Annotated in this window: 53 protein-coding genes, 1 tRNA gene and 2 pseudogenes; 38 read left to right on the top strand and 18 right to left on the bottom strand. The window is 68.9% G+C overall.

The genetic code is table 11. From position 1 onward, the window contains the following. The 5 genes and pseudogenes from TW83_RS21135 to dxs all read left to right on the top strand — a co-directional run. Positions 1-312: pseudogene (locus TW83_RS21135) on the top strand (tRNA (N(6)-L-threonylcarbamoyladenosine(37)-C(2))-methylthiotransferase MtaB); the annotation flags it as partial. Positions 313-435: 123 nt separating this feature from the next. Next, the gene (locus TW83_RS10825; protein WP_045982790.1) at positions 436-1347 is read left to right on the top strand and encodes a histone deacetylase family protein; all 912 of its coding nucleotides are present in this window, start codon (positions 436-438) and stop codon (positions 1345-1347) included. Next, entirely contained in the window at positions 1347-1583 is a 237-nt protein-coding gene (locus TW83_RS10830; RefSeq protein ID WP_045982791.1) for an exodeoxyribonuclease VII small subunit, read from the top strand. Before TW83_RS10825 ends, TW83_RS10830 begins: the two co-directional genes overlap by 1 nt. Continuing rightward, positions 1583-2446: a farnesyl diphosphate synthase gene (locus TW83_RS10835; protein WP_045982792.1), complete on the top strand. Its 864-nt coding sequence runs from the start codon at positions 1583-1585 to the stop codon at positions 2444-2446. Before TW83_RS10830 ends, TW83_RS10835 begins: the two co-directional genes overlap by 1 nt. 26 nt (positions 2447-2472) lie before the next feature. Further along, the gene (gene dxs, locus TW83_RS10840; protein ID WP_045982793.1) at positions 2473-4398 is read left to right on the top strand and encodes a 1-deoxy-D-xylulose-5-phosphate synthase; all 1926 of its coding nucleotides are present in this window, start codon (positions 2473-2475) and stop codon (positions 4396-4398) included. A 27-nt stretch (positions 4399-4425) separates the two neighbouring features. Here the strand turns inward: dxs and fliP are convergent, their stop codons facing one another. From fliP to fliF, 4 genes are read right to left on the bottom strand one after another with little or no spacing between them, the layout of a single operon-like run. Next, positions 4426-5085: a flagellar type III secretion system pore protein FliP gene (fliP, locus tag TW83_RS10845; protein WP_239441329.1), complete on the bottom strand. Its 660-nt coding sequence runs from the start codon at positions 5083-5085 to the stop codon at positions 4426-4428. A gap of 47 nt (positions 5086-5132) precedes the next feature. Beyond that, positions 5133-5390 carry a FliM/FliN family flagellar motor C-terminal domain-containing protein gene (locus tag TW83_RS10850; RefSeq protein WP_042245210.1) on the bottom strand — a complete coding sequence of 86 codons (258 nt, stop codon included), beginning with the start codon at positions 5388-5390 and terminating at the stop codon, positions 5133-5135. Further along, positions 5378-5950 carry a hypothetical protein gene (locus tag TW83_RS10855; RefSeq protein ID WP_045982794.1) on the bottom strand — a complete coding sequence of 191 codons (573 nt, stop codon included), beginning with the start codon at positions 5948-5950 and terminating at the stop codon, positions 5378-5380. Before TW83_RS10855 ends, TW83_RS10850 begins: the two co-directional genes overlap by 13 nt. Continuing rightward, positions 5947-7524, bottom strand: coding sequence for a flagellar basal-body MS-ring/collar protein FliF (fliF, locus tag TW83_RS10860; RefSeq protein WP_045982795.1), 1578 nt, complete (start codon positions 7522-7524; stop codon positions 5947-5949). Before fliF ends, TW83_RS10855 begins: the two co-directional genes overlap by 4 nt. Positions 7525-7641: 117 nt before the next feature. On the opposite strand from fliF, the gene TW83_RS10865 reads away from it, so the two are divergent. The 13 genes from TW83_RS10865 (at position 7642) to TW83_RS10925 (ending at position 18575) form a co-directional block, all read left to right on the top strand. Then, positions 7642-8118, top strand: coding sequence for a flagellar basal body-associated FliL family protein (locus TW83_RS10865; RefSeq protein WP_045982796.1), 477 nt, complete (start codon positions 7642-7644; stop codon positions 8116-8118). Then, the gene (locus TW83_RS10870) at positions 8115-8465 is read left to right on the top strand and encodes a hypothetical protein (protein ID WP_045982797.1); all 351 of its coding nucleotides are present in this window, start codon (positions 8115-8117) and stop codon (positions 8463-8465) included. Before TW83_RS10865 ends, TW83_RS10870 begins: the two co-directional genes overlap by 4 nt. Then, positions 8458-9000 carry a hypothetical protein gene (locus tag TW83_RS10875; RefSeq protein ID WP_052715256.1) on the top strand — a complete coding sequence of 181 codons (543 nt, stop codon included), beginning with the start codon at positions 8458-8460 and terminating at the stop codon, positions 8998-9000. The genes TW83_RS10870 and TW83_RS10875 overlap by 8 nt, the downstream gene beginning before the upstream one ends. Positions 9001-9011: 11 nt before the next feature. Beyond that, positions 9012-9878, top strand: coding sequence for a flagellar motor stator protein MotA (gene motA / locus TW83_RS10880; protein WP_045982799.1), 867 nt, complete (start codon positions 9012-9014; stop codon positions 9876-9878). Next, positions 9878-10153, top strand: a complete 276-nt coding sequence (locus TW83_RS10885) for a hypothetical protein (RefSeq protein WP_052714842.1) — start codon at positions 9878-9880, stop codon at positions 10151-10153. Before motA ends, TW83_RS10885 begins: the two co-directional genes overlap by 1 nt. Next, positions 10150-12249 (top strand): flagellar biosynthesis protein FlhA, encoded by a 2100-nt coding sequence (locus TW83_RS10890; RefSeq protein ID WP_045982800.1) that lies wholly within the window; start codon positions 10150-10152, stop codon positions 12247-12249. The genes TW83_RS10885 and TW83_RS10890 overlap by 4 nt, the downstream gene beginning before the upstream one ends. Beyond that, the gene (locus TW83_RS10895; protein WP_239441326.1) at positions 12249-13004 is read left to right on the top strand and encodes a flagellar biosynthetic protein FliR; all 756 of its coding nucleotides are present in this window, start codon (positions 12249-12251) and stop codon (positions 13002-13004) included. Before TW83_RS10890 ends, TW83_RS10895 begins: the two co-directional genes overlap by 1 nt. 10 nt (positions 13005-13014) lie before the next feature. Then, entirely contained in the window at positions 13015-14076 is a 1062-nt protein-coding gene (locus TW83_RS10900; RefSeq protein WP_045982802.1) for a flagellar type III secretion system protein FlhB, read from the top strand. Further along, entirely contained in the window at positions 14070-14441 is a 372-nt protein-coding gene (locus TW83_RS10905; protein WP_045982803.1) for a hypothetical protein, read from the top strand. Before TW83_RS10900 ends, TW83_RS10905 begins: the two co-directional genes overlap by 7 nt. Positions 14442-14509: 68 nt before the next feature. Further along, positions 14510-15553, top strand: a complete 1044-nt coding sequence (gene bioB, locus TW83_RS10910) for a biotin synthase BioB (protein ID WP_045982804.1) — start codon at positions 14510-14512, stop codon at positions 15551-15553. A gap of 15 nt (positions 15554-15568) precedes the next feature. Continuing rightward, positions 15569-16702: an 8-amino-7-oxononanoate synthase gene (locus TW83_RS20565; RefSeq protein WP_045982805.1), complete on the top strand. Its 1134-nt coding sequence runs from the start codon at positions 15569-15571 to the stop codon at positions 16700-16702. Then, complete coding sequence (locus tag TW83_RS20570) at positions 16699-17349, top strand: dethiobiotin synthase (RefSeq protein WP_239441327.1); 651 nt, start codon at positions 16699-16701, stop codon at positions 17347-17349. Before TW83_RS20565 ends, TW83_RS20570 begins: the two co-directional genes overlap by 4 nt. After that, positions 17346-18575 (top strand): adenosylmethionine--8-amino-7-oxononanoate transaminase, encoded by a 1230-nt coding sequence (locus TW83_RS10925; RefSeq protein WP_045982807.1) that lies wholly within the window; start codon positions 17346-17348, stop codon positions 18573-18575. Before TW83_RS20570 ends, TW83_RS10925 begins: the two co-directional genes overlap by 4 nt. Here TW83_RS10925 and TW83_RS10930 read toward each other — a convergent pair. The 3 genes from TW83_RS10930 to leuC are packed head-to-tail and all read right to left on the bottom strand — an operon-like array spanning position 18561 to position 21596. Continuing rightward, the gene (locus tag TW83_RS10930; protein ID WP_045982808.1) at positions 18561-19574 is read right to left on the bottom strand and encodes an endonuclease/exonuclease/phosphatase family protein; all 1014 of its coding nucleotides are present in this window, start codon (positions 19572-19574) and stop codon (positions 18561-18563) included. The two genes, TW83_RS10925 and TW83_RS10930, sit on opposite strands and share 15 nt — an antisense overlap. Beyond that, positions 19565-20170 carry a 3-isopropylmalate dehydratase small subunit gene (gene leuD / locus TW83_RS10935; RefSeq protein ID WP_045982809.1) on the bottom strand — a complete coding sequence of 202 codons (606 nt, stop codon included), beginning with the start codon at positions 20168-20170 and terminating at the stop codon, positions 19565-19567. Before leuD ends, TW83_RS10930 begins: the two co-directional genes overlap by 10 nt. 7 nt (positions 20171-20177) lie before the next feature. Continuing rightward, a complete protein-coding gene (leuC, locus tag TW83_RS10940; RefSeq protein ID WP_045982810.1) occupies positions 20178-21596 on the bottom strand; it encodes a 3-isopropylmalate dehydratase large subunit in 1419 nt (472 codons plus the stop codon). A 357-nt stretch (positions 21597-21953) separates the two neighbouring features. Here leuC and rsfS point away from each other — a divergent pair, with 357 nt between their 5' ends. From rsfS to TW83_RS10970, 6 genes are all read left to right on the top strand, one after another. After that, on the top strand, positions 21954-22319 hold the full coding sequence (gene rsfS, locus TW83_RS10945) for a ribosome silencing factor (RefSeq protein WP_045982838.1): 366 nt from the start codon (positions 21954-21956) through the stop codon (positions 22317-22319). Between the two features lie 9 nt (positions 22320-22328). Then, on the top strand, positions 22329-22796 hold the full coding sequence (gene rlmH, locus TW83_RS10950; RefSeq protein ID WP_045982811.1) for a 23S rRNA (pseudouridine(1915)-N(3))-methyltransferase RlmH: 468 nt from the start codon (positions 22329-22331) through the stop codon (positions 22794-22796). A 94-nt stretch (positions 22797-22890) separates the two neighbouring features. Continuing rightward, entirely contained in the window at positions 22891-24405 is a 1515-nt protein-coding gene (gene gpmI / locus TW83_RS10955; protein ID WP_045982812.1) for a 2,3-bisphosphoglycerate-independent phosphoglycerate mutase, read from the top strand. Then, positions 24402-25571, top strand: coding sequence for a peptidoglycan DD-metalloendopeptidase family protein (locus TW83_RS10960; protein ID WP_045982813.1), 1170 nt, complete (start codon positions 24402-24404; stop codon positions 25569-25571). The genes gpmI and TW83_RS10960 overlap by 4 nt, the downstream gene beginning before the upstream one ends. 16 nt (positions 25572-25587) lie before the next feature. After that, entirely contained in the window at positions 25588-27009 is a 1422-nt protein-coding gene (locus tag TW83_RS10965) for a S41 family peptidase (protein ID WP_045982814.1), read from the top strand. Between the two features lie 4 nt (positions 27010-27013). After that, the gene (locus TW83_RS10970; protein ID WP_045982815.1) at positions 27014-27511 is read left to right on the top strand and encodes an RNA pyrophosphohydrolase; all 498 of its coding nucleotides are present in this window, start codon (positions 27014-27016) and stop codon (positions 27509-27511) included. On the opposite strand, the gene bluB is transcribed toward TW83_RS10970, so the two are convergent. From bluB to TW83_RS22010, 4 genes are all read right to left on the bottom strand, one after another. After that, complete coding sequence (bluB, locus tag TW83_RS10975) at positions 27508-28182, bottom strand: 5,6-dimethylbenzimidazole synthase (protein WP_045982816.1); 675 nt, start codon at positions 28180-28182, stop codon at positions 27508-27510. The genes TW83_RS10970 and bluB overlap by 4 nt on opposite strands. Next, positions 28179-29447 carry a lytic murein transglycosylase gene (locus tag TW83_RS10980; RefSeq protein WP_045982817.1) on the bottom strand — a complete coding sequence of 423 codons (1269 nt, stop codon included), beginning with the start codon at positions 29445-29447 and terminating at the stop codon, positions 28179-28181. The genes bluB and TW83_RS10980 overlap by 4 nt, the downstream gene beginning before the upstream one ends. Before the next feature lie 118 nt (positions 29448-29565). Beyond that, the gene (locus tag TW83_RS22005) at positions 29566-29898 is read right to left on the bottom strand and encodes a hypothetical protein (RefSeq protein WP_045982818.1); all 333 of its coding nucleotides are present in this window, start codon (positions 29896-29898) and stop codon (positions 29566-29568) included. Between the two features lie 3 nt (positions 29899-29901). Then, positions 29902-30648: a YetF domain-containing protein gene (locus tag TW83_RS22010; protein ID WP_045982819.1), complete on the bottom strand. Its 747-nt coding sequence runs from the start codon at positions 30646-30648 to the stop codon at positions 29902-29904. Between the two features lie 113 nt (positions 30649-30761). Between TW83_RS22010 and TW83_RS10995 the strand changes: the two genes are divergently transcribed. Together TW83_RS10995 and TW83_RS11000 are read left to right on the top strand one after the other, a co-directional pair. Then, positions 30762-31232: a YbaK/EbsC family protein gene (locus TW83_RS10995; RefSeq protein WP_045982820.1), complete on the top strand. Its 471-nt coding sequence runs from the start codon at positions 30762-30764 to the stop codon at positions 31230-31232. A 53-nt stretch (positions 31233-31285) separates the two neighbouring features. Continuing rightward, entirely contained in the window at positions 31286-32122 is an 837-nt protein-coding gene (locus TW83_RS11000; RefSeq protein ID WP_045982821.1) for an aldo/keto reductase, read from the top strand. On the opposite strand, the gene TW83_RS11005 is transcribed toward TW83_RS11000, so the two are convergent. Next, complete coding sequence (locus tag TW83_RS11005) at positions 32110-32904, bottom strand: alpha/beta hydrolase (protein WP_045982822.1); 795 nt, start codon at positions 32902-32904, stop codon at positions 32110-32112. The genes TW83_RS11000 and TW83_RS11005 overlap by 13 nt on opposite strands. 61 nt (positions 32905-32965) lie before the next feature. On the opposite strand from TW83_RS11005, the gene kynU reads away from it, so the two are divergent. The 4 genes from kynU to TW83_RS11025 all read left to right on the top strand — a co-directional run bounded on the left by kynU (position 32966) and on the right by TW83_RS11025 (position 39435). Continuing rightward, entirely contained in the window at positions 32966-34153 is a 1188-nt protein-coding gene (gene kynU, locus TW83_RS11010; protein WP_045982839.1) for a kynureninase, read from the top strand. A gap of 70 nt (positions 34154-34223) precedes the next feature. After that, the gene (locus TW83_RS11015; RefSeq protein WP_045982823.1) at positions 34224-35288 is read left to right on the top strand and encodes an efflux RND transporter periplasmic adaptor subunit; all 1065 of its coding nucleotides are present in this window, start codon (positions 34224-34226) and stop codon (positions 35286-35288) included. Beyond that, positions 35285-36385, top strand: coding sequence for an efflux RND transporter periplasmic adaptor subunit (locus TW83_RS11020; RefSeq protein WP_045982824.1), 1101 nt, complete (start codon positions 35285-35287; stop codon positions 36383-36385). The genes TW83_RS11015 and TW83_RS11020 overlap by 4 nt, the downstream gene beginning before the upstream one ends. After that, positions 36382-39435, top strand: coding sequence for an efflux RND transporter permease subunit (locus tag TW83_RS11025; protein ID WP_045982825.1), 3054 nt, complete (start codon positions 36382-36384; stop codon positions 39433-39435). The genes TW83_RS11020 and TW83_RS11025 overlap by 4 nt, the downstream gene beginning before the upstream one ends. Before the next feature lie 138 nt (positions 39436-39573). On the opposite strand, the gene msrA is transcribed toward TW83_RS11025, so the two are convergent. The 3 genes from msrA to TW83_RS11040 all read right to left on the bottom strand — a co-directional run bounded on the left by msrA (position 39574) and on the right by TW83_RS11040 (position 41556). Then, on the bottom strand, positions 39574-40080 hold the full coding sequence (gene msrA / locus TW83_RS11030) for a peptide-methionine (S)-S-oxide reductase MsrA (protein ID WP_045982826.1): 507 nt from the start codon (positions 40078-40080) through the stop codon (positions 39574-39576). After that, entirely contained in the window at positions 40073-40522 is a 450-nt protein-coding gene (gene msrB / locus TW83_RS11035; RefSeq protein ID WP_045982827.1) for a peptide-methionine (R)-S-oxide reductase MsrB, read from the bottom strand. The genes msrA and msrB overlap by 8 nt, the downstream gene beginning before the upstream one ends. Before the next feature lie 65 nt (positions 40523-40587). Beyond that, entirely contained in the window at positions 40588-41556 is a 969-nt protein-coding gene (locus TW83_RS11040; protein WP_045982828.1) for a nitronate monooxygenase family protein, read from the bottom strand. Between the two features lie 147 nt (positions 41557-41703). Between TW83_RS11040 and mtnN the strand changes: the two genes are divergently transcribed. Beyond that, positions 41704-42594 (top strand): 5'-methylthioadenosine/S-adenosylhomocysteine nucleosidase, encoded by an 891-nt coding sequence (mtnN, locus tag TW83_RS11045; RefSeq protein WP_045982829.1) that lies wholly within the window; start codon positions 41704-41706, stop codon positions 42592-42594. 38 nt (positions 42595-42632) lie between these two features. On the opposite strand, the gene clpB is transcribed toward mtnN, so the two are convergent. Next, positions 42633-45263, bottom strand: coding sequence for an ATP-dependent chaperone ClpB (gene clpB / locus TW83_RS11050; RefSeq protein WP_045982830.1), 2631 nt, complete (start codon positions 45261-45263; stop codon positions 42633-42635). A gap of 147 nt (positions 45264-45410) precedes the next feature. Between clpB and pyrF the strand changes: the two genes are divergently transcribed. Next, positions 45411-46091 carry an orotidine-5'-phosphate decarboxylase gene (pyrF, locus tag TW83_RS11055; protein WP_045982831.1) on the top strand — a complete coding sequence of 227 codons (681 nt, stop codon included), beginning with the start codon at positions 45411-45413 and terminating at the stop codon, positions 46089-46091. A 48-nt stretch (positions 46092-46139) separates the two neighbouring features. Further along, a complete protein-coding gene (locus TW83_RS11060) occupies positions 46140-46844 on the top strand; it encodes a DUF998 domain-containing protein (RefSeq protein ID WP_045982832.1) in 705 nt (234 codons plus the stop codon). Here TW83_RS11060 and TW83_RS11065 read toward each other — a convergent pair. Further along, positions 46825-47235, bottom strand: coding sequence for an NUDIX hydrolase (locus TW83_RS11065; RefSeq protein ID WP_045982833.1), 411 nt, complete (start codon positions 47233-47235; stop codon positions 46825-46827). The genes TW83_RS11060 and TW83_RS11065 overlap by 20 nt on opposite strands. Beyond that, a complete protein-coding gene (locus TW83_RS11070; protein ID WP_239441328.1) occupies positions 47232-48095 on the bottom strand; it encodes an N-formylglutamate amidohydrolase in 864 nt (287 codons plus the stop codon). Before TW83_RS11070 ends, TW83_RS11065 begins: the two co-directional genes overlap by 4 nt. Positions 48096-48250: 155 nt before the next feature. Between TW83_RS11070 and TW83_RS11075 the strand changes: the two genes are divergently transcribed. The 5 genes and pseudogenes from TW83_RS11075 to TW83_RS11095 form a co-directional block, all read left to right on the top strand. Then, positions 48251-48325 (top strand) — tRNA-Val (locus TW83_RS11075). A gap of 82 nt (positions 48326-48407) precedes the next feature. Beyond that, the gene (gene ykgO, locus TW83_RS11080; RefSeq protein WP_042245282.1) at positions 48408-48533 is read left to right on the top strand and encodes a type B 50S ribosomal protein L36; all 126 of its coding nucleotides are present in this window, start codon (positions 48408-48410) and stop codon (positions 48531-48533) included. A gap of 197 nt (positions 48534-48730) precedes the next feature. After that, the gene (locus tag TW83_RS11085) at positions 48731-49684 is read left to right on the top strand and encodes a calcium-binding protein (protein WP_052714843.1); all 954 of its coding nucleotides are present in this window, start codon (positions 48731-48733) and stop codon (positions 49682-49684) included. 134 nt (positions 49685-49818) lie between these two features. Beyond that, positions 49819-50088 (top strand): 30S ribosomal protein S15, encoded by a 270-nt coding sequence (gene rpsO, locus TW83_RS11090; protein WP_045982834.1) that lies wholly within the window; start codon positions 49819-49821, stop codon positions 50086-50088. 299 nt (positions 50089-50387) lie between these two features. Next, positions 50388-50708: pseudogene (locus TW83_RS11095) on the top strand (hypothetical protein); the annotation flags it as partial.

Raw genomic sequence — 50708 nt, forward strand, 5'->3', positions numbered from 1 at the left:
CAGGATTGCGGTCTGACCTTCCTGCATGTCTCCCCCTATTCGGCGCGCAAGGGCACGCCCGCGGCGCGCATGCCCGCCGTGCCCGGTCCCGCGATCCGCGACCGGGCCGCGCGGCTGCGCGCGGCGGGCGATGCGGCCTTGCGCACGCATCTGGAAGCGCAGGTCGGGGTTGCGCACCGGGTGCTGACCGAGGGGCCGCGCCTTGGCCGGACCGAACAGTTCACCGAGGTTGCCTTTGGCAGCGACCAGCCCGAAGGGGCGCTGATGACCCTGACCGTCGCGGGGCATGACGGGCAACGGCTGACGGTCTGACAGGGGGGTGCATGGGGGCGCTGCCCCCGCCCTGCGGGCTCCCTCGGGGTATTTTCACAACGGAGAAATGGCGGGTTGCCGGGATGCGCGGGGGCTTCTAGCCTGCCCCTTCGGAGGAGATGAATGACCTTGATCCTGTATTCCCATGACAGCGCCCGCCGCCACGTGACGCCCGATGGCCACCCCGAGCAGGTGGCACGACATGATGCCGTGATGGCGGCGCTGGAGGGGCTGGCGCTGGACCGGCGCGAGGCGCCCGTGGCGGAGGATGCCGAGGTGCTGCGCTGTCATCCCGCCCGCTATCTGCAGGGCCTGCGCGATGCGGTGCCGCAGGCGGGGACCCGCCAGATCGACGCGGACACGTATCTGTCGCCCGGCAGCCTGGAGCCTGCGCTGCGTGCCGTGGGTGGGGCCTGTGCGGCGGTGGACGCTGTTCTTGCCGGAGAGGCGCGGCGGGCCTTCGTCGCCCTGCGCCCGCCGGGGCACCATGCCGAGGCCGAGGTCTCGATGGGGTTCTGCCTGTTCGGCACTGTGGCGATCGCGGCGAAACGCGCGCTGGATCATCACGTGCTGGAGCGGGTGGCGGTCCTGGATTTCGATGTGCATCATGGCAACGGCACGCAGGCCCTGCTGTGGGACGAGACGCGGGTGCTGTTTGTCAGCAGCCAGCAGTTTCCCCTGTGGCCGGGCACCGGGGCCGCGTCCGAGCGTGGCGCGCATGGGCAGGTGGTGAACCTGCCGCTGCCGCCCGGATCGGACGGGGCGCTGGCTTTGTCGAAATGGCAGGGCGCGCTGGACCGGATGCGGGAGTTTTCGCCGCAGCTGACGCTGATTTCCGCCGGCTTTGATGCGCATCGCGACGATCCGCTGGCGCAGCTGGAATGGGACGACGACGATTATGCCGCCCTGACACGCGCGATCCTGGACGCGGCGGGCAAGGCCCCGGTGGTATCCTGCCTGGAAGGTGGTTATGACCTTCGGGCCTTGGGTCGCAGCGTGCGGGCCCATGTCGATGTGCTGATGGAGGCCGACTGATGAGCGATATCACCACCCTCTCGTTCGAGGAGGCCATGCGCGAGCTGGAGGCCACGGTCGGCAAGCTGGAGACCGGAGAGGCGACGCTTGAGGAATCGATCGCGCTGTACGAACGCGGCGCCGCCCTGCGCGCGCATTGCGAGGCCCGCCTGCGCGAGGCCGAGGAGCGGGTCGAGAAGATCACCCTGGCCGCCAACGGCCAGCCTGCCGGTACCACCCCCGTCGAGGGCCTGTGATGCAGGACCGCCTTGCGCGTGTCCGCACCGAGGTTCAGGCCGAGCTTGATCGCGCCATCACGGCGCTGCCGCCCGGCGATCTGCGCGATGCGATGGCCTATGCGGTCAACGGCGGCAAGCGCCTGCGCGCCTTTCTGGTGATGGAATCGGCGCGCCTGCATGGGGTGTCCGACGATGCCGCCCTGCCGGTCGCGGCGGCGGTCGAGGCGCTGCATGCCTATAGCCTGGTCCATGACGACCTGCCGGCGATGGACGACGACGACCTGCGGCGCGGTCAGCCGACCGTCCATGTCAAATGGACCGATGCGACCGCGATCCTGGCGGGCGACGCGCTGCAGACGCTGGCGTTTCAGCTGTTGACCGATCCGCGCATCGGCGCGCCCGACGCGCAGGTGCGGCTGGTGTCCGCGCTGGCGCAGGCGTCGGGGGCGGCGGGCATGGTCTGGGGGCAGGCGTTGGACATCGCCGCCGAAACCGCGGGCACGCCGCTGGACCTGGACGCGATAACCGAATTGCAGGGTGGCAAGACCGGCGCGCTGATCCGCTTTGCCGCGACCGCAGGGCCGCTGATCGCGGGCGACGATCCCGCGGCGCTGGACGGCTATGCGGTGGCCCTGGGCCTGGCCTTCCAGATCGCCGACGACATCCTGGACGTGACCGGCGACGAGGCCGTGACCGGCAAGCGCGTCGGCAAGGATGCCGGGGCCGGCAAGGCGACCTTCGTGTCGCTGCTGGGCCTGGACGGCGCACAGGCCGAGGCGCGGCGTCGTGTCGCCATGGGAACCGATGCGCTGTCGCACTATGGTGAGGCCGCCGGGAACTTGCACGATCTCGCGCGTTTCGTTATCGAGCGCGACACTTGAACGCCCGCCCCGGAGGAGGGCCAGCCATGACCGATCGACCCAAGACGCCGATTCTGGACCGCGTTAGCCTGCCGTCGGATCTGAAGACCCTGACCGACGCGCAACTGCGCCAGCTTGCCGACGAGCTGCGGGCCGAGACTATCAGCGCCGTCAGCGTGACCGGCGGCCATCTGGGCGCGGGCCTGGGCGTGGTCGAACTGACCGTGGCCCTGCACGCGGTCTTCGATACGCCGCGCGACAAGCTGATCTGGGACGTGGGGCATCAGTGCTATCCGCACAAGATCCTGACCGGGCGGCGCGACCGCATCCGCACGCTGCGCATGGGCGGGGGCCTTGCGGGCTTCACCAAGCGCGCGGAAAGCCCCTATGACCCGTTCGGGGCGGGGCATTCGTCGACCTCGATCAGCGCGGCCTTGGGTTTCGCGATGGCGCGGGAACTGGGCGGCGACCCGGGCGATGCGATCGCGGTCATCGGCGACGGCGCCATGAGCGCAGGCATGGCTTATGAGGCGCTGAACAATGCGGGCCATGAGGGCAAGCGCCTGTTCGTGGTCCTGAACGACAACGAGATGTCCATTGCGCCCCCGGTCGGCGCCATGTCCTCCTATCTGACGCGCCTTTATGCAGGCGGGCCGTTCCAGGAGCTGAAGGCGGTGGCCAAGGGCGCCGTCGGCATGCTGCCGGACGCCCTGCAGGAGGGCGCGCGCCGCGCCAAGGAGATGCTGAAGGGCATGGCCGTGGGCGGAACCCTGTTCGAGGAGCTGGGCTTTTCCTATATCGGGCCGGTCGACGGTCACGACATGGAACAGCTGCTGCCCCTGCTGCGCACCGTGCGGGCGCGGGCGGACGGCCCGGTCCTGATCCACGTCGTGACCAAGAAGGGTAAGGGTTATGCCCCGGCCGAGGCGGCCGCGGACAAGGGCCATGCCACCGCCAAGTTCGACGTGATCACCGGCGTGCAGGCCAAGGCGAAATCGAATGCACCCAGCTATACCGCGGTCTTCGCGCAGGCGCTGATCGATCAGGCGGGCCGCGACGATCGCATCCTGGGGGTGACCGCCGCGATGCCGGACGGGACCGGCCTCAAGCAGTTCGCGCAGCGCTTTCCGCGCCGCTGCTTCGACGTGGGCATCGCTGAACAGCATGCCGTGACCTTTGCCGCCGGTCTGGCCGCGGGGGGCATGAAGCCCTTCGTCGCGATCTATTCGACCTTCCTGCAGCGCGGCTATGACCAGATCGTGCATGACGTCGCGGTCCAGAACCTGCCCGTCCGGTTCGCCGTCGACCGTGCCGGGCTGGTGGGCCAGGACGGTCCGACCCATTCCGGCGCCTATGACACCGCCTTCCTGGCCAATCTGCCTGGATTTGTCGTCATGGCCGCCGCGGACGAGGCCGAACTGGTCCACATGGTCGCCACGGCCGCCGCACATGACAGCGGCCCCATCGCCTTCCGCTTTCCGCGCGGAGAGGGCACCGGGGTCGAGATGCCCGAGCGCGGGCAGGTCCTGCCCATCGGCAAGGGCCGCATGATCGCGGAGGGCAAGGGCGTCGCCATCCTGTCCTTCGGCACGCGCCTGTCCGAGGTGATGACCGCGCGCGAGGCGCTGATGGCGCGGGGCATCACGCCCACGGTCGCCGACGCGCGCTTTGCCAAGCCGCTGGATCGTGACCTGATCCTGGCCCTGGCCCGCGATCACGAGGCGCTGATCACCATCGAGGAGGGCGCCGTCGGCGGTTTCGGCAGCCATGTCGCCCATCTGCTGGCCGAGGAGGGCGCCTTCGACAAGGGGCTGCGCTTCCGGTCGATGGTCCTGCCGGATGCGTTCGTCGACCACGACGCGCCGCGGGCGATGTATGACAGCAGCTGCCTGAACGCCCAGCATATCGAGGACAAGGTCCTCTCCGTGATGGGTGTCCAGTCGCTGGCGGCGCGGCGCACCGACCGCGCCTGATTGGTGTCGGCTGATCCCCTGCGGGGGTCAGCCGGGCGCATAGCTGCGCACCAGCGCGCCCGCGATCATTCCCCATCCGTCCACGACCACGAAGAACGCCAGCTTGAAGGGCAGCGACACCACCACCGGGGGCAGCATCATCATGCCCATCGACATCAGCACGGCCGCCACGACCAGGTCGATGATCAGGAAGGGCAGGGCGATCAGGAACCCGATCTCGAATGCGCGCTGGATCTCGGACAGCATGAAGGACGGGATCAGCACCGACAGGCGGTCTGCGGGGCCGGTGCCGGGCGCGATCTCGGCCAGGTTGGCAAGGGTGTCGGGGTCGGTGCGGGCCGCCATGAACCCCTCGAACGGCACGATGCCGCGCTGGAAGGCCTCGGCGATGCCGATCTGACCCTGCTGCAGGGGCAGCCCCGCGACGGTCCAGGCCTCGCGCAGGACCGGGTCCATGATGAACCAGGTCAGAAAGATCGCCAGGCTGACGATCAGCATGTTCGGCGGCGACTGCTGCAGGCCGATCGACTGGCGCAAAATCGACAGGACCGTCACGATGAACGGGAACGCGGTCACCATGATCGCGATGCCCGGTGCCAGCGACAGCGCCGTCAGCACCACGACCAGCATCACCGCATTGTCGCCCAGCCCGGCGCCCAGGGCGCCGCCCAGGTCCTGCGCCCACAGGGGCGAGGGCAGCAGGGCCGCGACCGCGACAAGGGCCGCGGCGCGGATCACGCCGCCCCCGTCGCGCCCAGGACGCGCACGCACAGCCGGTCTTCGGCCGATCCGTCGCCGGTCAGCTCGCCCCGCGCGATGACCTTGTCGCCCACGCAGATCTCGACCCCGTCCTCGATCGCCTGGTCCAGGACCAGGATGTCGTCGGCGCGCAGCGAGGACAGCTGCGAGACGGTCTGGCGCGTGCGGCCAAGGCGGATGGTCACCTCGACCTGGATGGTGTCGGTGTCGATCAGATGTTTCAGTGCGTCCATGTGCTGTCCTCCTGGGTGATTTCCGCGATCAGGGCGCGGATGTCGCCCGCGATGCTGTCGGGGGTAAAGTCGATGTGGCCGCCCTGCAGCGACACGGTGATCAGGTCCTGCGGGACCGGGGCGATCTCGATGCTCTCAAGGCCGGCCTGGGCCAGGCAGCGGCGGACCATGTCGGCCAGCCGGTCGTTGCAGGCGATGCGCAGGCCCACGGGGGTCGCGCGCTGCGCCAGATGGGTCAGCTCTGCCTGCAGGGCCTCCTCCAGCCGGCGCGACGCCAGGGGCGGGGCCATCAGGTCCAGGACCTGATGCAGGATCGGCGCCAGCGCATCGACCGCCTCCTGGCGCATCTGGCGGCGGCGGGTCTCGTCCGCGGCCAGACCGGCGGCGACCTGTTCCAGGCTGGCGCTCAGGGCGCGCAGCTGGTCGTCCTGGGCCTGCGCGCTGGCCTGCGCCACGCCGTCGGCAAAGGCCTGGTCCAGGTCGGCCTGCGTGTAGGTCACCTCGACACGCGCCGCGACCGCGTTCGAGAAGGACTCAAGCTTGAAGAGGGCCAGGCTCAATTCACCTTCTCCTTGTTGTCGATCCATCCCGACAGGATCTTGACGCTCTCGTCATGGCGGTCCTTCATCATCGCCTTCAGGCGGGCGACCGGATCGGCAGGGGGCAGGGCCAGCTGGTCCAGCCCCGGAAACTCGATCGGCACGATCCGCGGGTTGTCCGGAGAGGGCTCGTCGTCGATCATGCCCGTCAGCCCGCCCATCATCGGGGGCATCGGCGGCAGGCTGTTGTCCAGCATCGGCGCAGGGGCGGGCGCGCGATTGCGCATCATCGGGCGCAGGACCATCACGATCACGGCCAGCGCAAAGACGCCGATCAGCGCGATGCGCGCCAGATCGTTCAGCGCCAGACGATCAAGGAAGCCCGGCGTGGCCAGGGTGCCATTCTCGCCCAGCGTGGCGAAGGGCAGCGACTTGACGGTGATCTGGTCGCCGCGCGCCTCGTCATAGCCCACGGCAGAGGCGACCAGCTCGCGCAGCGTCTGCAGCTCGGCCTCGGACCGGGGGGTCAGGGTGGTCTCTCCTTCGGCGCCGCTCTGCGGGACGCCGTTCACCAAGACGGCGACGGTCAGGCGGCGGGTCGATCCGGGCTGGCGCTGAACCTCGCGCGTGGTGCGGCTGACCTCAAAATTGGACTGGGTACGGTTCTCGGCGCGGCTGCTCTGGCTGGTGTCGCCCGGCTGTTCCGTGGCGTCGGGCAGGTTCGAGGCCGCGGTGACGGCGCCCTTTCCGGTCGAGTTGCTCTCGTCCGTCGTCTCCTCGGTCACGGTCGAGATCAGGGCGCGGGCCTCGGGGTCATAACGCTGTTCGGTCAGCAGTTCGGTTTCGGTCAGCAGGTCCAAGTTCAGTTCGACGATGGCGTTTCCGATACCGACATGGGGCTCCAGGATGCGTTCGACGTTGCGCTTCATCTCGGCCGCGCGGTCGGCTCCTGTCTGGTCCTCGGTCGCGGCGATGATCCCGCGCTGCGAATCGATGACGGTGACGCGGTCGGGCTGCATGCCCGGTACGCCCGACGACACCAGGTACTTCAGCGCCGCGGCCTGTTCACGGGTGATCGTGCCGCCATTGGTCGTCAGGGTGACCGAGGCGCTGCCGTTCTGGTCGCGGCGGTATCCGCGTCCGGTCTCGATCGCCAGGTGGACGCGGGCGGTCTGGACGTTGGGCAGGGCCAGGATGGTGCGCGCCAGCTCTCCCTCCTTCGCGCGCCAATAGGCGGCGTCGAACATCTGCGACGTGGTGCCGAAGCCCGACATGCCGTCGAGCAGTTCGTAGCCGGTGCTGCCGGCGGCGGGCAGGCCTTCGGCGGCCAGATCCATGCGCAGGCGGTCGCGCTGATCGGCCGCGACATAGATCGAGTCGCCCCGCACCTCGTAGGGAACGCCGGCACGTTCGATGCCGGCGATGACCTCGCCGGCCTGGGCGCTGTCCAGCCCGCCATAGATCAGGGCCATGCTGGGGCGGCTGGCCATCCAGCCGAACCCCGCGATCACCAGGAACGTCCCCAGAAAGGCCGCCCCCAGGATCATCCGCTGTCGAGAGCTTCGCTCGTTCCAGTAGTCCTGCAGTTTTTGCAAAACCGTTCCTTTCGAATCATCGCGTCATGGTCGTCTGACCCTGAAATGACATGGGCCACGTTAAGAATTGGTTAGTCGCAACCTGATATTTCGGTCTGGTCAGGACGGAGAATCACGATGACCGACATTGTTGCGGCGGCACCCGAAAAGCCGCGCGGAAAGAAGGGGTTGCTGATCCCGCTGGTGGCGACGCTGGTCCTGGGCGGGGCGGGATTCGCATCCAGCTATCTGGGTTTCTGGTCGCCCTCCGGCATGCTGTCGGGCCCCGAGGAGCCGGTCCAGTCGACCGAGCACATGAGCATCGAGTTCATCGACATCCCCACCATCGAGATCGTCATCCCGGGTGGCCGCGCCCGCAGCCTGGTCCTGTCCGCGACGATCGAGACCGACACCACCCACAAGGCCGAGGTGACCCACCTGATGCCGCGCGTGTCCGACGCGTTCACGACCTTCCTCTCGGGCGTCGATCCGGCGGCCTATGACAAGCGCGGCGTCCTCGAGGTGATCCGCGCCGAACTGGTCACCCGCACCCGCTTCGTCCTGGGCGAGGAGCCGGTCAAGGACCTTCTGATCACGGAGTTTCGATTCAAATGACCCTGGAACAACTGATGCAGATCCTGCTGCTGGCGGCCTGTCTGGGGCTTGGCGTCTTCTGCGCCACCCTGGCGCGGCGGCTGCGGCGGATGAACAACCTGGAAAGCGGTCTGGGGGGCGCGATCGCCGTCATGGCCGCCGAGGTCGACCGCCTGGAACGCGCCATCCGGTCGGCCCGCGACGAGGCCACCGCCGCCAGCGAGCGCCTGGCCGAGGAGATCGAGACCGCGCGCCGCGAACGCGCCATCTGGGACCTGCGGCAGCGCATCGGCGCCGCCGCCTCCGAGGCGCCGCAGCCGATGCCTTCGTGTCGCCGCCTGCGCAAGCGTGAGGTGTCCCATGGCTAGGCATCTGCTGCCCGCGCTGACATTGCTGTTCGCGCTGCCCGCCGGCGCGATGATCTGGCAGGGCCAGGACCTGTCGCGGGTGTTTGCCGCCGTGGCCGCGCCCACCGACCTGCTGGACGGCTGCGGCGATGTCCCCGAGGCCGTGGCCCTGGCCGAGGAGCTGCGCGACCGTGCGCTGCGCATCGAGCGTTACATGGAATCCATCGACGCGCGGAAGGCCGAGCTGGCGCAGGCGGAAAGCACGCTGCGCGAACGGCTGGCCGAGCTGCGCACCCAAAAGGGCAGCATCACGGCCCGCCAGGACGGCGCGACCCAGGCCGTGCGCACCGACATCGACCGGCTGATCGCGCTTTATGACCAGATGAAACCTGCCGAGGCAGCCGCCATCCTGACCAACCTGCCCGCCGATTTCGCGGCCGAGATCCTGATGCGCGTCCAGCCCGAGGCCGGCGCTCGCATCATCGCCGCGGTCGAGCCGCGCCAGGCCGCCCTGCTGACCGCCCAGATGGGCGCGCGCAGCGTCCGCAACCCATAAGGAACCCCGCAATGTTCGGTTTCGTCGGAATATTCCTTACGATCGCCATGGTGTTCGGCGGCTACCTGCTGGCCGGCGGCAAGATGGGCGTGATCCTGCATTCGCTGCCCTTCGAGATGATGATGATTATGGGCGCCGCCGTCGGCGCCTATCTGCTGGGCAACGACAGCCATACGTTGAAGGCCACCCTGGGCGGGCTGATCCGCGCCTTCAAGGGCCCGAAATGGAACGCCCAGGATCATCAGGACGTGCTGTGCCTGATGTTCCAGCTGCTCAAGATCGCCAAGGAGAACCCCGTCGCGCTGGAACAACACATCGAGAATCCGGGCGAATCACCGATCTTCACCGCCTATCCCAAGCTGGCGGCGGATCATCATGTCGTCTCGCTGATTGCCGATACGCTGCGTTCGGCCAGCCTGAACTATGACGATCCCTACCAGGTCGAGGACATGCTGTCCCGCCGCATCGCCGTCCTCAAGGAGGAGGAGATGCACGTCCCCCACGCCCTGCAGAACATGGCCGACGCGCTGCCTGCCCTGGGGATCGTCGCGGCGGTTCTGGGCGTGATCAAGACCATGTCCTCGATCGATCAGCCGCCTTCGGTTCTGGGCAAGATGATCGGCGGGGCGCTGGTCGGTACTTTCCTGGGGGTGTTCCTGTCCTATGGCTTCGTGGCGCCGCTGGCCAACCGGCTTGGCGCGGTCGTCAAGCAGGACCTGGGCTTTTACGAAGTCGTCAAGTCGGTCCTGGTCGCGGGCCTGCACCAGCACGCCACCACCCTGTGCGTCGAGGTCGGCCGCCAGACCGTGCCCGAACATGTGCGCCCCAGCTTCGACACGCTGGAAGGCGCCCTGAGAGAGCTGAAGAAGGCGGCGTGATGACCCGGATCGGCCTGCCGCTTCTGATCGCCTGCCTGGCCGCTGGTCCGGTCGCCGCCGCCGGGCTGGACGGCTTTCGCCGCACCGCCGACGAATGGCTGCTGACCGGACAGGGGCTGCCGCGCGATTATCGCGTGACGCTGCTGCAGATGGACAGTGCCGACCGGCTGCAGGCGATCGCCTATCTGCGCCGCATCGGATTGTTGACGGAACGTCCCTGGTCGCTTGACGACCTCCTGCGCCCCGCGGCCACCAGAACGGAGCCCCGCGAATGACCCCCATCGCCGCCCTCTCGGGCAAGTCCACCAAGATCCTGGACGCGCCCCTGCTTGTCACGGGCGGCCTTGTGCTGGTCGTCATATCGATGGTGATCCCGCTGCCGGCCGGCGTGCTGGATTTCGGCATCGCCATCTCTATCGCCACCGCCGTGATGGTGCTGGTCATGGCCTCGCTGGTCGAGAAGCCCACCGACTTTCAGGCGTTCCCGGTCCTGCTGCTGGTCAGCCTGGTGATCCGGCTGTCGCTGAACGTATCGTCGACCCGACTGATCCTGACCGAAGGGCAGAACGGCAAGGAGGCGGCGGGTTCGGTCATCAACGGCTTTGCCGAGTTCGTGGCGGGGGGGTCGATCCTGGTCGGGATCACGATCTTTGCGGTGATCTCTGTGGTGAACTTCATGGTCATCACCAAGGGCTCGGGCCGCATGGCCGAGGTCGCCGCCCGCTTTGCGCTGGATTCGCTGCCCGGCAAGCAGCTGGCCATCGACGGCGATCTGAACGCCGGCGCCATTGACCACCAGGAGGCGAAGCGCCGCCGCATCCAGGAACAGCGCGAGATCAGCTTTTTCGGCTCGCTGGACGGCGCGTCGAAGTTCGTCAAGGGCGACGCGGTGGCGGGGATCGTCATCACGCTGATCAACCTGTGCATCGGTCTGGTCGTGGGCATCACGATCCACGGAATGCCCCTGGGAGAGGCGGCGGCGACCTATTCCCACCTGACGGTCGGGGACGGGCTGGTCAGCCAGATCCCGGCGCTGATCACCTCGATGGCGGCGGCGCTGCTGCTGTCGCGGGGCGGGGCCACGGAAACCACCGCGGGCCTGATGTCGACCGAGTTCGTGCGCAGCTGGCAGCCGGCGGCGATGGTCGCGGCGGCGATGGCGGTGATCTCCCTCGTGCCGGGTATGCCGAAGCCGCTGTTTCTGGGGATCGCGGCGGGGATGGGCTTCATGGCCTGGCGCATCGCGCAGAAACGCCGCATCGCGGACGAGGCGCTGCCCGACCTGCCCCTGGGCGACAGCGCGATCAAGCCTGCCGCCCGCATCGGGGACGTCCTGGACACCGACGACATCAGCGTCGAGATCGGGTCGGACCTGATCGTGACCGCGCTGGACCAGGCGCGGGGCCTGGGCAGCCGCATCAGCAACCTGCGCATCCACATCGCCCGCAGCTTCGGCCTGATCCTGCCGGATGTGCGCATCACCGACACCGACGATCTGCCGCCCGGCGATTATCAGATCCGCATCCACGGCGTCATCCGCGGTCGCGGCACCCTGCGCCCGGCCGAGATCCTGGCGCTTGGCCCGGATGCCGTGCTGGCCGATCTGCGCGGCGTGGCGGTCCGCGAGCCGGTCTATTCCAGCCCGGCCCGCTGGATCCATCCGACCGACCAAGAGGACGCGGCGACCATGGGCGCCACCGTCGTGACCCCGATGGAAGTGCTGTCCACGCATCTGATGGAGGTGGTCAAGGCCAACCTGCCCGCACTGCTGACCCTTGGCGCGATGCAGCGCCAGATCGAGGAACTGAAGACCCTGTCCGACACGGGCCGCGCCGAACGCTATCGCAAGTATTTCGACGCGATGATGCCGGACAAGGTGACGCCCGAGACGCTGCTGGCGATCCTGCGCGCCCTGCTGGAGGAGCGGATCTCGATCCGCAACCTGCCGCTGATCGTGGATGCCATCTGCGAGTTCCGCAACGTGGAATCGGCCGAGACGATCTATGAGTTGGTGCGCAAGCGCCTGCGCGGCCAGATCACCCAGCAATATTCGGACGAGGCCGGTCGCGTCGCAGCCCTGCAGCTGCATCCCGCCTGGGAGGCGGAGTTCGTGCGCGCCGATGCCGAAACCGGACGTGCGGGAGGCGGGGCGATGACCCCCGCCATGTCCAAGAAGCTGGTCGAGGCCACCCGCCGCGCGCTGTCCCTTGCTGAACCCGTCGCCCGCACCGTGCTGGTCGCGCCCGACCACCGGCGCCGCATGGTCCGCGCGGTGCTGGGGGCCAACGGCATGGCGGTCCCGGTCCTGGGTCTGGAGGAGATCGATCCCGCCGCCGAACTGCGCCTGCTGGGCACCGTCGAGGCCGCATGATGTGGGACCAGCTGCAGGCCATCGTTCCGGGGTTGGACTGGGCGCTGGTGCTGGTCTATGTCCGCGTGCAGGCCTGCGTGGTGGCCCTGCCGGGCCTGGGCGAACGCGTGATCTCGGCCCGCGTCAAGGTGGCGATCGCGCTGGCGCTGGCGCCACTGCTGTCGGGCATCGCGCCCGGCCCGCAGATGCCCGAACAGCCCCTGGGCATGATGGCGCAGGTCGGGGTCGAGATGGTTCTGGGCTTTGCCACGGGCATCATGCTGCGGCTGCTGACCATCGCCATAGACATCGCCACCACGGCCATTGCCGCGACCGCGTCGCTGTCCCAGATCATGGGCATCCAGAACGAGATGTCGCCCCATCCCATCGGCAACATGCTGCACCTGGCCGGCATGGCGGTCCTGATGGCCATGGGCCTGCCGGTCATGATCGTCGAGCTGATCGCCGACAGCCTGCGTCTCTGGCCGCCCGCGGACCTGCCCCAGGTCGAGGGGCTGGTGATGGCCGTCGTGCGCATGGTGACCGACAGCTTCTGGCTGGCGATGATGCTGGCCGCGCCCTTCACCTTGGGCGGGTTCCTGTACCAGGCGCTGTCGGGGGTCATCAACCGGGTGATGCCCGCCCTGCCGGTCGTGTTCATCGGCGCGCCCGCCTCCATCCTGCTGGCGCTGATGGGGTTGGTGATCCTGGCGCCGTTGCTGGTCGGCATCTGGGCCAACGCGGTCATGGGCTTCATGCTGCCGGCACTGCCATGAGGGACCGCGGATGAGCGAGGATACCGACGACAAGCAGTTCGAGGCCACCGACCAGAAGCTGCAGCGTGCGCGCGAAAAGGGTGACATTCCGCGATCGACGGAATTGAACGTCACGATGATGTATCTGGGGGCGTTCCTGGCCTTTTCGGTCATGGCCGGCTTTGCGGTGCGCCAATGGATGGCCATGGCCACGCGGGCGCTTGGCGCCGAGGGCTGGTCGGACAGCGGGCCGGCACCGATCGCGCGCGGCTTGGCCGCCTATGCCGCGACCGCCACGATCGGCTTGGCCGCGCTGGTGATGGGCGCGATCCTTCTGGGCCTGATCGCCACGCGGGCGCTGATCTTTTCACCCCAGAAGCTGGCCTTCGACATCAAGCGCATCAACCCGGTCAAGAACGCCGCGCAGAAGTTCGGCAAGGACGGCCTGGTGACCTTTGCCTTTTCCCTGGGCAAGGCTGGACTGGTCTGTGCGGGGGGGTGGTTCCTGTTCGCATCGCTGCTGGACCGGATCGCCGCCTCGGCGATGGCGGACGGGCAATGGGTTGCGGCGCTGGGCTCGATCCTGGGGCAGGTGCTGATGCTGGGGCTGGTCGTCTCTATCGTCTTCACCGTGCCGGACATGCTGTGGAAGTGGTTCGACCACCGACGCAAGAACCGTATGAGCCGCCAGGAGATGCAGGACGAGTTCAAGGATTCCGAAGGCGACCCGCACATGAAGGGCGCCCGACGCCAGCGCGCGGTCGACATCGCGATGAAACAGATGCTGGCCGACGTGCCCACCGCCGACGTCATCATCGTCAACCCGACCCATTATGCCGTCGCCCTGAAGTGGTCGCGGGGGTCCGGCCGCGCCCCGGTCTGCGTCGCCAAGGGAACCGACGAAGTCGCCGCTCGCATTCGCGCCAAGGCGACCGAGGCCGGCGTGCCCATCTGGTCCGACCCGCCTTGCGCCCGCGCCATCCACGCCCAGGTCAAGGTGGGCGAGGAGATCGACCGCGCCCATTTCGCCGCCGTCGCCGCCGCGATCCGCTTTGCCGAGAAGATGCGACAGAAGGCCCGTTCCGGATGGTAGACAAGATCAAGCAGCTGCAGCAGCTGGAACGCATCGCGCGGCTGAAGGCCGAGCGTCAGCTCAAGACCTTTGCAGCGTTCAATGCGCACATGACGGTTGCACGCCAACGCATCGATTCGCTGCAGGCCACGCTGGCGCAAAGCTATGACAGCACCGCCCCCCTGACCCTGCCCGAGGCGCGCATCGCCAACGCCCAGGCCGGGCGTGCCGCACGAGAGCTGCGCCATGCCGACCAGGAGCTGCAGCGGATGCTGCCCCGGTTCCAGATCGCCCGCCAGCAGGCGGCGCGCGAATTCGGCCGGGCCGAGGCGCTGCTGGGCCTGGGACAGGACGAGGCGGAACGCCGCCGCAAGGAGAAGTACTGAGCCGTCGGCGGCATTGGACAGGCTGCGACCGGAATGCTAGGCACGGTGCCAAGCCACGGGGAAGAGCCATGTTGCACAGCGATCCGAACACCGACAGCCACCGCAAGATCTGGACCGCCGAGGGCGCGCGCGCCGTCTTTGACCTGCCGCTGATGGATCTGCTGTTTCAGGCGCAGACCGTGCACCGCCAGCATTTCGACCCGAACTGCGTGCAGCTGAGCCGCCTTCTGTCGATCAAGACCGGCGGCTGCCCCGAGGATTGCAGTTATTGCAGCCAGTCGGCCCGCCATGCGTCGGGCCTGTCGGCATCCAAGCTGATGGAGGTCGAGCGCGTGCTGGCCGAGGCGCGCCGTGCCCGCGACGCCGGTGCCACGCGCTATTGCATGGGCGCCGCCTGGCGCAGCCCCAAGGCACGCGACATGCCGCAGATCATCGCCATGGTCGAGGGCGTCAAGGCCCTGGGAATGGAGACCTGCATGACCTTGGGCATGCTGGATGCGGACCAGTCGCGCCAGTTGGCCGATGCCGGGCTGGACTACTACAACCACAACATCGACACGTCCGAGGCGCATTACGGCAACGTCATCACCACCCGCAGCTTTGCCGACCGGCTGGACACGCTGGACACCGTCCGGCAGGCCGGGATCAAGGTCTGCTCGGGCGGCATCCTGGGTCTGGGCGAGGGGCCGCAGGACCGCGTCGACATGCTGGTGACGCTGGCCAACCTGCCGGTCGCGCCGGAAAGCGTGCCGATCAACATGCTGATCCCGGTCGAGGGCACCCCGCTGGCCGACGCCGCCCCGGTGGACCCCATCGATTTCGTGCGCATGATCGCCACCGCGCGCATCATGATGCCGCGCAGCCATGTCCGCCTGTCCGCCGGCCGCACCGCCATGTCGGACGAGATGCAGGCGATGTGCTTCTTTGCCGGGGCCAATTCGATCTTCGTGGGCGACACGCTGCTGACCAAGGACAACCCCGAGGAGGAAAGCGACATGCGCCTGTTCGCCAAGCTGGGCCTTCAGCCCATGCAGGCGCACGAACATCATCCCGACGCAGCGCGCCGGGCCGAATTGCTGGCCGCCGACCCCGCCATTCCGATCCTGCGCTAGGGCCGGGGCCGCGGCTTGGACCGGCTGGCAATTTATCGACGCGACCTGCAGGGTCTGGCGGGCGATGCGCGGCTGCGCAGCCTAGCTGAGCGCCGGGGGATCGACTTTTCGTCGAACGACTATCTGGGCCTTGCGCAAAGCGACCGGATGCGGGCCGCGGTCGTGAGGGCGCTGGATGCGGGCGTTCCGGTGGGCGCGGCGGGGTCGCGCCTGCTGCGGGGCAACACCGACCAGCAGGCCGGGTTCGAGGATGCCGCCGCGCGGTTCTTCGGCGCCGAGGCGGCCTTGGGCTTTGGTGGGGGCTATGTCGCGAACTTTGCGGTCATCACCACCCTGCCTCAGCGGGGCGACCTGCTGCTGATGGATGCGCTGGCCCATGCCAGCACGCATGAGGGGGCGCGGGCCGGGCGCGCCGAGGTCGCCCGCTTTCGCCACGGCGATGTCAGCCACGCCGAGGATGTGATCACCGCATGGCGCCGCGCGGGCAACACGGGGGCGGTCTGGATCGCGGTCGAGAGCCTTTACAGCATGGACGGGGACCGGGCGCCGCTGGACGACCTGATGCGGCTGGCGGACGCGCACGGCTTTCTGCTGATCGACGAGGCGCATGCGACGGGCGTCTTCGGTCCCCGGGGGCGGGGACTGGCCCACCACCTGGAAGGACGCGACAACGTCGTGACGCTGCATACGCTTGGCAAGGCCCTGGGCGGGTCCGGTGCGCTGATCTGCGGGGCGCGGGTGCTGATCGATTTCCTGGTGAACCGCTGCCGGCCCTTCATCTTTGCCACCGCGCCGTCGCCGCTGATGGCGGCCGCGGGGCTGGAGGCGCTGGCGATGCTGCAGGACGAACCGTGGCGCCAGGCGACCTTGGCGGGCCATGTCGTGGCGTTCCACGACCAAATGGCGCGCCGCCTGCCGCAGGTTCCGCTGAGCGGCAGCCAGATCGTGCCGCTGATCGTCGGACCCAATGCCAAAACCATGGCGCTGGCTGCACAGGTGGTGGCGCGCGGGTTCGACGTGCGCGGCATCCGCCCTCCGACGGTGCCCGAGGGCACGTCGCGGCTGCGGGTGTCGCTGACGCTGAACGCCACGCGCGCGGATGTGCTGCGGCTGGCCGAGACGCTGGAGGACCTGTGGCCCGATTTGTGATCACAAGCACCGGCACCGATGTCGGCAAGACGGTCTTCGCAGCCGGGCTGTGCGGGCTGATCGGGGCAGAGTACTGGAAGCCGGTGCAGTCGGGGCTGGCCGGGAACGTCGAAAACGACGCTATTTCCGCTGCCCGTGGGGATTCCACCCAACCCGGCACCGACCGCGCCGATGTCGAGCGGCTGTCCGGCGCCCGGACCCACCCCGAGGCCGTGCTGCTGCCCCAGCCCCTGTCGCCGCACCGGGCGGCGGAACTGGCGGGCGTCACGCTGGACCCGGCGGGCTGGACGCCGCCTGATGCCGCGCGGCTGGTGATCGAGGGGGCGGGCGGCGCACTGGTGCCCGTCACGCGGCAGGTGCTGTTCGCGGACCTGTTTGCGCGCTGGCAGATGCCGGTGATCGTCGTCTGTGCCACGGGGCTGGGCACGATCAGCCACAGCCTGACTGCGCTGGAGAGCCTGCGCGCGCGTGGCGTGCCGGTGCATGGCGTGGCCTTCGTCGGGCCTGCGAATGACGACAACATGGCGACGATCGGCGATCTGGGTCGGGTCAGGGTGCTGGGACGCCTGCCTTTGCTGGACCAGCTGGACAGGGACAGCCTGACCGCCGCGATGCGGGCCGCGTTTAGCGCAGGGGATTTCGCATGAGCGCCGTCTGGCATCCGTTCTTCCAGCATGGCACCGAACCGGCCCCGCCCCGGGCGGTCGGCACCCAGGGCGCGCATATCCTGACCGATCGCGGCCCGCTGCTGGACGGGATCAGCAGTTGGTGGGTGGTCACGCATGGCCACAATCAGCCCCAGATCGTGGAGGCCATCCGCGAGACCGCCGGGCGGCTGGACCAAGTGATCTTTGCCGGGCTGACCCATGACCCGGCGGAGGAGCTGGCCGAGGCGCTGGTGGCGATGACGCCCGCGGGGCTGGACTACGTGTTCTACAGCGACAGCGGGTCGACCGCGGTCGAGGTCGCGTTGAAGATGGCCCTGGGCTATTGGCGTCACGAGGGCGACGGCCGCCACCGCATCGCGGTGATCGAGGACAGCTATCACGGCGATACCATCGGCACGATGAGCGTCGGAGAGCGGGGGGTCTTCAACGCGGCCTATGACCCGCTGATGTTCGGGGTGGACCGGTTGCCCTTTCCCGAGGGCGACGGTGCCGCGACGCTGTCAGCGTTCGAGGCGCTGGCGTCCAGCGGCCGGATGGCGGCGATTATTCTGGAGCCCTTGGTGCTGGGCGCGGGGGGGATGCGGATGTACGCCCCCGCGGTTCTGGCCGGGCTGCGGGCGATCTGCGACCGCCACGACGTGCTGATGATTGCCGACGAGGTGATGACCGGATGGGGCCGCACCGGGCGGTTATGGGCGTGCGATCATGCGGGCATTGCGCCCGATATCCTCTGCACGTCCAAGGGGTTGACCGGGGGCGTGGTGCCGCTGGCGGCGACACTGGCCAGCGGGCGGATCTTCGACGCGCATCGCTCGACCGACCGGCGGCGGACCTTCTATCACTCCAGCAGCTATACCGCGAACCCGATCGCCTGCGCGGCGGCGCTGGCGCAGGTGCGGCTGTGGCAGGCCAGCCCGATGCAGGCGCGGCTGGACGCGCTGACCGCCATGCAGGCCGACCGGCTGGCGCGGCTGGACGGGCGGTTCTCCAACATCCGCCAATGCGGCACCATCGCCGCCGCCGACCTGGTCGTGCCACAGGGCGGCTATCTGTCCGAAGTCGGGCCGCGGATGCGGGCGCATTGCATGGATCGCGGCGTGCTGCTGCGTCCCTTGGGGAACACAATCTATGTGCTGCCGCCTTATTGCGTGACGGGGGGCGACCTGGATGCGGCCTGGGAGGCCGTCACCTCATTTGAGGTCTAGGTCGACCCAGACCAGCCTGCGATGCGAGGCCAGCGCCACGGCCTCTGCCAGCGGATCGTCGGGCGCGGGCCAGACGACACCCGACGCCAGCACCGACAGCCCCTGCGCCGGCAGGACGTAGTCCAGTCGCAGGTTGCCCGGCGCGCGGTCGTATTTCGCCGTATCCAGCGCCGGGTCGCCCCGCTGGCCGGCATTCGGGCCGGTCTGCGGAGGTTGCCATGCGCCGCGGGGCCGGGGGTCCTGGGTAACGGCGGCCAGCGCCGCCAGCGTGGCCGGATCGCCGTCGCCGTCCTGCGGATCGACGTTCAGGTTGCCCAGGATCGCAAAGGGCGCGTCGGGAAGGTGGGTCAGCCAGAAGGTGACCTCGTCATGGTTGCGGGCGGGATTGCGATCCTCGAAGGCGGGCGGCGTTGCGGCCAGTGCCAGCAGGTGCAGCGGCCCCGCAGGCGTGTCCAGCGCTACGTCCCAATGCGCCGTGCTGGACAGGCGCTGGATGTCGGCATGGGGGCTTTCGGGCATCCGGTTGCCCGGCAGGTCGCGCCACAGCGTCGCGCTGTGATCGCCGACGCCCGCGATGGGCAGGCGCGACAGCACCGCCAGCCCCGCTTGTCCGGTGAAGGCGCCATAGCCTTGCGCATCGCGGGGCTGGCCCGCGCGCCCGTCGCCGTCCAAGTCCACGCCCGTGGCCATGCCGCGGTTGGACTGCGTCGCATGATGATGCGGCATCGCATGACCCTGTTCGGCCAGCAGGCCCGCGAAAGCGGTCAGTGCGCGGTTGTCCAGGTCCCAGTCCAGCCCGGTCAGCAGGATCGCATCGGGCGCGGCATGGGCGATCACCTGCGCCGCGGCCACAACCTGCGGATCGCGGGCCATGATGTCGCGCAACAAAAGACCCGGCCCGTCGCGCGACAGGCCGGGGTCCCAGGTGGCGATGCGCAGCGGATCGGCCGCCGCCGGGCCCGCCAGCAGCAAGGCCAGGGCAAGGGCCCTTAGACCCAAGGGCGGGCCTGGGCCATCTGCGTCTCGAACGTGTCGATGGCGGGGGCCTTTTCCATCGTCAGGCCGATGTCGTCCAGGCCGTTCATCAGGCAATGCTTGCGGAACGGGTCGATGTCGAAGCCGTATTCGGTGCCGTCCGCGCCGGTCACGGTCTGCGCGTCCAGATCGACGGTGATGCGGGCGTTCGCGCCCTTTTCGGCATCGCGCATCAGCGCGTCGACCGCATCCTGGGGCAGGACCACCGGCAGGATGCCGTTCTTGAAGCAGTTGTTGAAGAAGATGTCGGCAAAGCTGGTCGAGACGACGCAGCGGATGCCGAAATCCAGCAGCGCCCAGGGGGCATGTTCGCGCGAGGAGCCACAGCCGAAATTGTCGCCCGCGATCAGGATCTGGGCGTCGCGATAGGCGGACCGGTTCAGAACGAAATCGGGGATCTCGTTCCCGTCGCGGTCATAGCGCATCTCGTCGAACAGGTTCACGCCCAAGCCGGACCGCTTGATGGTCTTCAGGAACTGCTTGGGGATGATCATGTCGGTGTCGATGTTGACCAGCGGCATGGGGGCCGCGATGCCGGTCAGGGCGGTGAACTTGTCCATGATGTCCTCAGGCCGGTTCGTGCGCGAATTCGCGGATGTCGGTCAGGCGTCCGGTGACGCCGGCGGCGGCCGCCATCGCGGGGCTCATCAGGTGGGTGCGTCCCTTGTAGCCCTGGCGCCCCTCGAAGTTGCGGTTGCTGGTCGCGGCGCAGCGTTCGCCGGGCTTCAGCTGGTCGGGGTTCATGCCCAGGCACATCGAGCAGCCGGCCAGCCGCCATTCAAAGCCCGCGTCGATGAAGATGCGGTCCAGCCCCTCCTCCTCGGCCATGGCGCGGACCAGGCCCGAGCCCGGCACGACCATGCCGCGCACGCCCGGCGCCAGCTTGCGCCCGCGCAGCACGTCGGCGGCCGCGCGCAGGTCCTCGATCCGGCCGTTGGTGCAGGATCCGATGAAGACCGCGTCGATGGCGATGTCGGTCAGCGGCGTGCCGGCGGTCAGGCCCATGTAGTCCAGCGACCGGCGCGCGGCATCGACCTTGCCGCCCGCAAAGCTTTCCGGGTCGGGCACGGATGCCGTGATCGGCAGCGCGTCTTCGGGGCTGGTGCCCCAGGTGACGGTCGGCGCGATGTCCTCGGCGCGGATGGTCAGGACCTTGTCGAAATGCGCGCCGTCGTCCGAGAAGAGCGTCTTCCACCAGGCGACGGCGGCCTCCCATTGGGCGCCCTTGGGCGCATGGGGACGGCCCTTGACGTAATTGAACGTCACCTCGTCCGGGGCGATCAGGCCGGCGCGGGCGCCGCCCTCGATCGCCATGTTGCAGATGGTCATGCGGCCTTCCATCGACAGGTTGCGGATCGCCTCTCCGCAATATTCGATGACATGGCCGGTGCCGCCTGCGGTGCCGGTCTCGGCGATGATGCGCAGGACGATGTCCTTGGCGGTCACGCCGGGGGCCAGGCGGCCGGTGATCTCGACCTTCATGTTCTTGGACTTGCCCTGGATCAGGGTCTGGGTGGCCAGCACATGCTCGACCTCGGACGTGCCGATGCCGTGGGCCAGCGCGCCGAAGGCGCCGTGGGTCGCGGTATGGCTGTCGCCGCAGACGACAGTCATGCCGGGCAGGGTCCAGCCCTGTTCGGGGCCGACGATGTGCACGATGCCCTGGCGGATGTCGTTCACCGGGTAATAGACCACCCCGAATTCGCGGGCGTTGCGGTCCAGCGCATCCACCTGGATGCGGCTTTCCTCGTTGTCGATGCCGGTCTGACGGTCCAGCGTGGTGGGCACGTTGTGATCGGGCACGGCGATCGTGCGTTCGGGCGCGCGGACCGGGCGGCCGGTCATGCGCAGTCCCTCGAAGGCCTGCGGGCTGGTCACCTCGTGGACCAGGTGGCGGTCGATATACAGAAGGCAGGTGCCGTCTTCCTGGCGGTCCACCACATGGGCATCCCAGATCTTGTCGTAAAGCGTGCGTGCAGGGGTCATGGCTGAGGTCTTTCGGCTGTGATGCAGGAAGGGTGACGGGCGGGCAGCCGTCAGCCCTGCGCGGTCACGCCCAGCATCTCGCCGTAGAAGCGGCCCGGCAGGCGCGCGCGGTCATGAATGTCGAAATAACGCATCATCGGGCCAGATTAGGCCAGCATCCGCCTGCTGGCAAGCGCGCGCATGTCAAGGAAAATGCCGCGAGAGATTGAGACGGGCCGAAAAGATGCTATGTTGGGTGAACCCCTGCGCCGGGGGCTATCGGCGCGCGGACCGGAGGACTACACCCTGTCACAAGACGCCCCGTCGGCCGGTCGGCCGACCTCGACCCAGCAGACCAGCCAGCATACCAGTGACGACATGCTGGCCCTGGTGCTGAATTCCCTTGATGACGACAAGGCCGAGGAGGTCGTCAGCATCGACCTGCGCGGTCGCACGGCCATTGCCGACCACATGGTCATCGCCTCGGGGCGCAGCTCGCGTCAGGTGGGCGCCATCGCGGAGAAGCTGGCCGAGCGCGTGAAGCAGGTCACCGGCCGCAGCCCGCGGATCGAGGGCAAGGATGCCGGCGACTGGGTGCTGATCGACACGGACGACGTGATCGTCCACGTGTTCCGCCCCGAGGTCCGCGACTTCTATCAGCTGGAAAAGATGTGGCTGCCCGCCGATGCGCTGGCCCGCGTGCGCGAACCCGCCCAACCGTCCAGCTATCAGCCGCAGGACTGATCCGCCGCGATGCGGATCGACATCGCCGCCGTGGGGCGGCTGAAGACCGGCCCCGAGGCGGCGCTGGTCGCCGACTACCTGCAGCGATTTGCCAAGACCGGCCGCAGCCTGGGGCTGCCGGCCGTGTCCGTCGTCGAGGTCGAGGATCGCCGCGCCGGCACCATGGCCGCCGAGGCGGAGCTGCTGTCCCGCGCCATCCCGCCCGGCGCGGCGGTGGTGATGATGGACGAACGCGGCGATCAGCCGACCTCTCCCGAATTCGCCGCGCGGCTGGCGGACTGGCGCGACCAGGCGCGCGACGTGTGCTTCGTGATCGGCGGCGCGGACGGGCTGGATCCGTCGTTGCGGGCGCGGGCCGACTGGCAGATCAGCCTGGGCCGGATGGTCTGGCCGCATCTGCTGGTCCGCGTGATGCTGGCCGAACAGCTGTACCGCGCCGCCACGATCCTCGCCGGGTCGCCCTATCACCGGGCGTAGGGGGCACCGGGCATAGGGGGGCACCGGGCAAGGGCGGGCTTGGTTGCCGCCGCCGCCCGCGAGGCGTAAGTAAGGGCAAAACCGCGAGGCTCCGATGACCAAACCCGTGATCCTGTGCATTCTGGACGGCTGGGGCCAGTCCACCCGACCCGAACAAAGCGCCCCGGACCGGGCGGCGACCCCGAATTTCGACCGTCTGATGCGCGACTGTCCCCATGCGACGCTGGTGACGCACGGTCCCGACGTGGGCCTGCCGCGCGGCCAGATGGGCAATTCCGAGGTGGGTCACACGAATATCGGCGCCGGACGCGTGGTCGCGATGGACCTGGGCGCGATCGATCTGGCGATCGAGGATGGCAGCTTTGGCCGCAACGCGCCGCTGCTGGCGTTCATCGACCGGCTGAAGGCCACCGGCGGGACCGCGCATCTTCTGGGTGTCGTTTCGGATGGCGGTGTTCACGGTCATATCGTCCATGTGCTGGCCGCGGCGCGCGCGGTGGCCCAGGCAGGCGTGCCGGTGGTGATCCACGCGATCACCGACGGCCGCGACGTGGCCCCCGATTCGGCACCGGGCTTCCTGGCCACGCTGCAGGACGGGCTGCCCGCAGGGGCGCGGATCGGCACGGTGATCGGTCGCTATTACGCACTGGATCGCGACAGCCGCTGGGACCGAGTGCAGCGCGCGTTCGACGCCGTCGTTGCCGGACAGGGAGAGGCCGCGCCGGACGCCGCGTCCGCCATCGCCACGGCCCATGCGCGCGGCGAGATGGACGAGTTCGTGCCGCCCTTCGTCATCGGTGGCTATGCGGGCGCGCGGGATGGGGACGGGGTCTTCTGCCTGAACTTCCGCGCCGACCGCGCGCGTGAAATCCTGTCTGCCCTGGGCGATCCCGTCTTCGACGGCTTTGACGCCGCCACACGCCCGGCCTGGGCCGCGATGCTGGGCATGGTCGATTATTCGACCCGCCACGACAGCTTCATGCATGCGGCCTTTCCCAAGCGGCAGGTGCAGAACACCCTTGGGGCCTGGGTCGCGGCCAAGGGCCTGCGCCAGTTCCGCCTGGCCGAGACCGAGAAATACCCCCACGTGACCTTCTTCCTGAACGGCGGCAAGGAAACGCCCGAACCGGGCGAGGATCGCCACATGCCGCAAAGCCCCAAGGTCGCGACCTATGACCTGGCGCCCGAGATGGCGTCCGTCGAGGTTACCGACAGGCTGGTCCAGGTCATCGGTCAGGGCTACGATCTGATCGTGGTGAACTATGCCAACCCCGATATGGTCGGCCATACCGGCGATCTGGACGCGGCCGCCCGCGCCTGCGAGGCGGTGGATCGCGGCTTGGGCCGGATGCTGGCCGCGCTGGACGCGGTCGGGGGGGCGGCGGTGATCTGCGCCGATCACGGCAATTGCGAACAGATGATCGACCCGGTGACTGGCGGGCCGCATACCGCGCACACGCTGAACCCGGTCCCGGTCATCGTCTATGGCGCGCCGGGCGTCACGGGTCTGCGCGACGGGCGCCTGGCCGATCTGGCGCCGACGGTCCTGGCGCTGATGGGGCTGGATCAGCCCTCCGACATGACCGGGGAAAGCCTGATCGTCCCATGAGAACCCGCCTTGCCCTGGCGCTCTGCGCCGCCCTTGCCGGTCCGGCCCTTGCGCAGACCACCCCCGCCAACCAGGCGGTCGCGGATGCCGAGGCCGCCGCGGCGCTCCTGCGCGCGGCCATCGGCCAGCTGGCCGAGGCGGTCAGCGCCGACGACCAGGTGGTGGCCCTGACCGAGGTCATTCGCGGATACGAGCTGGGCCTGGCCGCCCTGCGTGGCGGCCTGCGCCAGGCCAGTGGCCGCGAGGCCGAGCTGCGCGATCGGTTCGAGGCGCAGCGCGACCAGCTGGCGCGCGTCCTGGGCGCGATGACCGCGCTGCAGCAAAGCCCCGAATCGACGATGCTGCTGCATCCGGCGGGGGCGCTGGCCAATGCGCGGTCGGGGATGATCCTGTCGGGCGTCACCCCCGGCCTGCGGGCCGAGGCCGAGGCCCTGCAGGCCGATCTGGACGAGATCGCCACCGTCCGCCAGCTGCAGTCGAACGCCGCCGGCATGCTGGGCAGCGGCCTGGACAGCGTCCAGGAGGCCCGCCGCCTGCTGGCCAGCGCCGTGACCGACCGCAGCTCGATGCCCGCGCGATATGCCGAGGACCCCGAGGAGCTGCAGGCCCTGCGCGCCGCCGCGCAGAGCCTGGACGATTTCGCGACCGGCATCGCGCGGATGGAAAAGGACGTGGGCGCGCCCATGGACGATTTCGAGGGCGCGCGCGGCAGCTTGGCCCTGCCGGTGGTGGGGACCGTGCTGCGCCCCTATCGGGAGCCGGACGCGGCGGGGGTCAGCCGACCGGGCTGGGTGATCGCCACCGCCCCCGCGGCGCTGGTGCAGACGCCCTGGCCTGCGACGATCCGCTATCGGGGGCCGTTCCTGGATTACGGCAATGTGATGATCGTCGAGCCCGCGCGCGGCTATCTAATGATCTTCGCAGGCCTGTCCCAGGTCTTCGGAGAAGTGGGCGACGTCTTGAAGGCGGGCGATCCGGTGGGCTTGATGGGGGGCGCGGAAGCCCCCGCCCAGGAATTCGGATCGCAATTCGTCGCCGATGCCGCCCAGGGCGCCGAGGCCGGACGCAGCGAGACGCTGTATCTGGAACTGCGCCAGGGCAATGAAACGCTGGACCCCGCCGACTGGTTCGTGCTGAATCCCGTCGTCGACCCGCAACAGGACTGAGGCAGGAAAGACCGCCATGAGACATTATCTGATCGCAGGCCTGGGGGGCGTTCTGGCCGGAGCCCTGGCCACCACCCAGATCGCCGGTCCGCTGCTGGCGCAGGAAACGGCCGAGGGGAATGCCTCGGTCTATCAGCAGCTGGAGCTGTTCGGGAACATCTTCGAGCGCATCCGCACCGACTATGTCGAGGCACCCGAGGACAAGGAGCTGATCGAGGCCGCCATCAACGGCATGCTGACCTCGCTTGACCCGCATTCCAGCTTCCTGTCGGCCGACGATTATTCCGACATGCAGACCCAGACCCGCGGCAGCTTTGGCGGCCTGGGGATCGAGGTCAGCCAGGAGGAGGGCCTGGTCAAGGTCGTGGCCCCCATCGACGACACGCCCGCCGCGAATGCGGGCATCCAGCCGGGCGACTTCATCACCCATGTGAACGGCGAATCGCTGCTGGGCCTGCCTTTGGACGACGCGGTCGAGATGATGCGCGGCCCGATCGGGTCCGAGATCACCATTACCGTCCTGCGCGAGGGCGAGAGCGAGCCGTTCGACCTGACCATGTCGCGCGACACGATCAAGCTGACCGTGGTGCGCAGCCGCGTGGAGGGCCATGCGGTCGTGCTGCGGGTGTCCACCTTCAACGACGAGACCTATGACACGCTGCAGGCGGAACTGAAGAAGGCCGTCGAGGAAGCCGGCGGCATCGACCGGGTCACCGGTTTCGTGCTGGACCTGCGCAACAACCCCGGCGGCCTGCTGAACCAGGCGATCAGCGTCAGCGACGCCTTTCTGGACGCCGGAGAGATCGTCAGCACCCGCGGCCGCAACCCGGACGAAAGCGAACGCTGGAACGCCGAGGCGGGCGATCTGGCCGAGGGCAAGCCGATGGTCGTGCTGATCAACGGCGGTTCGGCCAGCGCGTCGGAAATCGTCGCGGGCGCCTTGCAGGACCACCGCCGCGCCATCGTCGTGGGCGAGAAGTCCTTTGGCAAGGGTTCGGTCCAGACGGTCATGCCGGTGACCGCCGACAGCGCCATCCGCCTGACCACGGCGCGGTACTTCACCCCGTCGGGCCGGTCGATCCAGGCCCTGGGCGTGCAGCCTGACATCCTGGTCGCCCAGCCCGCCCCGGCCCCCGAGGTCGAGGAGGAGGAAGCCCGCAGCAACAGTGACTTCAGCCGGTCCGAGGCCGACCTGCGCGGTGCCTTGGGCAACGATGTCAGCGACGAGATGCGCAAGCAGATGGAGGAGGAGGCCGCCGAGGTCGAGGCCACCGCCGCGCTGCGCGAGGAGGACTATCAGCTGGCCTATGCGGTCGACGTGCTGAAGGGTCTGGCCGCGGTGAACTTCCGCGCCGACCAGGTGCCTGCTGCGGAGACGCCGGCGGTCACCGGCGAAGGCGCGGGCGAGGGGGCCGACGCCGCCCCGGACCAGGGCTGATCCGATGGACGGACGCATGGGGCCGGGCGGCCTGCCGTACCGGCCCTGCGCCGGCGTGGTGCTGATCGACGACCGGGGCCTGGTCTTTGCCGGGCGCCGGATCGATCGCAGCCCCGACCAGCCGCCTGCGTGGCAGATGCCCCAGGGCGGCATCGACGAGGGTGAGACCCCGCGCGAGGCCGCGCTGCGCGAACTGACCGAGGAGACGGGCATCGACCCGTCGCTGGTCGAGGTGCTGGACGAGACGCCCCACTGGGTCTTCTACGACCTGCCGCCCGAGATGGTCGGCCGGATCTGGAAGGGCCGTTATGGTGGGCAGCGCCAGAAATGGCTGGCGCTGCGGTTCCTGGGCCAGGACACCGACATCCGCATCGATACCGCCCATCCCGAGTTCGACCAATGGCGGTGGATGCGGGCCGAGGACGTGCTGGACAGCATCGTGCCCTTCAAGCGCGCCGTCTATGCCGAGGTGCTGGGCGCGTTCCGCCCTCATCTGGCCTAGGACGCGGGCCAGCGATCCTCCAGGATCAGGTCGTCCAGCGGCAGGCGCGCCGCCCAGCCCCGGCTTTGCAGTTCGGGCTGGCGGTACAGTTCGGTGACATGGCCGATGCACAGATAGGCCACCGGCACGACATGGTCGGGCAGGTGCAGCAGACCGCGAAGGTCGTCGGGCCGGAAGATGCTGACCCAGCCCACCCCGATGCCTTCGGCCCGCGCGGCCAGCCACAGGTTCTGCACCGCGCAGGCGGTGGAGTACAGATCGGTCGCCGGGTCATGGGTGCGGCCCAGCACATGCGCGCCGCCCCGCGTCCGGTCGCAGGTGATGCACAGGTTGACCGGCGCCTGCAGGATCCCCTCCAGCTTCAGCGACGAATAGAGCGCCTTGCGGTCGGGAAAGTGGTCGGCGGCCTCGGCATTGGCCGATGCGAAGGCGTCGTGGATGCGTCCGCGCAGCGCCGCGTCGCGGATCAGGATGAAGTTCCAGGGCTGCGACAGCCCGACGGACGGCGCGTCATGCGCCGCCTGCAGCAGGCGGCGCAACGTGTCGCAATCGACCGGGTCGGGGCGGAACTGGCCCCGCACGTCGCGGCGTTCGCGGATCGCGCGATAGACCCCCGCGCGCTCCGCGTTCGAAAACGGCCCCGCCGGGGCGAGGCCGTCGTCGGCGCTCACCGGCGCAGCTGGTCCAGCAGGATCGAGGTCGGATAGCCGTCCGGCGTCACGCCGATGGACCGTTGGAAGGCCGAGACCGATTCCATCGTGGCCGAACCGAACAGGCCGTCGATCTCTCCCTGATAAAAGCCGCGCTGCGCCAGGCGCTGCTGGATCTCCTGGCGTTCGGCGGTGGACAGGGTGCGGTCCTGGCGCGGCCAGGCGCCCTGGATGCCCGGACGGCCCGCGATGCGCTCCGCCAGATAGGACACGCCGAGGGCGTAGTTGTCCGAGTTGTTGTAGCGCAGGATCGACCGGAAGTTGTCGGTGATGAAGAACGCGGGCCCCCGCGCCCCCGCCGGCATGATGATCGAGCCGTTGCCCGCCGGCAGCCCGCCGCCCGACATTGTGCGCACGCCCTGTGCCGACCAGTCGCCGGCCGACCGACGGGTGCCCTTGCCGATCAGGCCCATGTTGAAGTTCGCGGGCAGGCGGACCTCGGCGCCCCAGGTCGCGCCGCGCTGCCAGCCGCTGCGCGCCAGATAGGCCGCGGTCGAAGCCAGCGAATCGGTCGGGTCCTCGGACCAGATATCGCGGCGGCCGTCGCCGTTGAAGTCGACCGCGTATTCCAGATAGGAGGTCGGCATGAACTGGGTATGCCCCATCGCGCCCGCCCAGCTGCCCAGCATGTGCTGGGGGTCGGTGTCGCCCGCCTGAAGGATCTGCAGGGCGGCGATCAGCTGGTTCTGGAACATCTCTCCGCGGCGGCCGTCATAGGCCAGCGTCGCCAGCGATGGGATGATCTGCATCCGGCCGCGGTTGGCGCCGAAGTTCGATTCCATCCCCCAGACCGCCAGCACGATCTCGCGCGGGACGCCGTACTGCGCCTCGATCCGGGCCAGGACGGGCGACAGCTGCGCCAGCTTCTGGCGACCGGTGGTGATGCGCACGTCCGACACGGCGCTGTCCAGGTACAGCCAGACGGGGCGCGAGAATTCGGCTTGGCGGCGGTCCAGGCGGATCACCTCGGGGTTGTAGCGGGCCAGCGCCATGGCGCGATCATAGGTCGGGCCCGACACGCCCGACGACAGGGCGCGGGCGCGGAACTGCTGGACGAACCGCTGCAGGCCGGCCTCGTCGCCGGGATTGGCGGGGGGGATCGGGGTCACGGTCACGTCGGCGGGCGCGCGGGGGCCGCCCGCGGCGGGCATGCGCGACATCGGCGATGCACAGGCGGCCAGCGCGCCGATCAGGGTGGTGGACAGAAGAATGCGGGAAAAGCTCATTATGGATCGCCTGTTTTGGACTGCCGAGGTTTCTTGGCCCGGATCTTGATGGCCCGGATTTGGTCTTCTGCGTGCAGTCTAGACGAACCACTCCCGCTTGGGTAGGGCGCGGGCGCGCTTAGTGCAGCAGCGACTCCGGGTCCGGCGCGGTCCCGAACCAGGGCGTCATCTGCGCGATGATGACCGAGTTTTCGGCCAGCGCCCGATCCATCAGCGCGCGTTCCGCCTCGTCGATCTCGTGGCCGTCGGCCAGACGCTCGTCCAGCGTGCCATAGCCGGTGACGTCCAGGGGGGCCATGTCGGCCTGCTTCAGGATTGCCACGGTCTCTCGCACGGCCTCGGGTTCGTCGTTTGCGGGGGCATAGCAGACCAGCCCCGCCCCGGTGGCGCCCTTGGGCAGACCGTCGCCCTTCCGCCTGCCCAGCTCGACGACCAGCGTGAAGACCTTCATGGCTTACTCCATCGGTTTGGCGCCGCCCTGGGCGCTTTCGGCCCCTTCGGGCCATTCGGGGGCCTGCCACATGCGGTTGCCGCATTCGGGGCAGGGCGCACGGGTGGCGATGATCTGCGCGCCCGCGGACGCGCCGCACATGGCACAACATGTCTGCCCGTCCATCGCAAGCGCCTTTGCGGGCGGGGGCGGGCCGTTCACCAGATGTTCGGGCGGCAGCAGCGACAGGCCGGGCTGCACCTGCGACCGGCGAAAGACGGACAGCCCGCCGCCCGCCTCCAGATAGGCGGCGCGCAGCTCTCCAAGGTTGCCGACGCCGGCCAGGCGCAGCATCGCCTTGATCTCGGCCAGGCCCAGGTCGCGCTGCGATGCCGCCTCGGGCAGGATGCGCCCGTCCAGGACCAGCGCCACGGGGCGGCCGTCGATGATGCGCTTGGCCCCGTCGAACCGCACGATCAGCCGGTCCAAGACTTTGTTCAGCCCGACGACCACGGTGATGACCGCCATCGCCGCCAGCAGCGGCACGTCGGGATAGAACATCGCGTCGCCCACGGCGGACCCTAGGGCGATGACCAGCAGGAACTCGACCATCGACAGCTGCGCCACGCCGCGCCCGCCGATCCAGCGGATCATCAGCAGCGCATAGACATAGACCAGCACGGTGCGGACCAGGATCTCGGCATAGAACAGGGGTGGATGCTCGCCCAGGAACATCCGGGCAAGATCGAAGGGGATGACCGGTTGGTCCATGAAAGGCCTTTCGCGGCAGGGAATGCTGCACAGCCTATAACCGTGCCCGAACCGAGGGGTTCCGCCGCCCGGTCCCGCCCGCTAGGGTCCGCGCAGCAGCAGGGGGGCATGCCATGAGCGACAGTCTGGAGCGGGTCCGCGCGGCCCTGGACGCGGCCGGCGTCGTTGTCGACATCCGCGAGATGCCGGGCAGCACCCGCACCGCCGCCGAGGCTGCGGACGCGGTCGGCTGCGCGCTGGACCAGATCGCCAAGTCGATCATCTTTCACGGCCAGGACAGCGACTCCGTCCTGCTGTTCCTGACCGCAGGCGGCAACCGGGTCGATCCGGCCAAGGCCGCGGCGCTGGCGGGCGAGGCGCTGGGCCGGGCGGATGCGGCGCTGGTGCGCGCGCGCACGGGATTTGCCATCGGCGGGGTCGCGCCCGTCGGGCATCTGTCGCCGGTGCGGGCCTTCTGGGACCCGCGTCTGGCGGATTTCGCGCAGGTCTGGGCGGCGGCGGGAACGCCGCGCCATGTCTTTGCCATCGCGCCCGACCGGCTTCTGGCGCTGACCGGCGCACGGACGGGTGATTTTGTCGCATGAACCCGCCGCGGGGCCCGGCGCGTTGGGTGGGCCGAAGCCGAAAGGACGACACCATGACCCAACCCATGATGACCCTGAACGACGGCCGGACCATGCCCCAGCTGGGCACCGGCATCTGGCAGATCGAGGATGCGACGACCCCCGAGGTCGTGGCCGAGGCGCTGCGCATCGGATACCGGCTGATCGACGGCGCGGCGGCCTACAAGAACGAGCGCGGCATGGGCGCGGGCATCCGCGACAGCGACGTGGCGCGGGACGAGATCTTCGTCACCTCCAAGCTATGGAACGATGCGCAGGGCCATGACGCGGCGCTGCGGGCCTTCGACGCGACGATGGAGCGGTCGGGGCTGGATTACCTGGACCTCTATCTGATTCACTGGCCGCTGCCGGCGTTGGACGCCTATGTCGAGACCTGGAAGGCGCTGATCCGCCTGCGCGACGAGGGCCGCGTGCGGTCCATCGGCGTCGCGAACTTCCACGAGCCGCATCTGCGCCGCCTGATCGACGAGACGGGCGTGGCCCCCGCCCTGAACCAGATCGAGCTGCACCCGTCCCTGACGCAGGAGCAGATGCGGGCGGTGAACCGCCAGCTGGGCATCGTCACGCAGAGCTGGACCCCCCTGGGCCGCGGCGACAGCTTCGATGCGCCCGCGATCCGCGACGCGGCGGCGCGCACGGGCCGGACGGTGGCGCAGGTGATCCTGCGCTGGCACATCCAGCACGGGCTGTCGGTCATTCCGAAATCGGAAAAGCCCGAGCGCCTGGCCGAGAATTTCGACGTGCTGGACTTTACCCTGACGCCCGAGGAGATGTCGGCCATCGACGCGCTGGACCGGGGCCATCGCACCGGTCCGGACCCGGACACGTTCGACTATCGTCAGCCACTGTAACCCAGCAGGCGACGCATCAGGGGGCTGGCGGGGTCCGCCAGTCCCTCGATCACGTCGAAATGGTGGCGGCCGGGGTCGATGACGCATTCGGTCGCCGCGCCCAGCCCCGCCCAGGCATCCGCCAGCAGCCGGGCGTGGCGGATGAATTCAGGCCTTTCGGCCCCTCCGACCCAAGTCGTGACCGGGATGCCCGTGCAAGGTTCCAGCAGGGCGGAGCTTTCTGATGCGGCTTCGGCCGCGTCCAGACGCAGGGTGTCGTTCATCGCCGTGCGCATCAGCGGGCGCAGGTCGGTCAGCGGAGAGATGGGCACGCAGGCGGTGACCCGCGCGGCATCCGTCTCGGACAGCACCCCCGGACAGATCATCCGCGCCGCCAGATGCCCGCCCGCCGAATGACCGGTCAGCGCGATGGGCCCTGCGATGCGACCCGCCGCCTCTGCGATCTGCTCCGCGACGATGCGGGTCATGTCGGCGATGCGCGCGTCCGGCGCCAAGGGATAGCCCGGCATGGCGCAGGCCCATCCCGCCGCCAGTGCACCGCCCGCCAGATGCGACCACAGCGTCGGGTCGAACCGCATCCAGTAGCCGCCATGGATGAACACCATCAGCCCGCGCGGGTCTCCCTCCGGCAGGAACAGATGCCCCCGGCCCAGATCCTGCGGCGGATGGGCGGCGCGGAAGGCCGCCGCCGCCTCGGTCCAGCGGGGGACATAGGTGTCGGCATGCGGGATATGCGCGCCATTGGCATAGGCGTCGTCCCAGTCGGTGATCTGATACAGCATGGTTCCCCCTCTTTCGGGCAGCCAATCGCGGCGCTATCGTCGCGTCAAGAGGGAGCCCATGATGACCGATTTCACCAAGACCCGCGCAGCGTTCCACCTGCCGGACGGCATGACCTATCTGGACGGCAATTCGCTCGGGCCGATGCCCCGCGCCGCCGCCGACCGGGTCGCGACCATGATGGCCGACGAATGGTCGGAGATGCTGATCACCGGCTGGAACAAGGCGGGCTGGTATGTCCAGCCGCGCAAGGTCGGCGACCGCATCGCGCGGCTGATCGGCGCGGGGGATGGCCAGGTGGTCATGGGCGACACGCTGTCCATCAAGGTGTTCCAGGCGCTGAGCGCGGCGCTGGCCCTGCGGCCCGACCGCCGGGTGATCCTGTCGGACAGCGGCAACTTTCCGTCGGACCTGTACGTGGCCGAGGGGATCGCCCGCGCCTTGGGCGCGACCCTGCGCGTCGTGGCTCCCGAAGAGGTCGAGGCGGCCATCGGTCCCGACCTGGCCGTGCTGATGCTGACCGAGGTCGATTACCGCACCGGCCGCCGTCACGACATGCCCGCCCTGACTGCCCGCGCGCATGACGCCGGCGCGCTGGCCATCTGGGATCTGGCCCATTCGGCGGGGGCGGTGGACGTGGACCTGCTGGGGTCGGATGCCGATTTCGCGGTGGGCTGCACCTATAAATACCTGAACGGCGGTCCGGGGGCGCCCGCGTTTATCTGGACCCATCCGCGCCACGCCGAACAGGCCGAACCGATCCTGCAGGGCTGGATGGGCCATGCCGCGCCCTTTGCCTTCGACCAGGAATACCGCCCCGCGCCGGGGATCGAGCGGATGCGCGTGGGCACGCCCCCCGTCATCGCGCTGAGCGCGTTGGAAGCGTCGCTGGACATCTGGGACACGGTCGACATGGCCGCGCTGCGGGCGCGATCGATCGAACTGACCGAGGCGTTCATTGCGGGGGTCGAGGCGCAATGCCCCGACCTGGTCCTGAACAGCCCGCGCGACCCGGCGCGGCGCGGCTCTCAGGTCGGGTTCCGCCATCCGCAGGGCTATGCGGTGATGCAGGCACTGATCGCGGCGGGGGTGGTCGGCGACTTTCGCGCGCCCGACGTGCTGCGCTTTGGGTTCGCGCCGCTTTACAACGATCTGGACGACGTGTCGCAGGCGGTCGCGACCTTGGCGCAAATCCTGCGCGACGGCAGCTGGGACAGTGCGGAATTCCGTCGCAAGGCTGCGGTGACCTAGGGTAAGGGGGCTTTCCAAGGCGGCCAAAACCGTCGACAGATTGAGCCACAGATGTCGTGGATCGGTTCCGATGTTCAAGCTGCTGCCCCTTGCCCTTGCCATGATGATTCCCGCGCTTGCGACGGCCCAGGCCGCCCCCGACGATATCCGCGTGCGCATCGTGACCGCCCGCACCCAGCCCCTGGACCTGGACATGCAGCTGTCCGGAGAGATCGAGGCCGTCGACACACTGGAGCTGGGCTTTCGCCAGGGCGGCCGCGTGACCGAGGTGCTGGTGGCCGAGGGCGACCGCGTCGTCGCGGGCCAGCCCCTGGCCCGGCTGAACGCGGTCCAGCAGGATCAGGCGCTGAACGTCGCGCTGGCGGGTCTGGCCGCCGCGCGCGCGGGCAGCGACCAGGCCCGTCAGGCCCGCGACCGCGCCGATGCGCTGCTGGCGCGGGGGGTCGGCACGCGGGCGGCGGCCGATCAGGCCGAACAGGCGCTGTCCCAGACCCAGGGGGCGCTGGAGCGCGCGGAAACCGCGGTCGAACAGGCGCGGCGCGCCGTCGACGATGCCGTGCTGCGGGCGCCCGAGGATGCCGTCGTGACCGACAAGTCGGTGGCCCCCGGCCAGGTGGTCGCCGCCGCGCAGCCGGTGCTGACGCTGGCCGCGCTGTCGGGGCTGGAGGCCGTCTTTCACGCGCCCGACGACCCGCTGCTGCACGACATCCTGGGCCGTGACGTGCGGATGGAGACGCTGGACGTCGACCGTCCCGACATGGTCGGCACCGTGACCGAGATCGCGCCTTTGGTCGATCCGCAGACCGGCACGGTGACCGTGCGCGCGCGGCTGCTGACGCCCAATGCCGGTATCGTCCTTCTGGGCGCGTCGGTGCGCGGGCATCTGAGCATGGCGATGGAAAAGGGCGTGGTCGTGCCCTGGACCGCCCTGATGCGGTCGGGCGACGATCCGGCCGTCTGGGTGGTCGACGATGACGGGCGCGTGGCGCTGACCAAGGTGGTCATCAACCATTTTGCGGACAGCACGATCTTCGTGTCCGAGGGCCTGTCCGACGGACAGCGGGTCGTGGGCGACGGGGCGCAGCTGCTGTATCCCGGCCGCCGGGTCCAGCCGGTCGCGGAGGGCGTGCAATGAGGGCGCTGATCCTTGCCGGCGTGCTTGCGCTGGCCTGCGGGCCGGCCGCGGCACTGTCGCTGCCCGACTGGCTGGGCCTTGGCGGTCAGGCCGAGGAGCCCGCGGCCCCGCCGCGCCCGGTGGTCAGCGTGATCGTGGACGATCGTGGCCTGGACGCGCGCTGGATCCCCGGCGTGGTCGAGGCGCGCACCCAGGTCCAGCTGGGCTTTCAGACCCTGGGCCGGATGATCGCGCGGCCCGTCGATCTGGGCGATCAGGTGGCGGCCGGCGATCTGCTGGCGCAGCTGTCCACGGACGATCTGGCCGCGACCACCCGCGCCGCGCGCGCCGCGGTCGATGCCGCGGACGTGCAGGACCGCACCGCGCGCGCGACGCTGGAACGCACGCAGGCGCTGGCGGCGCGCAACGTCGCCTCGAACGCCCAGCTGGAACAGGCTCAGCAGGAGGCCAGCGCCGCCGCCGCAGCGGTCGAGCAGGCCCGCTCGCAGCTGCTGCAGGCCGAGGATGCGGAAGGGTTCGCCAAGATGACCGCGCCTTTCGCCGGTGTGGTCAGCGCCGTCTATGAGGTGCCGGGCGCGGTCGTGGATGCGGGCGCGCCCGTGATCCAGCTGTCGGCCCAGGACACCCCCGAGGTGGTGATCGACCTGCCCGAACAGGCGCTGGTCGGGCTTGCGCCGGGCGCCGATTTTACCGTCTGGCATCGCAGCGACCCCCAAGTCGAGATCGCCGCCACGCTGGACCGGGTCGACCCCATCGCCGACAGCGCTACCCGGACGCGGCGGCTGTACCTGACGCTGCCGCCCGGCGCGCCGTTCCGCCTTGGCGCGCTGGTGCGGGCGCGGTTCGGAACGGTCGATGCGCCGTCTTTGTCGCTGCCGGCCGAGGCGTTGGTCGCGACCGAGGGCATGCCCTTCGTCTGGCGGGTGATCCGCGACGATGCGGGGGCGCGGGTCGAACAGGCCCCCGTGCAGGCGGCGGCCCCCTTTCGCGGGCGCGTCTCCATCACCCACGGCCTTGACGCGGGCGACGAGGTCGTGATCCGCGGCGTGAAATCCCTGGCCCCCGGCCAGCCCGTCGGCCGGAGGCTGGAGCCGTGAGCACCCCCAAGACCCGCTTCAACCTGTCCGACTGGGCACTGAAGCATCGCAGTTTCGTGTGGTTCCTGCTGATCGTGTCGATGATCGCGGGCACCATCAGCTATCTGAACCTGGGCCGCGAGGAGGACCCGGACTTCACGATCAAGACGATGATCATCGGCGCGGCCCTTCCCGGCGCCACCATCGACGAGACGCTGAAGCAGGTCACCACCCGGATCGAGACCAAGCTGGAGGAGCTGGACGAGCTGGACTTTACCCGGTCGGTCACGACGCCCGGCCAGGCGGTCGTCTATGTCGAGCTGGACCCCACCATCCGCGGCCCCGCCGTCCCCGAGGTGTGGAAGCGGGTCCGCCAGATGATGGGCGACATCCGCCCCGAATTCCCCCAGGAATTCGCGGGCTTTCAGTTCAACGACAATTTCGGCGACGTGTTCGGCAACATCTATGCCTTCACCGCCGACGGATTCACGCCGCGCGAGCTGCGCGACCGGGTCGAGGCGATCCGTCGTCAGGTCGCAGCCCTGGACGCCGCCGGCAAGACCGAGCTGCTGGGCGTGCAGGATGAACAGGTGTTCCTGGAGTTCTCCGCGGCGCGGCTGGCGGCCCTGGGCCTGAACCAGGCGCAGGTGATCCAGACCCTGGCCCAACAGAATGCCATCGCGCCGTCCGGCGTGATCCAGGCCGGACCCGAACGCATCCTGGTGCGCGTCGGCGGCCAGTTCGACGGGGCGGAATCGATCGAGGCCGTGAACCTGCGCGTCGGAGAGCGGTTCTTCAATCTGGGCGACGTGGCTACCGTCACACGCGGCTATCAGGACCCGCCGACATCGCTGTTCCGCCACAACGGCCAGCCTGCGATCGGGCTGCAGATCGGCATGCGCCAAGGCGGCAACATCCTGGAATTCGGCGCCGAACTGGAGGCGCTGATGGACCGCATCGCCGCCGACCTGCCCATCGGCATCGAGATGGCGAAGTTCGCCGACCAGCCGCATGTGGTCGAAGACGCCGTGGGCCATTTCGTCAAGGCCCTGGCCGAGGCCGTGGCCATCGTCCTGGTCGTCAGCTTCATCAGCCTGGGCCTGCGCGCGGGGCTGGTGGTGACGCTGACCATCCCGCTGTGCCTGGCGATCACCTTCGTGATCCTGGACCTTTACGGCATCACGCTGCAGCGGATCTCTCTGGGCGCGCTGATCATCGCCCTTGGCCTGCTGGTCGACGATGCGATGATCGCCATCGAGACGATGATCTCAAGGCTGGAGATCGGGGAATCGCTGACCGACGCGGCCAGCTATGCCTGGACCTCGATCGCCTTTCCGATGCTGACCGGCACGCTGGTGACGGTTGCGGGCTTCATCCCAATCGGGCTGAACAGCTCCGCCGCGGGAGAGTTCACGTTCTCGCTGTTCGTGGTCATCGCGGTGTCGCTGATCGTGTCCTGGATCGTGGCGGTGCTGTTCGCGCCGCTGCTGGGGGTCACCTTCCTGCGCGCCGACATGGGTCATGGCCACAAGGGGCCGGGCCGGTTGCGGCGCGCCTTCCACCGCCTGCTGCGGGCGGCGATGCGGTTCAAGTGGCTGACCATCGCGGTGACGCTGGCGATCTTTGCGACATCGGTCTGGGGAATGCGGTTCGTGGAACAGCAGTTCTTCCCCACCTCCGATCGGACCGAGGTGCTGGTCGACATCACGGAACGCCAGAACGCCTCCATCGCGCGGACCCGCGCCGACATGGACCGGCTGGAGGCGAGCCTGGCGGATGATGACGACGTGCTGTTCTGGACCTCCTATGTGGGGCAGGGGGCGCCGCGCTTCGTGCTGTCGATGGACGTGCCCACGGCAGGGCCGCATATGGGCCAGATCGTGATCCAGACCCCCGACCTGGCTGCGCGCGACCGCGTCAAGGCGCGGCTGAGCGCGCTGGCGGCCGCCGAATTTCCGGGCGTCGACATCTATGTCAAGAACCTGGAAATCGGCCCGCCCGTGGGCAAGCCTGTCCAGTACCGCGTGACCAGCCCCGACACCGACGCTGCCCGCGACGCGGCCCAGGGCCTTGCCACGCTGATCGCCTCCGAGCCGCGCCTGCGCGACATCGCGCTGGACTGGAACGAGCCCGCGCGCATGGTCCGCCTGGTCGTGGACCAGGACCAGGCCCGCCGGCTCAGCGTGACCAGCCAGGACATCGCCCAGGCCCTGTCGGCCCTGTTCAGCGGCACCAGCGTGACGCAGCTGCGCGACGACATCTTCCTGATCGACGTGGTCGCCCGCGGCGTGGCCGATGACCGCCAGTCGCTGGCCTCGATCCGCAACATGCAGCTGAACCTGGCGGACGGGCGGGTCGTGCCGCTGGCCGCACTGGTGACGCTGGAATACGGATCCGAACAGCCGCTGATCATGCAGAGAAACGGCCTGCCCACCGTCACGGTCAAGGCCGCCATCGGCACCGCCGACCAGCCCGCGACCCTGGTCACGGCGCTGGCTGCGCAAGTGGCCGAATACCAGGAAACCCTGCCCCCCGATGTCCGCATCGAGGTCGGCGGCAGCGTCGAGACCTCGGCCGACAGCCAGGCGCCGATCGCCGCGGTGGTGCCGGTGATGCTGCTGATCATGGCCGTCCTAGTCATGGCGCAGATGCAAAGCTTTCGGATGTCGCTGGTGGTGATCGCCGCAGCCCCCCTTGGCCTGATCGGCGTGGTGGCGGTGCTGGTGCCCTTTGGCGTGCCGATGGGTTTCGTGGCGATCCTGGGGATCCTGGCGCTGATCGGCATCCTGATCCGTAACTCGGTCATCCTGGTCCACGAGATCCAAGAGCTGCTGCACAAGGGCCGCAGCCAGTGGGACGCCGTGTTCGAGGCCTCTGACAGCCGCGCCCGCCCCATTCTGCTGACCGCGGCTGCGGCGTCGCTGGCGCTGATCCCGATCTCGCGACAGGTGTTCTGGGGGCCGATGGCCTATGCGATGATGGGCGGCATCATCGCCGGCACGCTGGTCACGCTGGTCTTCGTGCCCGCGCTTTACTGCGCGGTGTTCCGGGTCAGGCCGCCCCGCTCCTAAAACGTCCGTCCCGGAACCAATCGGGCCTGAACCGTTTGACCTGAACCGTCCGGGCGGGGGGTCCGGGGGGCGGCAGCCCTCCGGCCGTCGCGGGACGCAAGAGAACGCCCCGGAACCGCGTTCCGGGGCGCCCGTGCCTCACTCGGCCGCGTCGCGTTTGGGCAGGACCCAATCGGGGCGCGGGAAATGGCAGGTATAGCCGTTGGGGAACCGCTCCAGGTAATCCTGGTGCTCGGGCTCGGCCTCCCAGAAATCGCCCACCGGTTCGACCTCGGTCACGACGCGTCCCGGCCAGATGCCGGATGCGTCCACATCCGCGATCGTGTCCAGCGCCACCTGCTTCTGCGCCTCGTCCGCGTAATAGATCGCGGAACGATAGCCCGGCCCGATGTCGTTGCCCTGCCGGTTCGGCGTGGACGGGTCGTGGATCTGGAAGAAGAACTCCAGCAGCCGGCGATAGCTGATCAGGTCGGGGTCGAACATGATCTCGATCGCCTCGGCATGGGTGCCGTGGTTGCGATAGGTCGCGTTGGGCACGTCGCCGCCGGAATAACCGACGCGCGTCTCGATCACGCCCGGCATGCGCCGGATCAGGTCCTGCATGCCCCAGAAGCAGCCACCGGCCAGAACCGCACGTTCAACCATGATGCGCCTCCTCGACCTGAGCCAGATAGTCGCCGTAACCCTCGGCCTCCATCCGGTCCTTGGGGACAAAGCGCAGCGACGCCGAATTGATGCAATAGCGCAGCCCGCCCTGATCGCGCGGACCGTCCGGGAAGACGTGGCCCAGATGGCTGTCGCCGTGCTTGGAGCGCACCTCGACCCGGACCATGCCGTGGGTGGTGTCGCGATGCTCGGTCACGTTGCCGTCGATGGGCTTGGTGAAGGCGGGCCAGCCGCAGCCGGAATTGTATTTCGTGCTGCTGACGAACAGCGGCTCTCCAGAGACGACATCGACATAGATGCCCGCATCGAAATGGTGGTCGTATTCGCCGGTGAAGGCCCGCTCGGTGCCGTTCTCCTGGGTGACGCGATACTGCTCCGGGGTCAGCCGGGCGATCGCGTCGGGGGTTTTCTCATAGGCCATCTGGTCCTCCACGGATGGGACGGTTCGATCCCCTATATGGGAAGCGTCCCGCCCATCCGCAAAGGTCACAGGCGCGAAACGGCCTCTTTCGCGGCTTGATATTCCGCAGCCAGCTGGTCGATGCGCGCGCCCGCCGGTTCCACCGCCCGCACCGCGCCGATGCCCTGGCCCGCACCCCAGATGGTGGACCAGGCCTTGGGCTTCGACGATCCGTCGCTGAAATTCATCGCGCTGGCATCCGCCCCCGCCAGATTGTCCGGGTCCAGCCCCGCCTTGCGGATCGACGGCGCCAGATAGTTGCCCGACACGCCCGTGAACAGCGACGATGTCACGATGTCGGCCGCCGTGCTGTCCACGATCATCTGCTTGTAGTCGGGCTGGGCGTTCGCCTCCTCGGTCGCGATGAACGGGCTGCCGATATAGGCCAGATCAGCCCCCATCACCTGCGCCGCCAGCACCGCGCGCCCCGTGGCGATCGAGCCCGACAGCAGCAGCGGCCCGTCGAACCAGTCGCGGATCTCCTGGATCAGGGCGAAAGGCGATTGCGGCCCGGCATGGCCTCCCGCACCCGCCGCCACCGCAATCAGCCCGTCGGCGCCTTTCTCGATGGCCTTCTTCGCGAACATGTTGTTGATCACGTCATGCAGCGCGATCCCGCCGCAGTCATGGGCGGCTTGGTTCACCTCGACCCGCGCGCCAAGCGAGGTGATCCAGATCGGCACCTTGTGGCGGTGACAGATCTCGATGTCACGCTCCAGCCGCGCATTGCTGCGATGCACGATCTGGTTGACCGCGAAGGGGGCGGCGGGGTGGTCGGGGTTCGCTTGGTTGTGACGGTCCAGCTCCTCTTCGATCCGGGTCAGCCAGGCGTCCAGCATGGAGGGCTCGCCGTCCTTTTCGCGGGCGTTCAGCGCCGGAAAGCTGCCGACGATGCCCGCCTTGCACTGCGCGATGACCAGGTCGGGCCCCGAGACGATGAACATGGGCGAGGCGACGACCGGAATGCGCAGGCCCTGCAGGATCGGTGGCAGCATGGATGATCTCCCTTGGATTTGCGTCACGATGCCCGCGCCTTGGGCAACGGGCAAGCCGTGACGCGGCGACAGGGCGGCCGCACTGGCCATCACGGGTGCCGCAGCGTAAGCCGGGGGCGGAATTGCATATCGTGAAAGGCCCGCCCCATGATCCGTCCCGCCCTAGCCCTGATGCTGTCTGCCGCGCCCTTGGCCGCGCATGGTGTCGACGACACGCCCCGCATCGCCGTCATGTCGGCCTTCGAGCCGGAATGGATCAGCCTGCAGGCTGACCTGGAGGGCGCGGAAACCCAGACCATCAACGGCACCGAGTTCATCACCGGCACCCTGTCGGGGCAGGAGGTCGTTCTGTTCCTGTCGGGCGTGTCGATGGTCAACGCGGCCATGACCACCCAGATGGCGCTGGAGCGGTTCGACATCGAGGCGATCGTGTTCTCGGGCATCGCGGGCGGGGTCGATCCGGCGCTGAACATCGGCGACGTGGTCGTGGCGGACCAGTGGGGCCAGTGGCTGGAGACTGTCATGGCGCGCCGGACCGAGGACGGCTTCGCCCTGCCGGGGTTCCTGGAATCGCCCTTTCCGAACCATGACATGATCTACACGCGCGAGACGACCGTGGCCTCGGACCGGGGCGAGCCCGAGACGCGGTTCTGGTTTCCCGCCGACCCGACCCTGCTGGAGGTCGCCGCCCGCGTGGCCGAGGCGACCGATCTGGCCGACTGCAATGCCCAGAACGACTGCCTGACCACCGCGCCGCAGATCCGCGTGGGCGGAAACGGCGTGTCCGGGTCGTCCTTCATGGACAATGCGGGGGTGCGCGACTGGCTGTCCACGACCTTCGAGGCGCAGGTGGTCGACATGGAATCGGCCGCCGTGGCGCAGGTGGCTTGGGCGAACCAGGTGCCGTTCATCGCCTTCCGCTCGCTGTCGGACCTGGCCGGCGGCGGCGAGGGCGAGAACGAGATGGGCGTCTTCATGTCGCTGGCCTCCGACAATTCGGCGGCGCTGGTCAAGGCCTTCCTGGCCGAGATGCCCTGACGGAAACGGCCCCCGGATCGCTCCGGGGGCCGTCTTCCTTAGTGGATCGGCGGACGCGGGCCTTCGCCGATCGCGCCAAGCCGGGGCCCGGCCTGGCCCACGCGGTTGCCGACCAGCAACCCGTCCGGCCCCGCGCTGACATGCACGGTCGATCCGTCCATGACCTCTCCGGACAGCAGCAGTTCCGCCAGCGGGTCCTGCAGGGCGCGCTGGATCACGCGCTTCAGCGGGCGCGCGCCGAAGACCGGGTCGTAACCTTGGTCGGCCAGCCACATCCGCGCCGCGTCGTCCATGTCCAGCGTGATCGTGCGACCTGCCAGGCGCTTCTCCAGCCGCGCCATCTGCACCTTGACGATCCCGTCCATGTTCGTCCGCGAGAGCCTGCGGAAGATGATGATCTCGTCCAGGCGGTTCAGGAATTCGGGGCGGAAATGGCCGCGCACCGCCTCCATCACCTGATGGCGGGCGTCCGACGCATCCGCCTCCTCGGGCAGATGCGACAGCGCCTGAGAGCCCAGGTTCGAGGTCAGGATGATCAGCGTCTGCTTGAAGTCCACCGTCCGGCCCTGGCCGTCCGTCAGCACCCCGTCATCCAGCACCTGGAGCAGCACGTTGAAGACGTCCGGATGCGCCTTTTCGACCTCATCGAACAGGATCACCTGATAGGGACGCCGCCGCACGGCCTCGGTCAGCACGCCGCCCTCGTCGTAACCCACATAGCCCGGAGGCGCGCCGATCAGCCGGGCCACGGAATGCTTTTCCATGAACTCGGACATGTCGATGCGGACCATCGCGCTGTCATCGTCGAACATGTATTCGGCCAGCGCCTTGGTCAGTTCCGTCTTGCCGACGCCGGTGGGCCCCAGGAACAGGAAGCTGCCAAGCGGCCGGTTCTCGTCGTTCAGGCCCGCGCGGGCGCGGCGGACGGCATTGCTGACCGCGGTGACGGCCTCCTGCTGGCCGATCACGCGCTTGCCGATCTGCTCCTCCATCTTCAACAGCTTGTCGCGCTCGCCCTCCAGCATCTTGGCGGTGGGGATGCCGGTCCAGCGTTCGACGACCTCGGCGATCTGCTCGGGGCGGACGGCCTCCTCGACCATCAGACCGTCGCCCTGCTCGGCTTCGGCCAACTGCTTCTCCAGCCCGGGGATGATGCCATAGGACAGCTCTCCGGCGCGGGCCAGGTTCCCCTCGCGCTTGGCCTGATCCAGGTCGGCGCGGGCGCGGTCCAGCTGCTCCTTGAGGTCGCGAGACCCCTGCAGCTTGTCGCGTTCCGCCTGCCAGCGGGCGGTCATCTCGGCGCTGCGTTCCTGCAGGCCGGAGAGGTCCTTCTCCAGCCGCTCCAGCCGGTCCTTGGAGGCCGCGTCATCCTCGCGTCGCAGCGCCTCGGCCTCGATCTGCATCTGCAGGATCTGGCGATCCAGCTGGTCCAGCTCCTCGGGCTTGCTGTCGACCTCCATGCGCAGGCGCGAGGCCGCCTCGTCCATCAGGTCGATGGCCTTGTCCGGCAGGAAGCGGTCGGTGATGTAGCGATGCGACAGCGTCGCCGCCGCGACCAGGGCCGCGTCGCTGATCCGCACGCCGTGGTGCAGCTCGTACTTCTCCTTGATGCCGCGCAGGATGCTGATCGTGTCCTCGACCGTCGGCTCCTCGACCAGCACGGGCTGGAACCGCCGGGCCAGGGCTGCGTCCTTCTCGATATACTTGCGGTATTCGTCCAGCGTGGTGGCGCCGACGCAATGCAGCTCGCCCCGCGCCAGGGCCGGCTTGATCAGGTTGGCGGCATCCATCGCGCCGTCGCCCTTGCCCGCGCCGACCAGCGTGTGCAGCTCGTCGATGAACAGGATGATCTCGCCAGCGGCGGTCTCGATCTCCTTCAAGATCGACTTCAGCCGCTCCTCGAAATCGCCGCGATACTTCGCGCCCGCGATCAGCGCGCCCATGTCCAGCGCCATCAGCCGCTTGTTGCGCAGGGATTCCGGCACGTCGCCGTCGATGATGCGCAACGCAAGGCCCTCGGCGATGGCGGTCTTGCCGACGCCGGGTTCGCCGATCAGGACGGGGTTGTTCTTGGTGCGCCGCGACAGGACCTGCATGGCGCGGCGGATCTCCTCGTCGCGGCCGATGATCGGGTCGATCTTGCCGTCGCGCGCGGCCGCCGTCAGGTCGCGGGCATATTTCTCCAGCGCCTCATAGCTGTCCTCGGCGGATGCCGTGTCGGCGGTGCGTCCCTTGCGGATGTCGTTGATCGCGGCGTTCAGCGCCTGCGCGTTGACCGAACCCGCAGCCAGCGCATCGCGAGCGTTGGTGTTGACCATCGCCAGCGCCATCAGCACCCGTTCGGCGGGCACGAAGCTGTCGCCGGCCTTCTTGGCCACGGACTCCGCCTCGTCCAGCACGCGGACCAGCGTGGGGTCGACATAGACCTGACCGCTGCCCGACCCGCTGACCTTGGGCTGTTTCGCCACGGCGGCATCCACCGCCTCGCGCACGCGCTTGGCGTCGCCGCCCGCACGGGTGATCAGGTTCGAGGCAAGTCCCTGGTCGTCATCCATCAGCGCCTTCAGCAGATGCTCGGGCATCACGCGCTGCTGATTCTCGCGGATCGCGATGGTCTGGGCGGATTGCAGGAAGCCGCGCGACCGTTCCGTGAACTTTTCCATGTTCATCGGCAGTACTCCTTTTGCAAAGCCCCCGTGCTGGTGGCGCCCTGTTGCGGCACGCCCCGGTCCGGGTCTGATGGATCAGATTTGGGGGGGTCGCGGGGTGGTTTCAAGCATGTCATAAGGCCCGCGGAACAAAGAAGGGGATGCGTGATGGATGACCGGCTGATCGTGGCGCTGGACGTGCCGAATGCCGTGGCGGGGCTGGACCTGGCGGGACGCCTGGGCGACGCCGTGGGCTTCTACAAGATCGGGCTGGGCATGCTGACCGGCGGCGGCCTGGCCCTGGCCAACGAGCTGAAGCAGGAGCACGGCAAGCGCATCTTCCTAGACATGAAGCTGTTCGACATCGGCGCGACCGTCGAGGCCGCGGTGCGCGGCCTGGCGCAGTTCGACCTGGACTTCCTGACCGTGCATGGCGACCCGCATGTGGTGGCGGCGGCAAAGCAGGGGGCTGCGGGGTCGAACCTGAAGATCCTGGGCGTGACCATCCTGACCTCGCTCGACCGGGCCGACCTGGACGCGGGGCTGATGCAGGCGGGCGATCTGCACGACATCACCGTGGAACGCGCCGCCCGCGCGTTCGAGGCGGGGGCCGACGGCATCATCTGCTCCCCGCGCGAGGCCGCCGACATCCGCGCCCTGCCGGGATCGCGCCTGATCGTGACGCCGGGCGTGCGCCCCGCGGGCAGCGCCCTGGGCGACCAGAAGCGGGTCGAGACGCCCGCATCGGCCATCGCGGCAGGCGTCGACCACATCGTGGTGGGCCGCCCGGTCTGGCAGGCCGCCGATCCGCGCGCGGCGGCGCAGGCGATCCTGGCCGAACTGGCTTGACGCCCGGCGCCCCCGCGTCCCAGCATGGCGCGAAACGCGGGGGTGGCGATGGACGATGACGGCAGCGTGCAGAAGATCCGCAACGAGCTGGTCCTGTCCTTTCTGGCGGTGCGCCGCGCCATCGGCGCCCTGGGGTTCTTTCTGCCGCTGGCGCTGATCGCCTATGCAGTGCTGTGGCCCGAGCCGCTGCGGACCAGCATCTCGGCCTATTACTATTCGCCGATGCGCGAGGTCTTCGTCGGCACGCTGATCGCGCAGGCCGTGTTCCTGTGGAGCTATGAGGGGTTCCGCCCCGATGCGGGCGAATGGATCACCGACAAGGCCATGGCGCGGCTGGCGGCGGTCTCCATCGCGCTGGTGGCCCTGGTGCCCACCGACGGGCCGGACGGGCCCTGCACCGCGCTGGAATGCATCGCGGGTCCGGGCCTGTCGGCGCTGATCCATGTCGTCGCGGCGGGGCTGTTCTTTGCCGCGCTGGCGGTGTTCTGCCTGGTGCTGTTCGTCAGGGGTACCGTGGACGGCCCGGAAAAGGCCGCGTCGAACCGCATCTATCGCATCTGCGGCTGGACGATCATCGTCAGCATCGGCCTGATCGGGCTGCTGTTCGCGACGGGCCTGGACGATACGCTGGCGCGCCTGCGCCCGGTCTTCTGGCTGGAGACGGCGGCCACCTTCGCCTTTGCGACCAGTTGGGCGGTCAAGGGCGACAGCCTGCGCCCGCTGACCCGCGCCGTCATTGCCGCATCGCGGTGATCCAGCGGCAGAAATGCGGGATCGCGCGCGGGTGGGTCAGATAGTCAGCCACCGGCATCATGCACCATCCCTGACCTTCGTCCCCGAACCGGATCGCGGCGATCTGGGCCGCGCTGATCTGCCCCGCGAACAGCCAGGACATCAGTCCGGGCGCGGAATGCGACGGAAACGCCAGACCGGTCAGCGCTTGCGGGGACAGGTGCAGCCCGAACTCCTCGTCCAGCTCGCGCAGGGCGCATTGGACGGGCGTCTCCTGTCCTTCGCGGCCGCCGCCGGGCAGGTCCCAGTGCGCCGGAAAGGGAATGTCGGGGCGATCGTCGCGCAGGCAGGTCAGCAGCCGGTCGCCATGGGTCAGCAGCAGCTTGGCACCGTTGAAGGCCGCAGCGGTCATTCCGCGGCGACGCGCCCGCCCGACTGATCCTGGCCCAGGCCGGACAGGCGGCCGATCACCCGGGCGATTCGCGCTGCGAAGTCGTCGAAATCGGGGCGGGGGGTGATCGTCGCCTCGTCCATGTAGAGCGAGCGGTCGATCTCCAGCTGCACGACATGGACGTTCTGGGCGGGGCGGCCATAGGCCGAGCAGATGTAGGCCCCCGAGAAGGGGGCATTGCGGCGCAGGGTCCAGCCCTCGGCCTCGACCGCGGCGCTGACCGCGTCCGAGATGCGCGCCGCCGCCGACAGGCCGTGACGGTTGCCCAGCACCATGTCGGGCCGCATCCCCTGCAGATGCGACAGCGCATCATGGGGCATGGAGTGCATGTCGATCAGGATCGCCTGCCCGAATCGGGCGCGGGCCTGCGCGATCAGCCCGGACAGCGCCGCGTGATAGGGGCGCCAGCAGGCGTCGATCCGGCGATCGGCCTCGGCCCGGTCGATCTGGCGGTCGTGAATCACCCGGCCCTGGCTGACCACGCGGGGAATCACCCCCAGCCCGGCCAGGGTGCGCTGGTTCAGCGGGTGACGCGGCACGCCGCGCACGACCAGGGGGTCGATCTCGTCCGCGCCGCGGTTGAGGTCCACGATGCAGCGCGGGATGCGCGCGGCCAGCGTGACCGCGCCGAAGGCCGTGGCGGGCGCGATCAGGCGATCGATGAAGGCGTCCTCGGACGATCGCAGGGTCTGGATGGGCAGGCGGGTGCCCTGCAGGAACCAGTCGGGATAGTCGTGGCCCGAATGCGGGGACGCGAAGATCACCCCCGAAAGCCAGTGGCGGGGGCGGGTCACGACATAGGGCAGATCAGGCTGGGACAAGGCAGACCTCGGCATCCGGCGCGTCATCGCATATAAACCTGAAAAATTGCCCACCGATAGGCCTTGAATACCCCAGACACCTCGGTTAAAGACCTGCGGACCGAGGGGATTGCACCGGGTTTTCGCAAGGAAACGTGATGGAATCACCAAGGAACGGGCGGTTAGCTCAGCGGTAGAGCACTACGTTGACATCGTAGTGGCCACTGGTTCGATCCCAGTACCGCCCACCATTATTTCGCCGCCCCCGGCCAAAACCGGGGGCATTTCGTTTTCCAATGCGGCTGCGACGCGCCGCGACGATGGAGAAAACCGATGAAGGTTCGCAACTCGCTCCGCTCGCTCAAGAGCCGGCACCGCGACTGCCAGGTCGTGCGCCGCAAGGGCCGCATCTACGTGATCAACAAGACCAACCGCCGCTTCAAGGCTCGCCAAGGCTAATCGGTCGGGTCCTGGCCGGATCATCCGGCAGGTCACGCGGAAACGACAGTACCACCCGCCCCTCACAGGGCGGGTTTTTTCATGCCGGGCCGCCAACCCGCATTAAGGTTTTATCAACTTTTCCGTACGATGCCGGGCCATGGCGCGTTAGTATCGGGGCATCGGCATGGGGCCGGTCGCGAACGGGGTCTGGGTCGATGATCATTCTGGGCGGGATTCTGGGCGTGCTGATGGCCGGGATGATGGTCGATGTCAGCGCGCTGACCAGTCGGCATGCCGAGGATGACGACGACGAGACCCCCGTCCCCGATGAGGAGGAGGGCGAGAGCCTGCCCCCCACCATGCCCGAACCCCAGCCAGAGCCAGAGCCCGAACCGGAGCCCGAGGTGCCGGCCGCGCCGGACGAATCGGTGATCGACGGATCGGACGGGTTGGATTTCCTGATGGGGACGCCCGGCGACGATCTGATTCGCGGGCAGGGCGGCGCGGACGACCTGCGGGGCGGCCTGGGCGCCGACACGATCGAGGCGGGGGCCGGCGATGACTGGGTTCAGGGCGACGCGGTCTATGGGCCTGGCGGCGAGGACCTTATCTATGGTGGCGAGGGCGACGACCTGCTGGCCGGTCAGGGCGGCAATGACATGCTGTTCGGAGAGGATGGCGACGACACCCTGATGGGCGGCGAGGGCGATGATTCGCTGTTCGGAGGCGAGGGCGACGACGTCCTGGCCGGGCATGAGGGCAACGACCTGCTGGTCTCGACCGGCGGCACGGATGATCTGGACGGAGGCGCGGACGACGACGTGCTGATCGGCCATGACGGCCCCGAAACCGTCTGGATGAACGGCGGGGACGGCAACGACACGCTGATGCCCGGCGCGCATGACTTTGCGTCGGGCAACGCGGGCGACGACACCTTCTTGCTGCGCCAGGTCCAGGAGGGCTTTCCGACGCTGGCCGATTTCCACGGCGATCACGACCAGCTGGTCCTGCACCTGGATGCGCAGGTCGCGCGTGACGTGCAGCTGTCGCTGCGCGAGGACGCGGATGGCAGCACGCTGCTGGAGGTGAACGGCCAGGCCGTGGGGCGCCTGCTGAACCCCGAGGCCCTGCGCCTTGGCGACATTCGCATCGTGGCCATCGGCGGCTGAACGGGCTTTCCTTGTCGCCCCTTATGGGCTAGACGCGCGCATCCGCCGGACATCCGGTCCGTGCGGTGTTTCATGGACCTTGCTGGACGACATCCCGGCCTGTGCCCTCACCCTTCATCCGAAAGGAGATCCCGATGTCGATCACCGTCGAAGAAAAAGCCCGCGTCATCGCAGAGTTCGGCACCAAGGAAGGCGACACCGGTTCGCCGGAAGTGCAGATCGCGATCCTGTCCTCGCGCATCGCCACCCTGACCGAGCATTTCAAGTCGCACAAGAAAGACAACCACTCGCGTCGTGGTCTGCTGATGATGGTCGCACAGCGCCGCAAGCTGCTGGACTATCTGAAGAAGAAGGAAGAGGCGCGTTACACCGCCCTGATCGGCAAGCTGGGCCTGCGTCGCTAAGACCGGCACCCCGCATTTCCCTGGCGCCCGCGACCCTGTCGCGGGCGTTTTGCATTGCGGGCGGCGGCTGTCCTTAAGGGCAGGTCGCCTGGCGATCCCCGAACAGCCCAGTGGTGCCGCCTGGGCAGCCACGCGGAAAGAATCAAAGTCAAATCAATATGCTGTCGAAAACAGCCTGCATGCCCGGCAATCGCGGGGCGTTGCCGCGTCCGGGCAATCGCTAAAACTTTCAGGACCCTCTTCTGGATCGCGTGGTGACTGAAACGTTAACAGCCCGCCATCATCGTAGGAGAGTTGACATGTTGATCAGTGGCCTGACCAGTGGCTGGCGTACGAACACCGCCCCGGCACCCAGCAGCCCCCCGCCGCAGCAACCGCAGGAAACCGCCCCGGCGCAGCCGACCCAGCCCGTCCCGGCCGAGGAGCAGGCCGCGGCGGTGCAACCGGAACCGACGCCGGACGCCGAGGCGGGCTATGATCCCGACGCGATGGCACGCGCCGCCGAAGGCAGCCAGGCGCCCCGGACGGAGCCTGCCCCCGACGCGACGCCCGCGGCAGCCCCCGCCGCCCCGCGCCCCGCGCCGCAGGATGAGGCTGCCGTGACCGCTGCCGTCAAATCC

It is taken from the genome of Paracoccus sp. S4493 (assembly GCF_000967735.1).
Taxonomy (GTDB): domain Bacteria; phylum Pseudomonadota; class Alphaproteobacteria; order Rhodobacterales; family Rhodobacteraceae; genus Paracoccus; species Paracoccus marcusii.

What these genes read in the sequence shown, in the direction of transcription:
- msrB (WP_045982827.1), bottom strand. Translation starts at nt 40,522, where the DNA reads ATGGCCTATGAGAAAACCCCCGACGCGATCGCCCGGCTGACCCCGGAG.
- TW83_RS11015 (WP_045982823.1), top strand. Translation starts at nt 34,224, where the DNA reads ATGTTCAAGCTGCTGCCCCTTGCCCTTGCCATGATGATTCCCGCGCTT.
- TW83_RS10895 (WP_239441326.1), top strand. Translation starts at nt 12,249, where the DNA reads ATGTGGGACCAGCTGCAGGCCATCGTTCCGGGGTTGGACTGGGCGCTG.
- leuC (WP_045982810.1), bottom strand. Translation starts at nt 21,596, where the DNA reads ATGACCCCTGCACGCACGCTTTACGACAAGATCTGGGATGCCCATGTG.
- TW83_RS10960 (WP_045982813.1), top strand. Translation starts at nt 24,402, where the DNA reads ATGAGAACCCGCCTTGCCCTGGCGCTCTGCGCCGCCCTTGCCGGTCCG.
- TW83_RS10885 (WP_052714842.1), top strand. Translation starts at nt 9,878, where the DNA reads ATGACCCGGATCGGCCTGCCGCTTCTGATCGCCTGCCTGGCCGCTGGT.
- ykgO (WP_042245282.1), top strand. Translation starts at nt 48,408, where the DNA reads ATGAAGGTTCGCAACTCGCTCCGCTCGCTCAAGAGCCGGCACCGCGAC.
- TW83_RS10830 (WP_045982791.1), top strand. Translation starts at nt 1,347, where the DNA reads ATGAGCGATATCACCACCCTCTCGTTCGAGGAGGCCATGCGCGAGCTG.
- rsfS (WP_045982838.1), top strand. Translation starts at nt 21,954, where the DNA reads ATGCTGGCCCTGGTGCTGAATTCCCTTGATGACGACAAGGCCGAGGAG.
- TW83_RS11060 (WP_045982832.1), top strand. Translation starts at nt 46,140, where the DNA reads ATGGACGATGACGGCAGCGTGCAGAAGATCCGCAACGAGCTGGTCCTG.
- TW83_RS11065 (WP_045982833.1), bottom strand. Translation starts at nt 47,235, where the DNA reads ATGACCGCTGCGGCCTTCAACGGTGCCAAGCTGCTGCTGACCCATGGC.
- TW83_RS10925 (WP_045982807.1), top strand. Translation starts at nt 17,346, where the DNA reads ATGAGCGCCGTCTGGCATCCGTTCTTCCAGCATGGCACCGAACCGGCC.
- TW83_RS11020 (WP_045982824.1), top strand. Translation starts at nt 35,285, where the DNA reads ATGAGGGCGCTGATCCTTGCCGGCGTGCTTGCGCTGGCCTGCGGGCCG.
- TW83_RS10980 (WP_045982817.1), bottom strand. Translation starts at nt 29,447, where the DNA reads ATGAGCTTTTCCCGCATTCTTCTGTCCACCACCCTGATCGGCGCGCTG.
- mtnN (WP_045982829.1), top strand. Translation starts at nt 41,704, where the DNA reads ATGATCCGTCCCGCCCTAGCCCTGATGCTGTCTGCCGCGCCCTTGGCC.
- TW83_RS22005 (WP_045982818.1), bottom strand. Translation starts at nt 29,898, where the DNA reads ATGAAGGTCTTCACGCTGGTCGTCGAGCTGGGCAGGCGGAAGGGCGAC.
- TW83_RS10865 (WP_045982796.1), top strand. Translation starts at nt 7,642, where the DNA reads ATGACCGACATTGTTGCGGCGGCACCCGAAAAGCCGCGCGGAAAGAAG.
- TW83_RS10835 (WP_045982792.1), top strand. Translation starts at nt 1,583, where the DNA reads ATGCAGGACCGCCTTGCGCGTGTCCGCACCGAGGTTCAGGCCGAGCTT.
- TW83_RS10850 (WP_042245210.1), bottom strand. Translation starts at nt 5,390, where the DNA reads ATGGACGCACTGAAACATCTGATCGACACCGACACCATCCAGGTCGAG.
- TW83_RS10870 (WP_045982797.1), top strand. Translation starts at nt 8,115, where the DNA reads ATGACCCTGGAACAACTGATGCAGATCCTGCTGCTGGCGGCCTGTCTG.
- TW83_RS10905 (WP_045982803.1), top strand. Translation starts at nt 14,070, where the DNA reads ATGGTAGACAAGATCAAGCAGCTGCAGCAGCTGGAACGCATCGCGCGG.
- TW83_RS10995 (WP_045982820.1), top strand. Translation starts at nt 30,762, where the DNA reads ATGAGCGACAGTCTGGAGCGGGTCCGCGCGGCCCTGGACGCGGCCGGC.
- kynU (WP_045982839.1), top strand. Translation starts at nt 32,966, where the DNA reads ATGACCGATTTCACCAAGACCCGCGCAGCGTTCCACCTGCCGGACGGC.
- leuD (WP_045982809.1), bottom strand. Translation starts at nt 20,170, where the DNA reads ATGGACAAGTTCACCGCCCTGACCGGCATCGCGGCCCCCATGCCGCTG.
- TW83_RS10965 (WP_045982814.1), top strand. Translation starts at nt 25,588, where the DNA reads ATGAGACATTATCTGATCGCAGGCCTGGGGGGCGTTCTGGCCGGAGCC.
- motA (WP_045982799.1), top strand. Translation starts at nt 9,012, where the DNA reads ATGTTCGGTTTCGTCGGAATATTCCTTACGATCGCCATGGTGTTCGGC.
- TW83_RS11000 (WP_045982821.1), top strand. Translation starts at nt 31,286, where the DNA reads ATGACCCAACCCATGATGACCCTGAACGACGGCCGGACCATGCCCCAG.
- TW83_RS11005 (WP_045982822.1), bottom strand. Translation starts at nt 32,904, where the DNA reads ATGCTGTATCAGATCACCGACTGGGACGACGCCTATGCCAATGGCGCG.
- dxs (WP_045982793.1), top strand. Translation starts at nt 2,473, where the DNA reads ATGACCGATCGACCCAAGACGCCGATTCTGGACCGCGTTAGCCTGCCG.
- bioB (WP_045982804.1), top strand. Translation starts at nt 14,510, where the DNA reads ATGTTGCACAGCGATCCGAACACCGACAGCCACCGCAAGATCTGGACC.
- TW83_RS10970 (WP_045982815.1), top strand. Translation starts at nt 27,014, where the DNA reads ATGGACGGACGCATGGGGCCGGGCGGCCTGCCGTACCGGCCCTGCGCC.
- TW83_RS11085 (WP_052714843.1), top strand. Translation starts at nt 48,731, where the DNA reads ATGATCATTCTGGGCGGGATTCTGGGCGTGCTGATGGCCGGGATGATG.
- TW83_RS10900 (WP_045982802.1), top strand. Translation starts at nt 13,015, where the DNA reads ATGAGCGAGGATACCGACGACAAGCAGTTCGAGGCCACCGACCAGAAG.
- rlmH (WP_045982811.1), top strand. Translation starts at nt 22,329, where the DNA reads ATGCGGATCGACATCGCCGCCGTGGGGCGGCTGAAGACCGGCCCCGAG.
- TW83_RS11040 (WP_045982828.1), bottom strand. Translation starts at nt 41,556, where the DNA reads ATGCTGCCACCGATCCTGCAGGGCCTGCGCATTCCGGTCGTCGCCTCG.
- clpB (WP_045982830.1), bottom strand. Translation starts at nt 45,263, where the DNA reads ATGAACATGGAAAAGTTCACGGAACGGTCGCGCGGCTTCCTGCAATCC.
- TW83_RS10890 (WP_045982800.1), top strand. Translation starts at nt 10,150, where the DNA reads ATGACCCCCATCGCCGCCCTCTCGGGCAAGTCCACCAAGATCCTGGAC.
- rpsO (WP_045982834.1), top strand. Translation starts at nt 49,819, where the DNA reads ATGTCGATCACCGTCGAAGAAAAAGCCCGCGTCATCGCAGAGTTCGGC.
- gpmI (WP_045982812.1), top strand. Translation starts at nt 22,891, where the DNA reads ATGACCAAACCCGTGATCCTGTGCATTCTGGACGGCTGGGGCCAGTCC.
- TW83_RS10875 (WP_052715256.1), top strand. Translation starts at nt 8,458, where the DNA reads ATGGCTAGGCATCTGCTGCCCGCGCTGACATTGCTGTTCGCGCTGCCC.
- TW83_RS10825 (WP_045982790.1), top strand. Translation starts at nt 436, where the DNA reads ATGACCTTGATCCTGTATTCCCATGACAGCGCCCGCCGCCACGTGACG.
- msrA (WP_045982826.1), bottom strand. Translation starts at nt 40,080, where the DNA reads ATGGTTGAACGTGCGGTTCTGGCCGGTGGCTGCTTCTGGGGCATGCAG.
- pyrF (WP_045982831.1), top strand. Translation starts at nt 45,411, where the DNA reads ATGGATGACCGGCTGATCGTGGCGCTGGACGTGCCGAATGCCGTGGCG.
- TW83_RS22010 (WP_045982819.1), bottom strand. Translation starts at nt 30,648, where the DNA reads ATGGACCAACCGGTCATCCCCTTCGATCTTGCCCGGATGTTCCTGGGC.